Here is a 57,671-nt window from a genome sequence, read left to right as displayed (position 1 = left end):
ACTATTTTTAAGGACTAGTGGCCAAGAGGTTTGTTGTTCATAAACCTCCATTGACCCGACAACTCGAGGTAAAATCACTTGTGCAGCACCCGTTGAGTAGTCTCCGCCAGTACTGACACTATTACCGTGCAGCGCAATGGCGCGGGCTAACATACCTGATGCATTGTGGAGCATCCCTGTCGATTGCCAGCCATTTGCAGTAAGTAATCCACTTGGCCCATAAGTTATTTGAATACGTTCTAATTCTTGATAGAACAAATCAAGGGCCTCATCCCAAGAAACACGTACGAAGCGGTTATCACCTCGTTGTGAGGTGTCACTTAAATGGCGTTTACGTAGCCAGTCAACACGCACCATTGGGTAACGGATACGGGCAGTGCCATGCACATGGTCAGGCAATCCTGCAATCATTTTTGATGGAAATTTATCGTGTTCAAAGGGTTTTGCTTCGATAAAACGGCCATCAACTACGGTAGCGCGAATTGCGCCCCAGTGTGACCCAGTTAGAATGCCTTCTTGTACCACCGCAGTTTGTTCTCCAGATGTTGCAGCGTTAGCCTTACGTGGTGTTAATAGGGAAGGGCCTAACATACCCGCAACAGTGAGCCCGCCAAGCTGGAACAAAAAGTGTCGACGAGAAGCTTGAAAAGTTGGATTATTTTTCATTCTGTACTCCGTTATCACCGTGTGAAGATCCTGCGGTATCAGATGCATTCATTTGTAAGTATTTCAATAAGGTACGCTCTTCTCGCTTATCTAAACTGGTAAAGCCAATCATACCGTTTAATGTGCCTATCCAACCGTTAGCATCAAAGTGAGCAATATCTGGCGCGCCATGGCATTGATTACAAGAACCGTTATATAAAGAGTCTGCATAAGCCCATATCGGTTTGATATCATTGACCATATCACCTTGCTGCATCCATGCAGTCGCTTGCAGTTTGCTCCATGACGTATCTGTTGCAGCGACGACGGTGCTTTCTAAATTTTTCACATTTTCTTGAACATCACCACGTATCGAAGCTACGAAAATTCGCTTGCCGGGGAATTCAGATAGAACTCGTTGGCGACCATCGGTTTCTGTCCACCCTGTGATTTCAACTTGTAGCCAATCGCCATCACGTTTTAGGACTTTCACCTCTGAGGCAGGAAGTAACGAGCCAGCGGGGTCTTTATCCCCTTTATTGGAATATAAAGGTTTAATATCAAGTGAATAAAGAATGTCAGCATCACTATTTGCTTTCGCCCTTAACTCATCAAATTGCTTACGAAAGCCACTGCTCATATCGGGTAATTGGTGGGCAATCCCTTTATGGCAGTCAATACATGACTGATTTTCTTTCGCAGCGATTTGCATTTGGCGAGCTGCTTCTGGATTTTGTTTGGCGTGGTCCATCGAGTTATAATCATGGCAAGAGCGACAAGTAGCAGAATTATTTTCTTTCATGCGAGCCCACTCGCGTTCCGCAAGTTCGGCACGTTTGGCTTCAAATTTTTCTGGGGTATCTATCGAGTGAGCAATAAATGTTTGATAAATATCATTGCTTGCTTCGAGTTTCCGTTTAATCATGCCTGGAAGGTCGGAGGGAATATGGCAGTCATGGCATTCTGCGCGTACGCCAGATGCATTTTGGAAATGTACAGATTGCTTATATTCTTCGTAAACGGGTTCCATGCTATGGCAACTGACACAAAACTCGGTGGTGCTAGTCACTTTCATCCCAACATGGGGAACAACGATTAACGCAACACCCACTGCAATCCCGACAACGATTAACGTTAGCATTGACCAACGAGCACTTGGTTTTCGCAACGCTCTCCAGAGTTTCCGCATAATAGCCCCTGTAATTATATGGTTTAATACAGGCGATCTTATTGAGTTAATATGAATAGCGGTACTAGTCAGAATGAACAGCTTACGGCAAGATATGGGCAAATATGAACAGATATGAACAGAAGAGAGTATATCAATGACATCACATCATATTGTGGTTGTTGAAGATGAACCCGTTACTCAGGCTCGCTTACAGGCTTACTTTGAGCAAGAAGGGTATCGTGTTTCTGTAACGGGGAATGGCGCGGGGCTACGCGAAATTATGGACCAGCAAGCCGTTGATTTGATTCTGTTGGATATTAATTTACCAGATGAAAACGGATTAATGTTAACAAGGGCACTACGTGAGCGTTTCACGGTAGGAATTATTTTAGTCACAGGCCGCTGTGACCAAATTGACCGTATTGTGGGTTTAGAAATGGGAGCCGATGACTATGTTACTAAGCCCTTGGAACTCAGGGAATTAGTCGTTCGCGTTAAAAATTTACTTTGGCGAATTGACCTTGCTAAGCCTTCGCAAGCTCAAGTTGTTTCACAAGATAATTGTTATCAGTTTGCTGGCTATTGCCTAAATGTTTCGATGCATACGCTCGAATTTGAGCATCAGGCTATCAAACTCACACGGGCTGAATATGAAATGCTAGTGGCTTTTGTGACGAACCCGCGGGAGATTTTAAGCCGAGAACGTCTTTTACGTATGTTATCTGCCCGACGAGTTGATAACCCTGACTTACGTACCATAGATGTACTTATTCGCCGTTTACGCCATAAAATCAAAGCGGATTTATTAGTGACTCAGCATGGTGAAGGCTATTTTTTAGCCGCCGATGTATATTGATATACGGGCCTAAAGCCTCCTGGAGATAATGAGTTGCGTAAGTGTTCACTATCTGCGTTTTGTTGGGTAAGCACTAAAATCGGCGGGCTTATATTGTTTGGAACCGGCTGCTTTTGTAGTACTTTGATGGCTTGTTCAATCACTAGCTCACCTTGCCAAACCATTTGGTCGCTGGCAGCCATAATAATTCGGCCTCTTTTTAACCCGCGGTAGACTTGGTGAGAAAGGTAAAAAGAGACAATATTCAATGGGTTCGTTAAGTTTCGGCCTTCACCCATTGCGGCCTCAGCAGCAATAGCAGTGCCAACGACGACATCGACATCAGGGTTACGCTCTAACATTTCATGTAATAGATTGCGTTGAACCTCAAGGTCGTTATCCCCTTGCGCCACATCCACAATTTGTACTTGGCTACCTGCAATAGCTTCTCGGAATCCTTGCTCCATTTCATGGCTGCCTCCGGCATTTAATGGGCCAGGCATAAGTAAAACTTTCAATGGCTTACCTTGACTCCATTGGACTAAATAGCGCCCCGGTTGATAACCCATTTGAAACCAAGGTACACCAACGCGGGTTTTAATTGTTTTATCGTGTGTAGCATTGATGACTTCAATGACAGGCGTATTTTCTACCAGTTGGCTAAGGTTTGGAAAAGTTGTGGTGCTACTGCCTAGTAAGATGGCATCTGCTCCCCATTGTTGGCACTGTGTAATTTGCTTTTGTTGGGTTGCTAGTTGGTTATATCCACCGGCTTCTAATACGTTTAGGTTAACGCCATAGTGTTTTGCCGCTTTTTGCATTCCGTAATTAATTGATAACCAATAAGAATCTTTTAGGCTAGGATAAAGCGCACACAACTTCCATGTTTTTGTGGCGGTAACGGGATCATGTGGTTGCTGGTCAAAATGCAGTGTGTCACGCCACTGAATTAGTGAGCTATCGTGCGCCGTTGCTAGGCTCAACAACGAGTGAAATGTGAACAGTAGTAAAATCAATACACGCATGATAGCCTCACAAACCAGAAACCTTTATCCTAAATGTATTCTTGCTGCTAACTCAACCATTTTAATTTTTAGGCTAACCAAACCGTGAATTTATCACTAACTAGACGACTATGGATGGGCTTTGCGTTGATGGCTGCATTGACCTTTATTAGCACCCTTGTGGGATGGTACAACTTACGTTTTGTTAGCCAAGTTGAACAGGCCAACACCGAGGCTCTGATCCCAACCATGAATATGGCAAGGCAACTGAGTGAAGCGAGCGCTTGGGAGCTATTTTCTGCACAAAATCTCACAAATGCAGATAGCGAAAGTATTTGGTTAGCACAAGGACGAATGTTAACGGCACAAAGCCTTAAAATCACTAATTTACTGAAAATATTAAGAGAACAAGGCTTTAATACACAAAATATTGAACAACAAGAAAAAGAAATTGCTCAGTCATTAAGCCAACAGGGTGAATTAGTTGGGCAGCGGTTAAAACTGCGCGCAGAGCAACAACAATTAAGGCAGCAGATAATTACAGCGGCGGGAGATATCGCCCAAAAGGCACATGGTCAGGCAAACAATGCCGCCACCTCAGCGGGAGCAACTCAAGTCAGTATTTACGACCTTATTGAAAGGAAACAAGGGGAACAAGCACAACAAGCCCTTGATCAACTAATTGATATTGACCTTGAATATGCCAGCCAAATGAATGAGCTTCGATTAAGCGCGATGCGTGTACAGCAAATGGTACTTAATTTAGGTTCAAACCAGCCCCACCGCAATATGGCAGAATTAGAAAAACAGTTGAATTCTGCAGTTAAAATCTTACAACGTCGGCAAAAATATATTGAAGACCCTGCAGTGCGAGGCCAAGTAGAAAACGCGTTAAATAGCGTGAAGCGCTATACCGAGTTAATCGCGTTGTACCGGCAAGATAACGACATCACAACACGTTTACAGATTTTATCACAAAATAATATTGACCAATTTGCACGTTTTAGTAGTGAAGTAGCGCAATTAGTTGACATCATTGAGCTTCGTAACCAAACCGCATTGGGACAACTTAAACAAGCCAGTGAACGAGGGCAGAATTGGTTGTTAGCATTGAGTATTGTCTCATTACTCTCACTTATCTTGATCCTTTGGCGAGTGGTTTATCGTTTAGTGACAAAGCCGCTGGCACAGCAAACCCAAGCCCTTCAACGCTTATTAGAGGGCGATATTGACTCTGCATTTCCTGAAACTGCAGGGGTAAAAGAGCTTGATACGATTGGCCGTTTAATGGATGCATTTCGTGAAAGTGTTCATGCCTTAAATAATCAGCGTGAACAGCTAGCAGACGAAGTCAAAGCGAGGACGGCAGAATTGCGCGTGATGGTTGTTGAGCACCGCAAAGCTCGTTCTGAAGCAGAACAAGCCAATCAGGCTAAATCGGCATTTTTAGCGGCAATGAGCCATGAAATTCGCACACCTCTTTATGGAATTTTGGGGACAGCGCAACTGTTATTAGAAAATAAAGCACTTAGCCAATATCATGATGATTTATATGCGATTACTGACTCAGGTGAATCTTTATTAGCAATTTTGAATGACATTTTGGACTACTCCGCAATTGAAGCAGGGGGACAAAATGTTTCTATCAATGATGAGCCTTTTGAGCCCAAGCCGTTATTAGAAAGTACTTTGTATTTAATGAATGCCAGTAATAAAAATAATGCTATTCAGTTAGTTGCAGATATTGCGGATGATTTGCCGATTGCTTTACAAGGGGATCCGTTACGGATCCGACAAATTATCACGAATTTACTCAGTAATGCATTGCGCTTTACTCAAAAGGGGCAAATCACTTTGCGTAGTTGCCGTTATGGTAAATATTGGTTTATTGAAGTGGAGGACACAGGGTGTGGCATTGATAGCTCGCGATTTACTGATATTTTTAAGCCATTTGTGCAAGTAGATAGCCAGCGGGGTGGCACAGGACTTGGGCTGACAATTAGTGCAAGTCTAGCACAAGCGATGGGAGGTGAATTGACGGTTAGTAGCCAGTTGGGGAGCGGGAGCTGCTTTCGCTTAACATTGCCGCTATGTATCGCCTCTCATCCAGTGGGTAAATCGGCTGAGCTGCCATTAGACATGCGAGGTGTGAATTTATTACTCATAGAAGATAACCCATTGACTCAAAAAATCAGTGGAGAAATGTTAACCCGTAGTGGGGCTCAGGTAACCATTGTTGGCTTTGCTGCTGAGGCTTTGGCGACTCTACAAACTGGTCAACAATTTACGGCAGCATTGGTGGATTTTGGCTTACCTGACATCGATGGTATCACCTTGGCTAAACAAATAGCGAAGACTTACCCTACATTGATTTTGATTGGTTTTAGTGCCCATGTGATTGATGAAACATTGCGCCAACGAACCAGCCAAGTTTTTCGCGGTATCATTCAAAAACCGGTACCAAGAGATATGTTAAATCAATTAATTGTTAAGTATATTTCAGGCGGCGAATATGCATTGTCTGATTCTGGTGTTCAGGGAAAAGTTATAAATTTACAACAGCTTGCCAGTGATGCCGAATTAATGGGATTCCAGAAAATTCGCGAGTGGGTGAGTATTTTTAAACAGCATTCCTTGCCTTTGATCGACCAAATTGACATTGCACGAGCAGAAAATAACACGGAACAGATAAAGCGCCTTGCTCACCAGTTAAAAAGTAGTTGTGCCAGTTTGGGAATGCAAAGCGCAGTACAAAGCTGCGTATTATTAGAACAGCAACCAGTGGTGGATACCCAATTGAAGGACGATATCCAGCAAGGCTTACGGGCTATTGATCAATGGTTGAATAAAATACATTGACTCTTTAACTAGCCCGTAAGGTTAACAAAGATATATATTCAGGACAAAAGCTTAGCGAGCAACCCGTAGGCCCCCGGTCACACCTTGTGGGCTCCAAAGTATTTGCCATAATTGAATATCTCTCGCTCTAAATGCACCTGCACAAGCATTTAAATAATAAGAAAACATGCGTTTGAAGCGAGGCGTATAATTATCTTCGAGCTCTGGCCAAGCCGCTTGAAAACGGGAATACCACGCCATAAGTGTATGGTCATAATCTGCACCAAAATTATGCCAATCCTCCATGACCAGTTTGCCTTCGCTGGTTTCGCCAATATTTTGTACAGACGGTAGGCAGCCGTTTGGGAAAATATACTTGTTAGTCCATGGGTCGACATTGACTTTATTTTGATTAGAGCCAATGGTGTGAAGTAAAAACAAACCATTAGTTTTTAAATTGCGTTGAATAACATCAAAGTAAGTCGCATAGTTTTTAGGCCCGACATGCTCAAACATGCCTACAGAGACAATACGGTCAAATTGGTCGTTGAGATTCCGATAATCGTCTAATTTAATATCGACATCTAAGCCTGCACAGCGAGCTTGAGCATATTTTTGTTGCTCAGCGGAAATAGTGACACCCGTGACAGAAACTCCATAGTTTTTTGCTGCATAGGCAGCTAGCCCCCCCCATCCACAGCCGATATCCAGTAATCGCATACCTGGTTTTAATTGCAGTTTTTCGCAGATTAAATTTAATTTTTGTTCTTGAGCAAGAGGGAGGTTTTCAGGAACCGTTTCTAAACCTTTCCAGTAGCCGCAAGAATATTGCATATAAGGGTCGAGCATCAGGGAAAATAAGTCATTCCCGAGGTCGTAATGTTCTTCTCCAACAATGCGAGCACGTTTTAGGGTTTGTAAATTGCGAACGCGTGCGACAGCAATTTTCAATGTATCACTGAAATTATGAGGTATTTTTTTATCGAGCTTATGGCGTAATACATGTTGGAAAAATATGTCTAAACGTTCGCAATCCCACCAACCATCCATATAGCTTTCACCTAATCCTAATGAGCCTTGTTGTAGTACTCGTTTAAAGAATTGGTGGTTGTGAACTTGAATATCGAAAGGGCGGGAGCCATTAATTTTAATACCAGCTTCACTTAATAATTCAGCAGCAATGCGTTGCCAAGAATCGATAGTATTTTTTTGGTTAACGACTTGTTCAGTACTCATCTGATCTCCAATTTTTTTCAAAGTGGGATTCAGAGAACTTTATTTGTGACGTATTCGCGGTACAGCAAAACAGGAATATTGGCCACCGCTGCATGACAGTCAGTGTATTAGCGTTATTGTTGCTATAAATAAAGCTCAAATCCAGTTTCAGATAACTCTCTAAAAAATATAAAACGTTCGCATTGAATTTCAATAGAAATTGCGCTTAATACTTAGAAATGGCACTTATAACCAAAAAAGGAGTTCTTATAAGACGTTTATTTGCTCACCAAAGCTTTCAAGCTCTGCAATAAGTATTGGATTAAGTCTAGTATATAGGAATGAATTTTGTGTAAGAATTACGTTATTAGTTGCTTTTTATCCGATTAAGATTAGTTCTTCGGGCTGGTTTTATTTAAATTAATGATGAGCTATAAGACAATTGGCTCACCTACTGTTGTAGAGAGCCATTTTGGAATAAAAAAATTAATGGTTAGATTTTTGGAGTATATCCATAACGGATTGTTTCCGTTTGTTCTAAATGAATTTGGGTTACCGCAGGTTGGGTATTGGCAATCACCTGACCATCACGAACCGAATAACGTACAGGAACTTGACGGCGCACGGCATCGAAGCCATTTTCTGCTGGTAAAATCAATAAACTAGCTCGCTTCCCTTCACTCACACCATAATCTTGCAAGTTCAACGTACGTGCGCTGTACTCACTAATCAGTTTCAGCCCATCATTGATTTGCTGGTAACCCATTAATTGGCAAACATGTAACCCCATATGCAGGACTTGCAGCATATTAGCTGTACCAAGTGGGTACCAAGGGTCAAAAACATCATCGTGGCCGAAGCAGACATTAATATCTGCGGCTAGCATCTCTTTCACTCGCGTAATCCCACGGCGTTTTGGATAAGTATCAAAGCGGCCTTGTAAGTGAATATTCACTAGCGGGTTAGCCACAAAGTTAATCCCAGACATTTTTAGCAGACGAAATAAACGGGAAGTATAAGCGCCATTGTATGAATGCATCGCAGTAGTATGGCTTGCCGTGACGCGAGAACCCATCCCCTGTGCATGTGCTAGCGCTGCGACAGTTTCCACAAAACGGGATTGCTCATCATCGATTTCATCACAGTGGACATCAATCAAACGGTCATATTTTTGTGCTAAAGCGAACGTTTTATGGAGTGATTCTACACCATACTCACGAGTAAATTCGAAATGTGGAATAGCACCAACGACGTCGGCTCCAAGGCGTAGTGCTTCTTCTAACAAGGCTTCGCCATTTGGATAAGACAAAATACCTTCTTGTGGAAAAGCAACAATTTGCACATCAACCCAAGGCGCGATTTCTTGTTTTACTTCTAACATCGCTTTCAGTGCGGTTAATGTTGGGTCTGACACATCCACATGGGTGCGAACATGTTGAATACCATTGGCAATTTGCCATTTAAGGGTTTGCCACGCGCGGTTTTTAACATCCTCGTGGGTAAGCATCGCTTTGCGCTCCGCCCAACGTTCAATGCCTTCAAAGAGTGTTCCAGACTGGTTCCAGCTTGGTTGCCCAGCGGTTTGAGTAGTATCCAAGTGAATGTGTGGCTCAACGAAGGGCGCGGTCACCAAACCACCTTCACCGTCTAAGCTGTTTGGCAATATTTCGCCTTCATGTTGTGGAAGGATAGCTTGAATTTTTTGGTTTTCGATATCAATACGCCACAGCCCATCACGCTCGGGTAAACGGATATTATGGATATGTTTGATAGTATGATTAAGCACGGGTCATCTCCGAATCAGTAGTATGGCGGCGATTTAATAATGGGTTAAGGATAGCGTAACATAATGCACCACCCAGCACGGCATTGACAGGGACAATACCTGGTAACCAGTTACCTGCGATAACCCCAGCGGCAACAGCGATTAATGCACTGATGTTGACATCACGCATTTTACTGCGGTCAAAGGTTTCATAGCGGTGACGGTACATGAGGTAGTCTGCGATGATAATTCCACCAATAGGAGGAATAGCCGCTGATAAGAAAGTTAGCCAGCCGACAAAATTATTATATAGCCACAGTGCGCATAGCGTTCCTACCAGTCCATTGACAATGGATAAGGTTTTGCTGGATAAGCCGGTGATATTGGCAAACCCCAAGCCTGACGCGTATAGGGCGTTATCATTAGTTGTCCAAATATTTAGACCTAAAACGATAATTGCGGGTAATAGTAAACCTTGAGCAATCATCACATCAGAGATATCTGCCATACCTAATGATGCAGCGCCAGCGGCGCCAAAGATAAACATCAATGAGTTACCAAGGAAAAAGGCAATAATAGCGACAAGTACTGCAATTTTAGGTCTTCGCCCGAAACGCACAAAATCGGCCGTTAATGTTCCTGCACTCACAAAAGAGCCTACCACCATGGCTAAAGCAAGGTTAAAATCGATGGGTTTTGCGGGTACGACAGCCTGCAATGCACTCATTCCACCCATATCAGTGATAGCAAGGTAAACGGAGTAACTACCGAGTATCGCAATGGCAGGAACAGCAACGATTGACAGAACTGTAAGAGCAGAAATACCAAAAAACACAGTAACGGTCATTAAGACCCCGGAAATACCAATTAACCAGTTGATATCCCAGCCTGTTGCTTTACCAACAGGAATGGCAAACATCGCAACACCGACACCAAACCAGCCAACTTGTGTGCCGCCTAATAGGAAAGAGGGGAGCCATGAGCCTTTAATACCAAAAGAATAACGAGCAAGAAGGTGAGTGGTTAAGCCTGTTTTAGAACCAATAAAACCAAGAAATGCGGTGTAGATACCAAGAAGAAGATTACCGATAAGAACTGCGAGGAAGAAATCATGAAAATCAAGACCGGTACCGAGAGCGCCTCCGGTCCACATACTGGCGGAAAAGAACGTTAAACCTAGCATCACAAAGGTTAATGCTAGTCCGCCTTTCCGCGCTGATATGGGCACGGGGCCATGGCTATAATTTTTATCGTCAGGCACGATTGTCTCCAGTTATTTTTTTCAGGCCAAAAAAATCCGACGCATTTTATAGCCATCAAAACAAAAAGCAAACGTTTTCGTCAATGATTTAAAATAATTAATGTATTCAAGAATAATTTTATTTATGGAATTAAAAGTAGAAATAATAGATAACTTAGGGTTTAAATTGCCTTATTTTTCAGTAATTCAATGCATTCTTGAGCACCACGTTTAAGCACATGACCTTGCAAACATACCGCGTGAATAGGCAGTTTGAAGCCATTTGGGGTATTTTTAAACTCAAGGGGTTTTAGTGAGCCATCGTTCAATTTATCTTTAATTAGTGACAAAGGGAAATTTCCCCATCCCATACCACTCTCGACTAAACCGAGAGCCAAAGAAAAACTGTCTGTTTTCCAATAATTACTGGAAACTAGAATGCGTATATCACTCAATTCACGTTGGCGGCTCGCAATAATAATTTGCCGGCTTTCAACAAGGTCTTCGATATAGAGCGATGTTTTATTTTGTAAAGAGGGATGTTTAGCCGAAATGGTGGCAATAATTGATTCTTCGCCAATATAATGAAATTGCTCTTGAGAATTAACATTTAAACCGCCAAAGACAATCGCAAGGTGAATTTGTTGTTCATGTAATAACGGTAGAAGATCATCTTGAGGTGCGGTAATCAGTTCAATATGCAGTAAAGGATAACGCTGGCTTAAAATATGAAGAGCATCAAAGAGTAAATTGGCATTGATACCTGCTGCAATACCAATGGTCAATTTACTTTCGACACCTTGGGTCAACTCTAAAGAAAAAGTATTGAGTTGTGATAAATTAGCCACAATATGCCGTGCATAGGGCGCTAATGAAAGTGCCTTTTCAGTGGGCTTAGGCTCCCGAGTGTGTCTATCAAATAGTTCAAATCCAAGTTCAGCTTCTAGATTCGCCACGGCCATACTGACCGCGGATGGCACGCGTTTCAATGCTCTAGCCGCCGCAGAAAATGAGCCTTTATCTAACACGGTGAGAAAAATCGTTAGGTTGTCACTATTAAATGGCATTATTCACCTTTCAATAAAACTGATAGAAGCTGACTTTTATTATCATTGAATTATATTTATTTTACCACCTTGTTGATAATGATATTTTTGGAGGTGGGAAAATGCAGGGGATTAAACGTAAAATTGTTTTTGTCACAGCTTATGAGGTTATTGGTTGGTTAATTTCAGCGTTGGCATTGGCTTTTCTTTCTGGTAATTCAGCGGAAACAACAGGCCCATTAGCTTTAGTCATAACGACTATTGCAGTGAGCTGGAACTTTATTTTCAATACCGCATTTGAATATTGGGAATCAAAACAAAAATCACGCATTAGAACCTTTAGGCGCCGGTTTGTACACGCCATATTATTTCAATTAACGTTGGTGATTTTTTTAATTCCTTTAATTGCATGGTGGTTATCAATTAGTCTTTTACAGGCGTTAATACTCGACTTCGCCTTAATTATTTTTATCCCAATTTATACTTTCTTTTTTAATTGGGCATTTGATAAGATTTTTGGATTACCTAAATCTGCCTTACCGCAAGAGAATAACGCCACATCATAGAAAAGTAAGAAAATTATCGAGTTTCCTTCCGTACTAACATTGTGCAGAAGGAAACTCGAATCACACATATTATTTTAATAACCTAGCCTTAACGGATTTCCCTTTAATTTTTCCTTGCTGTAAATGCTTCCAAGCTTGTACGGCAACCTCACGTTTGAGTGCGACGTAGGCATGGGTAGGGTGGATCACAATCTTGCCAATATCGGCACCATTGAGGCCAACTTCTCCGGTTAAAGCACCTAAAATATCTCCAGGACGTATTTTGGCTTTTTTACCGCCATCAAGGCATAAGGTCATCATTGTCGCTTCTAACGGAGTGACTCGTAAACCTGTCGGTTCGGTTTGCCAATTAAGCTTCATGTTTAACATTTCTTCTAGAGCATTGGCTCGTTGGGCTTCTTCTGGCGCACATAAACTAATTGCTAAACCGCTTTCACCGGCACGTGCAGTTCGGCCGATGCGGTGAACATGCACTTCAGGGTCCCATGATAATTCATAGTTAATCACCATTTCGAGGGCTTTAATATCTAACCCGCGGGATGCGACATCCGTAGCCACTAATACACGGCTACTTCCGTTAGCAAAACGCACAAGAGTTTGGTCACGCTCACGTTGTTCCATGTCACCATGAAGCACTAAGACACTTTGTTTGCTGGCTGTTAAGGCATCATAAACGGCTTGGCAATCTTTCTTAGTATTACAGAAAACGACACAAGAAGCGGGCTGTTCACGGCTTAAGAGCTTTTGTAATAATTCAATTTTTTCGTGACGAGCGACTTCAAAAAATTGTTGTTCAACTGCGGGGAGTTCATCAACACTATTGATTTCAATGGTTTGTGGGTTATTTTGAATTTGCTGGCTAATTCGTGCAATTTCTTCTGGCCAAGTGGCTGAAAACAATAATGTTTGTCTATTAATTGGTGCGTAATCAATTATGGTCTCAATATCTGGCATAAAGCCCATATCGAGCATTCTGTCTGCTTCGTCTAAAACTAAAGTTTGCAATGCATCAAGTTGTACTGTTTCACGATTTAAATGATCAAGTAAGCGCCCCGGTGTGGCAACAATGATATGTGCTGCATGTGCAAGGGAGTCGCGTTGTACGCTGAAAGGCATACCACCACAGAGTGTCAAAATTTTGATATTAGGGATCGCGCGAGCTAAACGGCGCAATTCATTGGCGACTTGATCTGCCAGTTCACGAGTTGGACATAAAACTAATGACTGAGTTTTAAATAATTTGGCGTCAATATGTTGTAATAAACCCAGACCAAAAGCCGCAGTTTTGCCGCTGCCCGTTTTAGCTTGTGCTCGGACGTCTTTTCCGGCAAGTATAGGGGGAAGAGCGGCAGCTTGGATCTGCGTCATGTTTAGGTAGCCTAACTCTTGCAAGTTAGTGAGTTGTTCCGCAGAAAGCGCATTTAGGTCAGCAAATGAAGTCACAATAAAATCTCAAATAGAATAAAAGGCATAATAGCGCTAATAATACTATTCCTACCTTACTCTGTCTGTTTTTAATTCGTCATTAATGTAGAATCCGGCTATCACTGATATAGTTCAAAATTAAATCAACAGGAAGTAATGAAATGGAAAATTTGCAACAGCGGCTAATTAATTATCGGCAGCACTTAGAAAGTGGTGAATTGAAATTTGCTTATGAGTATTTGATTAAAACTATCATGCAAGTAAAACAATATATTGCAAGAAATCCAGATACAGAATTTAAGTGTGGAAATGTATCCCCAGGCTATTTGGATTATACCTATTTTCCATTAGTTAATAGTTTTTTGACGGCAAGAAAACTTCGATTTGGACTCGTGCTAAATCATAACACGCTAAATTTGGAACTGTGGTTAATGGGGCAAAATGCAGCCGTACAAAAAGAATACTGGCAGAGTTTGAAAAATAGCCCTTGGAATCTGGATAAAACTGAAATGCCACAATACAGTGTGTTAGCAATCAATTTACTTGTTGAACCTGATTTTACCGATAAAGATACACTATTTATGGATATTGAAAAGACAATATTTCCAGTTATGGAAGAGGTTATTCAATATCTTGAAAGTAGCAAATGATGTTTTGGAAATGTCGATGGCTTTTAGCACCACTTAAAAGTGGTGCTAAAAAGATGGGGGTATTCAATATTGATGTCTTAGATAGGACCTAAATTTGTCATTACAGCATATATTAGAGCGACAATAGAAATGGCTATCCATGTGAAGACTAACGGCCAAATAAATCTCACCCATTGTGTATAAGGAATTTTTGCCGTTGCAAGTACAGCCATTAAAATTCCAGAAGTTGGGTTAATACAGTTAACAACCCCTTCTCCAAGCAATACAGTTTGCACTGTCGTTTGGCGAGTGATTTCTAATAAATCGCCCATTGGCGTGAAAATAGGTACAAGCACTGCCGCTTCACCAGAACCTGATGAAATAAAGAAGTGCATAATTGCCGCGGTTGCGAACATGGAAAGGGCAGATAAGGTCTTCGGTAAGCCATCCATCATTGAAATAATGGCATTAACGATGGTATCTAAAATCATCCCATCAGATAATACGATAGCAATAGCGCGTGCCATACCAACGATAAACGCGCCACCTACCATTCCCGCACAACCTTTTAAGAAGCCTGTTGCAATGGTATTAGGAGACATGCGGTTTAAAATACCCACGCCAACGCCTAAGATGATAAACATAGCCATCATCTCTTTTTCTCCCCAGCCCCACTCAACAGCACCGAAAATAAATCCGACTAAGCAGAATGCACTATAGGAAAGAGTAATGACATGCAAAGCTGAAATTTTAGAGGTTTGGTGTTCGTCGGTATTAATTTCAATCTCAGGACGAACCATGCCTTTATTACGACATTTCTTGGTATAAATCGTTAAAAATAGAATACCCGCGATAACAAATGCAATATAAATAGCCATTCTAAAACCGAGGCCGGATAACAACGGGACGTCGGCTAAACCTTGAGATAAACCCACTGTCATTGGTGCCATGATTGAGGCATTAAAGCCCGAATAAGCCGCAACATAGACTAAAGCAGCACCAAATTTGTCGTCCATTCCCACGGATTTAGCGACTAAAAGACCAATAGGAACAAATGCAATAATTGAGTTAACGACAATCCCTGTTGTCCCTAAAATAGAAAAAACGACAAAGAATATACTGATTAGTAAAAAGTCATTAAGTCTTTTACTGCGCGAGATATTATTGAGTACTTTTTTGATGGCCCCAGTTTCCTCAAGAAGATGTAAAGCACCTCCAGTGAAAATAATCAAAAAGATAATAGGAGCAGCTTTGATTAGACCATCAGCAATTGAGGTGAAAATTTGCCCTGGCAAAATACCGTGTTGTTCTGGTAAGCGCTCATAACTACCGGGAATGGTATAAGAACTAGATACTTTTGTTTCTATACCATCTTTTACCATGGTGATGACTTTTGTTTCTGATGCATATTGCCCCGCAGGAACGATCCACGTTGCAATACCTGCCAATACTAAGATGAAAAACAAAAGAACATAAGGGTTTAGACCTTCAGAACGTTTTTTAGGTGGTGGTGTTGTTGTGTTTGTTGACATCGTTGTCATAGAGTTTCCTATTGGATTATTATTTATTGTGTAATGCGTTGTAATACATTGAAAAATAACTGTGCACGTTCTGTGAGTGACGGTATTTCTAAGTATTCTTTATCACTGTGCTGGTATCCACCAATCGGGCCTAACCCATCTACAGTGGCCGTTCCGACACCTGCAGTAAAAGAGGCATCAGAGCCACCACCCGTCGAAACATCAAGTAAATCAATGTTTAGTTGCGCAGCTTCTTCTTTAATGATGTTGATAAGAACGGTGCTTTCATCCGTTTTAGCCATAGGTGGGCGATTAATTCCGCCTGTTAAGGTGAGTTTGATGCCGTCTAATACTGGTGTACTACATACTTCCCTGACTTTTTTATCGATCTCAATACCCTGTTCTTCAGACGAAATACGGACATCGATTTCTGCTCTGGCATTCGGAGCTACAGTATTAACAGAGGTTCCACCAGAAATTAGGCCAACGTTAACGGATAGGCCTTTATCATGAGCAGAGAGTGCGTGTAACATTTGGATTTTATATGATAATTCCTGAATTGCACTAATGCCTGCTTCGGGGGCAATACCTGAATGAGAGGCTTTTCCTTCAATATTTAATACATAAGTTCCAACACCGCGGCGAGCGCTCACTATAGCGCCATTGGCACGAGCAGGCTCCATCACAAGTGCGTAGCGCTTTCCTAATGCACATTGTTCGATGACACCGCGAGATGAAATAGAACCAATTTCTTCATCACAATTGAGGAGGATTTCAATATTTTTGTAGCGAATATCTTGATTATCATAAAGTTGCTTCATGACTTGATATACCATGACATGGCTGCCTTTCATATCAATCACGCCAGGGCCATAAGCTCGATCACCTTCAATGCTAAAAGGACGTTCAGCAACGGTGCCTTTAGGAAACACGGTATCTAAATGCAATAAAATTAATATATCAGCCTTTATTGAAGGGTGATATATTCGATAATTATTGCCGAGTGATTCATTTTCAATGATTTCGACTTCGAACCCCATTTCGCGATATTTTTCACACCAGACAGCAGCGTGGTTATCTACACCTTCTTTGTCATAAGAGCCTGATTCGATATTGACTACTTTTTCAAGTAGCTTAAGCATACTGTCTTCATGCGCTAAAAAACTATTATTCATGGTTGTTTCCTTATATTGTATTTACTACAAAATTAAGTTGTTTTTATTGTGGTAAATTTAATTTTAGGTGATATCAAAACAGGGTGTATATTAAGTTAAATTTATCTAATTCAGATTTTCACTAAATTAAACGCTGCTTTCATTAAAGGTAAAAAAACAAAAGAAAAAGGCAGTGTTAAAATTTGCTAATAATAATTGCGATTTTTTTTGATTCTCACTGTTTGTATTATGGGAAATAAATACCATAAATTTTTATGCTCTAGTGAGTCGTACCACAGTAAAGGATATAAGAAGTACCAATACTTGATAGTTGAATCATAGGCATTTTTTGACTGTATCATAATAAATAATTTGTATACAAGATGATTATTCACTAAAAATACAAACCCATTTAGAGAGTAATTTTATGGGGATATATAAGATGGAATACATTGCTGATATTGTTCGAGCAAGTTTGAGTTTCTAATGAAAAATTCTGTATTAGGCTAAATTGAGATTCTTTAAGAGAGTGTGATTAGAATAATTTATAAAATATATAGTGGTTATGCGTTTTTCTAATAATTTAAATAACGATAGCAATTCATTTTTCATAGTTTGTAATATTTAACTGTGTTTTTTTTAAACAAAAAAGTCAGAGTGATTAAATTAAAAACAACTCAGTCAAATTTAGTCTCTGTGCTTTTCTTATAAATAGCCTTTGAGCATATTATTGCTTGATAGTCACTCTTTGGCGTATTAATTGTATTTTTATTCATCGACTTTTTCTGTCTTCTAAGCGATATAGCTCATTGCAAGAAATAAGGTGAAAGAGAATAAGTTTCTCTTATATGACTATTATGCAGCATGAGAAGAAGCCAATTAGGCGTAAATACTAAGGTGTATGTTAAATTAACGACAAAATACCTACCAAATAATTACATTACGTGATGAAGAATTTAACTTGCATGGAACATTTGTTGTTTTATTTTAGTGGTTTATGTGGTTTTTACTGGGTAATTGATTGTGAAGAATAAACAAAATAATGATATTGTGACGGCTAGCTCATTTATCAAAACTTAACCAACAGCATGAATTTAAAGGCTATTTATTCTTGAATAGAAAAATTTTCTCTTAATTTGAAAAAAGGCACTAATTTTTAGAAAAAATTTTCTATTTCCCTGTGGCATATTTCTTTTAGCAACAAATATAAAGATATCATTTTTACTTTACTATATTGGGTTTTAGATAATGACTAAGAATATTGCTACAATTTTAATTCATGGTGGAAAGCAGCAAGATACTGTTAATCATGCTATTTTTCCTGCTATTACAACAGCCAGTACTTTCGTTCAACAAAGCTTAACAGAGCATGGTGAATATTGTTATTCACGTTGCAGCAACCCAACACGTTATGCATATGAAACCTTATTAGCTGAAATTGAAGGTGGAAGCTATGCAACAGCGACTGCATCCGGTGTGGCTGCTTCAAGTTTAGTTTTAAATTTATTACCAAAAGATTCACATATTATTGCAATGAAGGGTGTTTATGGAGGAACTTTTCGGTTATTTGAACGAGTTTCAACCATTAATAGCGGTCACCAAATAGACTATGTTGATTTGAATAATCTTGATGAAGTTAAAACAAAAATAAAAGATAACACACGCTTAATTTGGATTGAAAGCCCAACTAATCCCTTATTAGAATTAGTTGATATTAATGCTATTTGTTCACTTGCCAAAGAGCATAATATTTTAACTTGTGTTGATAATACATTTGCAACAGCTTGGAACCAAAAACCATTAGAATTAGGTGCCGATTTAGTGATGTTATCGGCAAGTAAATATATTGGCGGCCATTCCGATTTAATTGGTGGTGCGGTGATCACCCAAAGAGAAGACTTAGCCAGCCGCCTTGATTTTCTAAAAACCACCCTCGGAGCAATTGCTTCTCCTTTTGACGCCTACCTTGCTTTACGTGGATTAAAAACATTAGCATTACGTATGGCATCACAATGCAGTAATGCCGCACAAGTTGCGAAATATTTATCAACACACCCGAAAGTTGAGCAGGTTTATTACCCTGGATTACCTTCGCATCCTCAATATGAATTATGCAAAAAACAAATGCGTACAGGAGGAGCGGTTGTGACGATTAAATTAGCAGGGGATATTGAAGACACCAAAGTCTTTTTATCTAAAGTTAAATATTTTGTTTTAGCGGAATCATTGGGGGGTGTTGAAAGTATGGTGAATCATTCGGCAACCATGTCACATGGGTCGATGACAAAAGAAGAAAGAGAAAGTATCCAAGTATTTGACACCACATTACGTTTATCCGTAGGTATTGAAGATATCACAGACTTATTAAATGATTTAGAAAACGCACTATCTTAATTTATTAAAATCAAAATAAAATATAATAAGAGAGCATCTAATGAATGATTATGGGATTTGGACCATTGTCACGCCAATGGTGACGATACTTTTAGCCATTTTTACACGACAAGTTATATTATCATTATTACTGGGGATATTAGTTGGTTTTACCGTTATATATGATCACAATATATTATTAGGTATAAACGGAACGCTCGATGGCATTATTAATACGTTTGCATCACCGGGAAACACAAAAACAATTCTATTTATGGTAATGATTGGCGGTATTATGCGGCTCGTCGTTGTTACTGGTGGTGTGCGTTCATTGGTTAAATTATTAACAAATAAAACAAAGTTAATTAAAAATAAAAAAGCTGTTCAATTAATGGCGATGATTATTACATCATTAATTTTTATTGAAAGCTCTATTAACCAATTAATTGCTGGAGCATCAACAAAAACATTAGCGAAGAAATACGGAGTTTCGCCAGAAAAAATGTCCTACATTGTGCAGACTTCCTGTGTATCAGTGTGTTCATCAGCCATGATTAACGGCTGGGGAGCGGCAATGATGGGGGTTATTGGCGTACAAATATCTAAAGGTTTAATTACTGGAGAGCCTTTTGAAATTTTAGCTGGCTCAATGGTATTTAATATCATGGCGTGGTTTTCCCTCGCTTCAGTGCTGTTTTATATTTTCTCCAATGTTTCTTGGGGGCCAATGAAAAAGGCGGATTTACGCGCAGAGCAGCAGGCTTTAACTTTATTATCCGCGGAAGAAACTGAGCAGAATGATGAAGATATTATTGAGCACCCTAATTGCCATACCTCTCTTAACTTCTTTATCCCAATTTTATCAACGGTATTAATGGTGCCTGTTGCGCTTTATATCACCGGTAATGGCGATTTTAGTAAAGGTAGCGGTTCAACATCGGTATATTGGGGAGTCATGTTTGGAACTTTAGTCTCTTTTGTGTGGTTCTTAGCACGTCGTGTACTTAATATTGAGACTTTCTTTAAAGAATTATATATCGGTTATGCCAGCATGGTAAAAATTAGCTCGGTGATGATCCTCGCTTTTTTAATGGGAACCGTTTCTTCAGATTTAAATACCGGTGCCTATATAGCAGAAATCACCTCGGGTGTTATTTCGCCGGCTTTCTCAATAGGCTTTATCTTCTTAATTAGTGCGGTAATGTCATTAGCAACAGGAACATCGTGGGGAACATTTGCCATTATGATCCCAATTGGTGTGCAATTAGGACTTTCAGTCGGAATGCCTGTTGAATATATGATTGGTGCAGCCATTGCAGGTTCAATTTACGGAGACATGACATCACCAATTTCCAGTGATGCAATTGTGGCTTCTATGGCAACAGATTGTGACCATATTGAGCATATTCGTACCCAAATGCCTTATGCAACAGTTACGGCCGCGTTTGCGCTGATAGTTTATCTGTATTTAGGTTTCACATATTAATAAAGTGAATAAAATAATAAAGATTAGGCAAAATTAGCTGCAATAAATAAAATAGATTTATTTCAAGGAGTAGCACCGCTAGTAAAACTAAATAATCATTCAGAATATTTAGGTCATAATATTTATACTGATGGTGCACTCGCTATTTTTGTTCATTCTGAAATCAATGTGGCAATAATTAAATAGACTTTTGATAATGCGATTTACTTATGAAAATTAATACCAAGGTTATTCATGGATACCCCATGACAGATAAATATACCGGAAGTTCTTCTATCCCGTTATATCAATCATCTACATTTTCACAAGCCAATATTGAGGAAAGTTACGACCATATTTATTCTCGTTTTTCCAATCCAACGAGAGATGCATTAAGTGAGGCTATTTGCGCGATTGAAAATGCAAAATTTGCTGAAGTTTTTTCCTCAGGAATGGCAGCAATAAGCGCCGTATTGCTTAATTTTAGTCAGGGCGACCATATTGTTGCCTGCAAAAATATATATGGTGGCTCTTTCCAATTAATGACTGAATTTTTACCACGCTACGGTATTTCAGTCACATTTGTTGATGCGACTAATCCAATGAATTATCAGCAAGCAATAATGGAAAACACCAAAGCGTTTTATATTGAAACGCCATCTAATCCAACGTTACAAGTGACGGATTTAAAATCTGTTATTGGGATTGCGCAGCAGCATAATATTATTACTATCTGTGACAATACCTTTATGACGCCGTTGTTATCAGATGTTATTTCTCTTGGAATTGATTTTTCTATTAATAGCGCAACTAAATTTATTAATGGTCATAGTGATGTGATCTTGGGGACGGTAGCAACGAATAACCCTGAGTATGCGAGGTGGTTACATAAGTCTGCAGTTGCTATTGGCAGTATTGCTGCACCATTTGACAGCTGGCTGACAATGCGAGGTTTAAAATCAATGGCAATGCGGGTTGAACGAGCCAGTGAAAATGCGCAAAAGCTTGCAGAATATCTGAATGAGCATCCAAAAGTACAACACGTTTTTTATCCTGGGTTAGCTTCGCACCCAAATCATATCATTCATATGCAGCAATCTAAAAATGGCGGAATGGTGGTTTCCTTTGATTTGGGTAGCTATGAAAATGTAAAGCGATTTTTAGACGCGGTTCGTATTCCACTCGTTGCAGTCAGTTTAGGGGGAATTGAATCAATTATTTCCTACCCTAAAATGATGTCCCATGCTTGTATCCCTGAAGAAGAGAGATTACTGCAAGGCGTAACGGATGGGTTATTGCGTTTCTCACTGGGCTGTGAAGATATTGATGATTTACTTGCTGACGTCGGTTCTGCTTTATCGCAAATACAGTAATTAGGCGATTATTAACGTATTTTAATTCCTCAGTGGCACTAATCACATCCCAAGAAAGTACCAATAATATATTCAAGCCATCTAAATAATCAGATTATTTAGAGGGCTTTTACTTCACGAAACGGTTATTTGAACGATATAAAACTAAAGACAAAGCTCTTTATTCGCTGGATTTAATTTAGCGGCTTGTTGGATATGTCTTAAAGTTTCAGTGGCCAATAGTGCGGAGGCTTCATAAAATGTATTCCCGCTTTGCAATTGCATTTTCTCTAAATAGCGATAGACCCAAGGTAGAAAATGTAATTCTAGCAATTCGCGTAGTAGTTCTGGTTTATTTTCAATCACCCAGGCGGTGAGAAGAAATAATAACCCTACATGATCTTCTGGCTCTTTTTGGTTTAATTCAATATTGATTTGGTTATTACGGAGCCATGCTCTTAACTCAAGTGTCGAAATACCAAAAATAACATTTTCTTTATCAAGATAAACAGAACCCCAAGGTGGTGCTGGTAATGCATAAGGGCCTATAAATAAGCGCTGATAGGCTTCTTGTAATGTTTCTGATTCAGAAAGATTATCTTGAAAGAGTTTATCAATACGTTGGCAATCATAATCCTGAGTAAATGGCCATTCAGCTAACCATTCGCTCGTCGTAAATAAATCAATTAACTTATTTACGCGTGCATCAGAAGGGTCATAATAAAATAATGCCCCTAAAGCTTGCGCGCAAAGCGAAAAATCTGCCAATAATTTTTGTTCCATATTTGTCCACATTGCTATGTTGATGATGACTCTTTGGTGTGATCGTAGCGAAACATGAGATTGTTGTCGATGATAAGAAAGTCATTAACCTTCTTATCATCGTAAAAAACAATGAATTAGTCGTTAGCCTGCAACAGCCATACCCACCGTCATATGCAGCCCGTAGAAAATGCCTCTACCAATCAATTCACCAAAAATCACCAATAATACGGCGACTAGTAGCCCAATAATTGAAGGGTTTTTCATTTTAACATGCGGGTAAATCCAGAAAGCTAGCCCCAATGTTAAGCAAACAGTACGCCATCCCATCAGTGAGGCATAATCTGGAACAAGCTCTGATGCTTTTTGTACTGAACTTTGGATAGAGCCTAATTCAAACCCCTGCGCTGTCACCAAGATACTACTTGCAATCACTGCAACAATACTGATTAATGTAAAGAAGCGGACGTTATTGATATCATAGCTAGCTATGCGCAATAAAAATGCGGCAAGAACAGGCCCCGCAATAAAGCTGGTTAAGATAAATTGCAAACTACCATAGTGATTAAACCAAGTTGGGACGGTATCAATTTGGTAAACGCGAGATATGGCATAAATAAATATTGCCGCACAAATGATAGTGACGATTAACCAAATATTGCCGACAGACTTGGGCATCTTCTTTAATAATGACAATAACCAATATATCCCACCTAAGGCAAAGAATATTGAGCCACTGACTATTTCATTACTGAGCGCTGAATGCCCAACACGTATCATCGAATTAAAGGCACGCATCGGTGAGCCCATATGTAGCATGGAGAGTAAAAAGCCAACTCCCATTAACACCCATAAACCAAACATGCTCATCACTATTTTATGATGCTGTTCTTGCATGGGTTTCATTAACAATACCAGAGCCATGAGAATAAATGCGCCAGCAACACTTTGACCTATAACGGTGAAGAAGATTAACGGATATTCATGTAAGCCTGCGCCCATTTTAAACTTCCTCCGGATTAGCTAAATAACCTGTGGTGTCGCCCACAGGACGGCAATTTGCATTGAGATTTAATACAATATTGGGTTTGGTATAATGTGCTGCTGGTAGCGGTGCTATTTCATTGATTGTTCCGTATTTCTCACGTAACTCTTCAATGGGCCCAAAATCTAATGCACGTAGCGGGCAAGATTCAACACAAATGGGTTTTTTACCTTCAGCCACACGTTCATAGCAGCCATCACATTTAGTCATATGCCCTTTGGCTGCATCAAACTGTGGTGCACTATAAGGGCATGCCATATGGCAATAACGGCAACCAATACAGACACTTTCGTCAACAACGACAAAGCCATCTTCACGTTTATGCATTGCGCCACTTGGGCAAACTTTAACGCAAGCAGGGTCTTCACAATGGTTGCATGAAATAGAGAGGTAATAAGAAAATACATTTTGATGCCATGCGCCATCTTGCTCTGTCCAGTCGCCGCCTGCATATTCATAAATACGACGAAAATGAACATCAGCGGATAAGTTTTTAAAATCTTTACAGGCGAGTTCACACGTTTTGCAGCCCGTACAACGTTGTGTATCAATATAAAAACCATATTGTTGTGACATACCGGGCTCCTTATAGTTTTGCAATTTCAACTAAGTTAGTATGCTGAGGGTTTCCCTTAGCAAGCGGTGAAGGGCGTTGAGTTGTGAGGACATTAATACACCCGCCTTGGTCTACTTTTTTGCCAAACATATCGGCATCTAACCAAGCTCCTTGGCCCATAGCCGTCACCCCAGGCATGATCCGCGGAGTCACTTTAGCTGGAATATGAACTTCACCTCGGTCATTGAAAACTTTGACCATATCACCCTGATTAATACCACGCGCTTTGGCATCTATTGGGTTAATCCATATTTCTTGGCGGCAGGCTTGTTTTAAGATATCAATGTTGCCATAACTTGAGTGTGTTCTGGCTTTATAATGAAACCCTGTCATTTGTAATGGGTATTTTTTATTAAGGCTATCGGTATGGCTTTCAAAGCCTTCTGTGTAAATGGGTAACGGATCAATCACATCATCTGGTGCTAATTGCCATGTTTTCGCTATCTCAGCTAGGCTTTCAGAGTAAATTTCTATTTTTCCTGAAGGCGTTTTCAGTGGATTAGCTTGAGGGTTATCTCGGAAGGCTTTAAATCCAATGACATGCTCATCTGGGCATTTGTGCTTGAAAATACCCACGGTTTTCATTTCTTCATAAGTTGGCATATCAGGGTAGCGTTCGCGACTTTTTTCACATAAATATTTAACCCATTCGTGCTGGCTGCGGCCTTCGGTGAATTTCTGTTCGACATCAGGGCCTAAGCGTTTAGCAATTTCCGACAAAATTTCATAGATGGGTTTACGCTCAAATTTAGCGCTAGTCGCTGGTTGGCCTAAGATCATGTAAGACATGTTTCCTGCGGACTCGCTAGGAATAAGATCTTCTTGCTCGGTAGGCATTAAATCAGGTAATAAAATATCGCAATATTTTGCTGATGCCGTCATGAAATGGTCGATACCAACAATCATTTCGCATTTGCTGTCATCTTGCAAAATTTCATGGGTACGGGCGATATCACTATGCTGATTTATCAATGTGTTACTGGCATAGCACCATAAGAACTTAATGGGAACATCTAATTTATCTTTCCCTTTTATGCCATCGTGAATGGCGGTCATTTCTGCGCCGCGTTCAATCGCATCAGTCCATGTGAAAACGGAAATTTGTGTTTTGACTGGGTTATCGAGCATTGGGAACCATTCAACACCTGAATCATAGGTGCCTTCACGACAGCCTGAATTTCCGCCACTAATACCAACATTACCTGTGATAATGGCTAACATGGCAATTGCTCGAACGGTTTGTTCACCATTTGAATGACGTTGAGGGCCCCAACCTTGAACAATATAAGCGGGTTTCGCTTGGCCTATTTCACGAGCTAACTTAATGATTTTATCTGCTGGAATACCTGTAATTTTAGCGGCCCACTGTGGTGTTTTAGCCACACCATCAGCACCTTGGCCTAAAATATAGGCCTTATAGTGACCGTTTTGAGGAGCAGAAGCCGGTAAAGTTTTTTCGTCATAGCCAATACAGTATTTATCCACAAACTCTTGGTCAACCATATCCTCAGTGATAATCACATAAGCTAATGCAGCTGCAAGTGCGCCATCAGTACCAGGGCGAATAGGTAACCATTCATCTTCTCTACCAGAAGCTGTGTCATTATAACGAGGGTCAATAACTATCATGCGCGCATTCGAACGCTCACGTGCTTGTTCGACATAATAAGTCACACCTCCACCACTCATACGAGTTTCGGCTGGGTTATTACCAAACATCACAACTAGTTTTGTATTTGCGATATCGTCGGGGCTATTGGCTTCTTGAGAACCATACAGATAATTCATACCCGCACGAATTTGCGCAGTACTATAACTGCCATAGCGGCTCAGGAAACCACCACATGAATTCATTAAACGATAGGGAACATTCGAATTGGTGATATTACCGCCATCAACGCCAGTGCCATAGAGAACATGCACCGCTTCATTGCCGTAATTTTGCAAAATATCGCGCAAACTATTACCAACGGTATCTAGGGCCTCTTCCTATGAAATTCGGACAAATTTGCCTTCACCACGTTTACCCACACGTTTCATTGGGTACTTTAATCTATCTGGGTGGTTCATTCTTCTACGGATTGAGCGGCCACGCAGGCAAGCTCTTACTTGATGATTGCCATATTCATCTTTTCCCGTGGTATCAGATTCAACCCAATATACTTCATCGTCACGAACATGGAGACGTAATAGGCAACGGCTACCACAGTTAACGGTACATGAGCTCCAAACGGCTTTTTCTTCAGCGGATGTTGAGTTTTGAGTGTTATCGATTGCTTTTGCATTGAAAGGAAGTGATAAACCGCCTACTGCAGCAAATAAACCGCCTGCAGCGCCAGATTTCACGACATTGCGCCTTGAGATAGGGCTATTTAATAATTTATTTTTTGTATTCATTGATATGAGCCTTTATGACCATATTAAATATAATGTTATTCAAGGGTTATCTTACTCTGACATGTTTAGTTTTTTTTGCGCCATATCAATGAAGTTATATTTGCAAAACTGGTAACTTTTCTATAATAAATAAATTATATTGATAATCAATATCATCTTAATGTCATGAATAAAAAGGATTTTTCATTTTCCTTGCTGGAGATTGAAATTTTAGAAATGTTAATGTTTGGTTTTGTAGAGAAAATATTTCTCTAGGTGAGGAGTTTTCGAAAAATAGGGAGAATATTTCTAGCAGTATAGTTGGAAAATAATAATAAATTTCTCTAAAGTCATTAATTATTCTAAAAAAATAATAAAGATCATCATTATTTTTCGGAATAAAAAGCAAATACGGAATAACTATCTATTAGATGAATATCTAATACCTAATTAAGACGTAACTTCTTAGTGGGAATAATATTTATTTTCAACTGAGGTTAATTAAATTCAATATTAAGTGTTATAGATTGAGCAAAACCTGCAGGTGGTTTACCTACAGAGCGGCTTTTTTGTACTGCAAGCAAAGCAGCTTGATCTAATAAATCATTTCCTGAGCTACTTGCTAAGCGAATTAAGCTAATTTCCCCGTTTTGGCTTAATTGAAATTGTATTGTTGCAATACCACGGTTTTTCATTTTTTTCGCGCGGCGAGGGTATTGTTTATTTCTCTCAACTTCTTGGCGTAGTTTTTCACGGTAAGCATTAATTAATTGGCTATTAGTATCACTAGTCGCATGTTGGTTTTTGGGGCCTTTTATTCCTGCGGATTGAGACGATACAAGGGCTCCAGCCTTTTGTTGTTGTGCGATTGGCAAATCATTTTTAATTTCTGTATTAGCTGGTTTGTGAGCGTTTTCAGTTCTTTTAGTGAGTTCTTTGGGCTTCACAGGTTCTTTTGGGGTTTTGATCACCTTTTTTTGCTTTTTAGGCGCAACAATGACGGCGTGTTCAACTATTGGGCTGGGAGCAATTTTTACCTCATTAGGTGTGTCTATAGGCAGGGGGATCTCTTCAGGTTCTGCAACGTTGACAGCTTGAGTCAATGCGATCGATATAATAGGCGCATCCTGTTGTGCTTGGTTTTTTAAGGATAATGATTGAGCCGTAACATAGGTTAAGTACCCAATAACAAGAACATGAAGTGTTATGGATAGCATAAAAGTGATTAATTTTCGACTCATCATAAAACCTCAATATTCTTTCTCGTTGAACCTAAAGAGGGGAGACCAATTCAGGTATTAAGTAGTTATGTTTGAGTTATGACTCATAAGGTAAAATAACGATTCGAATTATATGTTAATAATTATCAATTGCAAATGATAGTTATTATCAACTTTGGTGGGTGCATATTATAATTTGTTAATATTTTGATTTTTAATGAAATATTATTTATAAGTAAAAAGGCTTGGTGAGTAGCCAAGCCTTAATGAGGTTAATTGTGTGATAAATTAGTTAAATATCATTCTCTATTTTATTTTTGCAAAAAAAAGAGGATTATTTCGGCGTGTTTATAGGGGTTTTAATATACAAAGAACACCGTGAAGATAAGCAACACGGTGTTCGAATATTTATTAATAGTAAAATTAAGAGCGTTTAGCTACCGCTTCAGAGATACTTACTGCGTTCTCTCTATTTGCAAACCAACGGACACGTAAAAGGTCATATCCAAGATTAAACGCATAAGTATAAAATAAGAAAAAGACAAAAAAGCCGATTTCAAGTAAGAATGCATCTAAGAATGACATTTGAAGTAAAAACGCCAGCATTGGGACACCCATGATCACAAAGCTTAATTCAAATCCAACAGCATGAAAAACACGCACTTTGGCTGGGCGAGAACCCTTGGATAAAGGCCAATAACGGTCAAAAGCCATGTTATAAAATAAGTTTAATAGCATTGCCAGCGTCGATAAGACAATAGCCACTGTTCCCATTTGGAAAATTGAGCGTCCTAAAAGCCATGCACTGACCGGTGCAGTTATCGCAATTGCGATGACCTCAAATGAAACTGCATGAAAAATTCGCTCAGTTAATGTTTTTGTATACTTGCTCATAACTACCTCAAAGATATAGAAAATTAATTTTTAGGTAAAAATTGGGTGCAATTATTTGCTATTTTTTATATATATACAAAATGGCAGCCATCGGAAAAAGCGATACCTTATGAACTATTCTATAGAAACATTGCGTACCTTTGTGGAGGCGGCATCCTTAAAGTCATTCTCTGCTGCGGCACGTAAATTAAATAAAAGCCAATCAACTGTCAGTACGACGATCAGTGGTTTTGAAGACGATTTGGGGTTTACGTTATTTGATAGGCAGGGGCGTGAATCAACATTGACTTTTGCAGGTAGAAAAGTTTTGAGCTTAGTTGAGGATATTTTATCAGCAGATGAGCGTCTTCAAGCGCTTAGAGTTGAGTTGCTCCCTGATATTGAGCCTAGGTTAAGTTGTGCTTTTTCAGATACCTATCAGCCACCTCATGCTGAGCATATTGTAACAACATTAGATAGGCAATTTCCGCATCTTGAGTTTGAGTTTTTAATTGCAGAAAATAATGCTGTTATCGAAATGATCCAGAACCAACAAGCCCATGTTGGTATGATGGAGTCTCGTACAGAATATCCTGCGGATATTTCTTTTTCTCGTTTACCTATTCAAGGTGAATTAGGTTTATATGTATTAGATAGTCATCCATTAGCTAAAGAGAAAAAAATAACTTATCAACATTTAACGATGACTCGTCAATTACGGCTAAGCAGTAGCAGCCAAATTATTATTAATAGTGAAAAGAACTGGTTTGCACCTAATTATTTATTATTATTAGAAATGGCAGAACAAGGGGCTGGATGGGCAATATTACCAACATGGTTAGTTAAGCAATTTGGACATAACCGTTTAGTGAGTATTAATTATGATTTATGGCCACGTAAAATTGATGTGGATTTAGTTTGGTCTAAGAATAATCCACCCGGAAAAGCGGGGTACTGGTTGATTAATAAATTGCTTGATAGCTAAAATTAAGAGTATTAATTTTAAAATTCATGAATTTTCGATATATTTTTTATTGTAAAATAGTATTTACTAATTGTAATAAGATATTATCTTGTAAATAAACGTAATATAATTTTCAAAATTGGTTTTATATCGCTAATCTTAACTTAATCAAATTGTTGCTTGAGTTAATTTATTAGAGGATAAAAATGAAAAAATTATTAGTACCTACACTCTTTGCTGTTGTATCTACTATGTCATTTGCTGTTCAAGCAGCTACAACTCCAGCAGCAAGCCAATCACAGAATGCGGAACATAAATTAAATGCTTACGAAGAAATTATGGTAGGCAAAGTTTGGACAACGACAGAAGCTTTAGATCAAGATAAAAAAGAAGTTAATGCGGATGATAAACAAGTCGCTAACTTTTTTGGTTTAGCGGAGTATTATCCAGACGGTACATTTAATATGACCACGTTTGATGGAAAACCTAAAATGAAAGGTGACTGGTCATTTGATGAAAATGGCAAAACTCGCTCATTAACAGCGAAAGATGACGAGGGTAAAGTCTTGTTTACTCGTGTTGTTGAAAATGTCACAGTAACCCCAGAAGAATACACATATCGTATTTATCCAGAGCAAGATAATAAAGATAAGTACTTTGATATTGTTCATAAAGTTAAGAAATAATATTTTGTACCAATAGCGCAGTCTAAATATGAATCTTATTTATTCTGCGCTATTAGTGTTTCTGTCGCTTATTTAAAACAAGTCTCAGCCCAACGCGTTAACCCTGCAGTAACGGAACCAAAATCATCCCCACGTACTATCGGAATATTAGGTAATTCTTGGCTAATAGCTTGGTGTAATATTGGGGAACGAGCACTCCCACCTGTAACGTAAATAGCATCAGGTTTGACCCCGCCTTGGTTGACTGCTTCTTTAACCAATTCAATCATTTTACTTTTTGGTGATTCAATTGATTCCACCATTTGTTCATGGGGAATATTCACTTCTAATTTTTCAGAAATTAATTTAATTTGTGCTAAATAGCTTGAGGCGTCTGATAAAGCAATTTTAGCTTCTTCAGCTTTACGTACTAAGCTATAACCTAATGTTTCATTATAAACTTCTAGTAATCGAGATATTATTTGAGGTTCTTTTGCATCTTGTTTTAAGCGTGTTAACGCTGTCAAATTTTGTCTTGAATAAAACTCTTTTTGTGCTTCAACATTATTGATAGCAATAGGGTTCCAAAATTGAAGGAATGGCATTTTAATGCCTGATAAAGATTGGCTTTCCATCCCAAAAAGCGGCATCAATTGTTTTAATGCAAGGTAAATATCAAGGTCATTTCCACCCACCCGTTGTCCACTATGAGCAAGTAAGGATTGTGTTCTGTCTTGTGCATTTCTATAAGTGGGCCCCATTTGGATTAATGAACAATCCGTTGTTCCACCACCAATATCAACGACTAGGATAATCTGGTCTTTATTTAATGTTGATTCATATTCAAGCCCTGCGGCTACGGGTTCGAATTGAAAAGTAATATGATTAAATCCTGCGCGTTTTGCCGCGCGATAGAGTATTGATTCTGCTTGTTGGTTCGAGAGTTCCCCTCCACGACCATGAAAGTTAATAGGGCGTCCAATCACAGTATCATCAATAATCTGTTGTAAATTATTTTCTGCGGTATTCTTTATATTTTTCATCATGGCGCAGACAAGGTCTTCAAAAAAACTAATTTGAGTCTCATGTAAGCCAGATGCTCCCAAAAATGATTTAGGGGACTTCACATAATATACATCTCTAGGATCACTTAAATATAAATCTAAAGCGGCTTGCCCAAATACGATGTCTTCAGGCATTAAATCGATCCCTTCATCACGGTTAAATGCGATAGATCTTTTTAAAATTTGCTGCCCGATTTCATTCGAGGGGGCGATTTTACAATGGCGAAATAAATGCTCAGAGACTGATTCTCTTGTCGGTGCGCATAAGGTTGATGGGATATAAACGTTATCGCCTTCTAATGGTAATAATGTGGGTATCCCGTTCTTCATGACCGCAATAGCGCAGTTAGATGTACCGTAATCAAAACCGATAAACATTTCGCCTCCAAGAGTAACTATTTTGAAAAAAGGCTGAGACTTTATATCAAGCAGGGATGAATTACTATTGAAAAATAATTCTATATGAGGGATAGCTCAAAAGGAGATAGTCTGAATTGATCGCATTTTGCCTAGATGCTCTGTTAGTACAGAGTCTCCACGATAAAATGTAATCATCATTAAAGGATTGATTTACGGAATGACAGATATCTAAAGAGAATATAGTTTTTTATGTAATATTTAATTTGAGCCCTTTGATATATTAATGAAATCTTAAAGGGCTCGGAAATATCTTATTTAAACAGTTGAGTTTTATATTTACTTAATTATTACAATACTTATTCCAAATAACATTAAAGTCATTATCAGGAAATTCTTTATCATCTCTATCGATTAATGGAATGGAAACAACATTACGACCATCATTATGAAGATAAGTTTTGACCACAAAACGTTTAAATGAATATGAATTTTGGCTAGTAAAAATAAGTACTTCACCGCATACATAGCCTAGCATACCATGGTCTAAGGTTTCTCTTATCTCATGATATTTAACATTTTTATATTCGGCTGTTTTGGGAAATGCTAAAAAATCTTCAACCGCTTTTTGAGATTTTTCTACAATGTCTAAATCAGGTGTATAGTTACTTACAACGCCTCCTATAAAGGACGCGCCTGCAATTAGGCCAATAACTAAAAATGAAAATATTTTATTTTTCATAGTGTTTATTTCTTATGTTATTATTTTTGAACCTCCCAATGAATGCCAAAATATAAAATTAAATAAAATTTATCACCATAAGCTAAATTTTAATTAATAATTTCACTTACGGAGATATACTTGGATTACATTTGGGATAATTTACTGTTGCCAATCTAACATAAGATTATTTGAAGTAATATAGGGGGGACACAATGGTAATCAATAAGAAACGAAAAATTACACATTTAAATAAATAGACATTCATAAAAGAATATTTTATCACTACTGTGATAATTTAGTATGTATTAATCCCTAGCGTAATAAAATTAATAATAAAGATAAGATTATTATTTTTTATTCTTCATTATTTTTGCCATATGAATAGCTTCAATGAGCTGAGAGCGATTAATACGAGAACTATTACTATCTAATAACTTTTGCCAAATATCAATCGCTTGCTCATAATTTGCATTCATAAAGGCATCAGAAGCAACTAGCATTAATGCGGTAATTTCTTGATTATCAAGGCTTAATGCTTTGTTGATTACCGCTCTGACATCTTCGGTTAGCTGTTGACCTGCTTGGTAATATAAAACGGTTGCAATAGCAGAGTATATTTGAGCATTTTCCCCGCCATATTTTAGTGCTCTTTGATAAGCAATCAACGCATTATCATAACTGTTTTGATAAAGATAATATTCACCCAGTATAGCCCAAAGCTCACTATTTTTAGGCGATTGACGAATATCATTTTGTAAGCGTAATAAATCCTTTTGTTCTTGCTGCAATGGTGTGAATGAGAGCAGTGGATCGGATATACGTTGATATTCCTGATAAGCTAATTCAAATCGAGGTGAGAAGAAGTAACCAATAACAACCAACACAATTAATATGGCAAGTAATTTATTAAAATGCCATTGCAGGATAGTCGATGGTGTTGTTATATCTGGGGGTAATAATTGCTCGGATATTTGTCGATGGCTAAAATTGTTCTCTATAAGTTGCTGTTTTTGTGACCGAGTAAATTTGAAAATGAAATAAAAAATGCCAATCAGAGCAATAGCAGGCAATCCCCAAAGCAGGGCAGTTCCAATCGTTAGCGGTGGGTTATACAGCACGAAATCACCATATCGTTCGGTCATATAGTGCATGATTTGCGCTTTATCTTTTCCTTCTGCAACCATTTTAAAAACTTGGTGGCGCATACTTACTGCTGTGGGGGCATTGGATTCGAGTAAATTTTGGTTTTGGCATTGCGGGCAACGTAACTGTGAGGCGATCTGCAAAGAATACTCTTGTTCTTCAATGGAATTAAATTCCCACACATCAACGATTTGAGCATTGGATATAAAAGAGAAAAATAGGAAAAATAGTGCTAATAGGATTCTAAGCATTTTTTATTCTCCCTTTTACCCAGCTTATTAATAGGCCAAAACACATCACAAACGCACCGCCCCAAATCCATTGAATGCCATCTTGCACGTAAAGGCGTATCGCGTAGCTATTTGTTCCTGTTTTCTCACCTAATACCGCATACCAATTGCGTAACCATCCCCAATATATACCAGGTTCAATCATTAATTGCTGGCGAGCGGTATAAAGGCGGCGCTCGGTGATTAACTGGTGTAATGGCTGGCCAGCTTTGCTAATTTGTATAATAGCCTTTTCGGTCGTGTAATTAGATTTAGCTTCAAGTTGCAGTTCGTTGAATTGGAATTGATAACCGGCGAGTGAAATAGATTGCCCAACAGAAAGATTAACACTCGTTTCGTGGTGGCTACCAATTGACAAGGCAATACCAGCAGCAAAAATTACAACTCCTGTATGAGAGATAAGGGAAGGGAAATGTTGCCGAATAGCATCGATAGGACGTAGCCAAAAGATAAGCAAAATTGCAAATAAAAAGCCACAAGAAAGGGCGATAACAAGTCCTTTAGACCAAAGAAAGAAGCTTAATAACACACTGAGAAGTAGAATTAAAAGAATACGCCATTGGGGGTTAATGCGAGTTTTGCTAAGAGGATAAATGGCACTCACAGCCATTATGATTAACATTAAAATACCAAATGGTAATAACGTTTGGTTAAAATAAGGTGCCCCAACCGATATTTTCCCCCAACCAAATAGCGTGTAAATCATTGGGTAAAGCGTGCCCGTCAGGACAATAAATAATACAGTAGAAAATAGGATTAAAGTGAGTAATAAGTAAAGCTGACGGCGACTCATGTTAGTTGGTAAATTATCGATATTTTTAGCTTTCCAACCATATATACATAAAGCCCCGAAACTCAGAAAACTGAATAATAAGAAGAGGGGGACAGCCCTAACGTTATCCAAAGCAAATGCATGGACAGACATTAAAATCCCTGAGCGTACAATTAATGTGCCTAATAAAGATAAAATAAACGTAAGAATTGCCAGCAATATAGACCAGTGGCGATAGTGCCCAGTTTTGCGTGAGACTGTTAAGCTATGAAATAGGGCAGTTGCACTTAGCCATGGTAATAATGACGCATTTTCAACAGGGTCCCAAAACCACCAACCACCCCAACCAAGTTCACTGTATGCCCACCATGACCCAAGAGTGATACCCAAAGTGAGTATGCACCAACTAGGAACGACAACGCGCCAACAGAGCCCGGCGATAGTTTGGTTAAATTGCCCGCAAAGTGTAGATGCAAGCGATAAGGCGGTTACGACCATTAACCCGCTATAGCCTAAATAAAGTAGAGGGGGATGTAATATTAATCCCCAATGTTGCAGCATTGGGTTGAGATCTCTCCCTTCAATAGCGGGAGGGAAAATGCGAACAAAGGGGTCAGAATAAAAGACGATAAACAGTAATAATGCCGCACTGATAATGGCAAGTAGCGTTAGTGTGAGAGGAAACACGAGGTGAGTTTGCTGGCGATAACGCCATGCAAATAGACAACTCCAAGCTGAGATAAACAGCAGCCAAAGAAATATTGACCCTTCATGGCCTCCCCATACTGCCGCAATTTTAATATATAGCGGCGATAGCCGGTGGCTATGTTGCGCCACATATACGACCGAAAAGTCACTTTGAATAAAACTGATAGTTAAACAAATATAAGCAACGAGCAAGAAAAGAAATTGTAAGTAGGTCCAAAGAATATTCCGAGGCATTTGCCTCGGAATATGGCGGAAGAAACCAATAACTCCGAATGATACTTGAAAACAGGCAATACACAGTGCCAATGCAAGGCAGAGAAAGCCAATTTCTGGGAGTATGAGTTCCAATGATTACCCTTATTATTTAGTGAGTTATGCGACGGTCAACTGCCCTGCGTATAACACAAAGAAGCGTAAGCAGAAGACACCCAGTAAGCTTGCGCCACTGATAATCAATACTCTTGCTGCGCCTTGTCCTTTATCCATCCATTTCTTGAATAGAAGTGGAATAATAAAACCAAACCCGACAACACCAATCCAAAACCACCAAGTCCAGAAACCACCGCCTAATGCAGCAATTAATGAACGGATTTTCCCATCGTCTCCTAAAGCTAACCCGACAAAAAAGGCCGCTAATAGGAATATCTCCAACCAAATAACAAAGCTTTCGATACGGTGCAAAAATGCGGTTTCGCCGTTATGAATATTTTTGCGGTAGCGCAATGCGATTGCTATGAGTGATACCGCAATACCTGAAGATATTCCTGAAAATAGGAATAAAGCTGGTAATAATGGGTTGTTTAAGAATGGATAAGATTTTAATGCTGAAAGTAAAAAACCGGTATAAGCCCCAAGCAAAATGGCCAATACGAGCATCACAATATCCAGAAAACGCATTGCACGGTTTAGCAGGGTTAATACTCTTGGGATGATGGTAAATTTGGGCAGCCATTTTTGCTGTAAAACAATGAGTTCTTTTTCATAGATTTTAGCTAGCCAAATAACAAGCACTGCCATATACACTTGGAATAACATCACACCCATCGACATAACTGAGGTCGGGCTGTAATGAAACATTAATTTCCAGAACGTCCATGGACGCGTCAAGTGGAGAATTAAGATCAATAACCCAAAGATGATCGTCGTCGGAGCTAAAATCAGTGTTGTGCGCATTAGAGTGCTATCACTGTCAGCCGAAGTGGGATAATACTGGCGCATAAGTACCGCAAGTACCACAAGCCCAGCCGAAATACCAATTAAGAATAAGTAAACCGCAATGGGCCAGTCCCACACTAAGGATTCAAAATGGAAAGCAGAAGCTGTTGTCATTGGCTAACCTCCCCATATTTGAACGGAACCCGATACATTTTGGGGTGAGTACCGAGTGCAATTTTGAATCGATAAGTCGGTTTTTCTTTTAGCATCAACGAAATATCGCTCTTAGGGTCATCTAAATTACCAAAGGTTAATGCTTTGGTTGGGCAAGATTCGACGCAAGCCGGCTGCTTGCCCTTTTTTAGATTCGTTTTACGGCAGAAATCACATTTATCCGCGGTTTTATTGATGGGGTGAATAAACCTGACGCGATAAGGGCAGGCAGCAATACAGTATTGGCAGCCGACACATAAGTCAGGGTTGACATCAACAATCCCTGTCGTTTTATCAATAAAAGAGGCACCAGTAGGGCAAACATCGACACAAGGTGCACTTTCACAATGTTGACAGGAGTGGCGAAAAAAACGGTATTTAACATCAGGAAACTGGCCAATAGGCTCACTACGGATGATAGTTAACCGCGAAACACCTTCTGGGACTTGGTTAACCTCTCGGCATGCATCCATACACGCCGTACAGCCGATGCACAGATTTTCATCGTGCACCATGCCGTAGCGAACGCCATCTATTTTCATGGTGTTAGCTAGCGTATGGCTAGCAACTCCTCCTACCGCCGCCAGTGCTCCTGAGTAGATAATGAATTGACGACGAGAACAACTCATGGCTGCTCCTTACGCAATTTCACCGCTGCTGGGTTGAAATCAGGGTTATTGCGTTGATCTGAGTGGCAGTCGACACATATTTTTACTTTGCCCTTATCAGTCAGCACCTTCATCGTATCTTGTTTCGGATGAAGGTCATGGCAACTCGCGCAGGCTACTTTGGTGACGTGAACATCATGAGGCCAGAACGCTTTTTGCAGCTGCTCCGGTAAGTGACATGATAGACAGACACTGTTTTGTTGCTCAACGGTATACATTGGGTTGTTAAAGCGCATGACATCTTTGACGCCTTCACGGTGATCAGGCCCTGGGTTACCGTGGCAGTTGGTACAAGTCACGGGTAAATTATTGTTAGGGTTAACCACTTCTGCGTGAGTGCCATGCATGCCTTCTTGGTCAGGTTTATGGCAGTCTAAGCAGGCTTTGTCAGCGCTGCGTTGCTGCGTGACAACCCAACGGCCTTCTGCATTTTCTTGGGCCATTTGTGGGGTTGCGGATGCGGCTGTTGCCCATAATAAGCCTGTTGCCAGCACCCCAGCAGTTAATAACGAACGTAGTACGCTCATATTCACTCCATTGGTTGTATTGCCCCATTATTTGGGGCAAATCATGGTTATTTGGCTAATAGGTCATTTTTACGAGCTTGGTCATCCCATTGCGGAACCACAGTTTTTAAGAACTCTTGTTTTTCCGCATTGATTTTTTGCATATCTAAACCAATGGCTTGTTGCGCTTTTTCCTTGGTTGAAATATCTGGAATGGCAATTTCATGGGTGATGCCTTTTGAGCCTAACAGGCGAGCGAGCTTGGTTCGTGCATCTGCCGCTTTATCCATCGAACCACCTAACATACGCAGGCCTTCATCCGGTGCGTGCATATGAATACCGTGGGAGGCGATAGCTAAATCCCAACGCCATTGTGCATGACGAATATCAGTCAAAATTGGCTTCATTTCATCTTCTGTTGCGCCTGCATCCCATGCAGCTTTTGCTTCAAAGTGAGCACGAACTAATTGATCTTCCGCTTTGATTTTCATCTCTTGGATAGCGACTTTACGTTCAGCAACCACATCTTGCAGTTGTTGTTTGCTTTGGGTATGGCAAGTGCTACAAGTTTGTTCGAAATTATCGAATGGATTACCAATTTTATGGCTGGTGTACAGTTCGCCTTTTTCGTTTTGCAGTTTTGGCATATGGCAGTCAATACAGGTCACGTTATTTTTGCCATGAATACCCGCACTCCAAGTTTCATATTCAGGGTGTTGGGCTTTTAGCATAGGCGCTTTCGACAATGAGTTGGTCCAGTCAGAGAAACCAATGTTGTCGTAGTAGACTTCCATATCTTCCACTTTGGTACCGTTATCCCATGGGAATTTCACGGATTTTTTATCGCCAGAGAAATAGTATTCCACGTGACATTGGCCACACACCATGGATTGCTGGTCGAACCGACTGGCTTTATCAAACGGTTTGCCAATCGCTTCCATTGCACGCTCTGCATAAGGGCGTGAAAGCGTTAGCTCTGGTTTACCTTTTGCAAAATCCGCAGAGTCTGTTTTATGACAATCTGCACAGCCTAAGACATTAACCACTTCGGGGCCACCTTTTGCCCACTTACCTTCGAAATAGCCATCTTCGCCATGTTCTTGGATTAGCCTCGCCACATCGGGGCTTTTACAGCTCCAACATGCCATCGGAAGTGGACCATCTTGGGCGTCTTTAGGAGCACCGGTTCGTAAGGTTTCACGGACGTCGATGACCGCATAGGCGTGACCACGAGGTTTGTTGTAGTCGCGTGAGAATGGGTATCCAGCCCACAGTACGACTAAGCGAGGGTCTTCCGCTAATGCATCTTCACGGTTTGATTGCTCGGATGTTGCTCGCCAAGAGTGGTACTGGTCAGGGTGAGCGGCTTCGAAAGTTTCATTTCGAGCATTGATGGTAGATGTACTATCTTTAGTAGGAGTTTGAGCATGAACAGAGGTAAAGAGAAATATTCCTGCAACCAGACTCAATAAGCATAGTGCATTATTTCTTATGTTTGCCATAAAAAGGGCCTCGAGTAATTTTAGCCAGTCATCCCTTCATTTTTCGAGTTGTATTTGTATTGTGACCTATGACTCGAACTATTTTGGGTATCTTTTTGTTATTTAGGTTTGATAGTAAGCGCACAGATACTACCAAGACATTGCCAATTTATATGTGTAACAAAAAACCACACTAAAAATATTGTTTTTGATCAAAAGTTAATTTGTAATAAGGAAATAGAATGTGAAGAAATAATAAAAAATAGGTATTATTGAAATTGATATAGTTATTTTTCAATAGTTTTAAATTGTTAGTTTCAATAATTAATTAATAATGATTCTTATTCTGATGCTTAGCGTTATCCAATTCTATTTTATTGATTTTAAAATAATTTTTTTATGTTTAATATTTAATGGTTGTTTTTAAAATAAAGTTAGAAATGAAATTTGTTTAATATCAAAAAAAACACAGATATTTTTTTTCTAAATGACATTGCGCATACTACTTTAGTGGTAGTTTTTGGTTGGTGTTATAATTTAAAAAATTAAAACTTGAGTTTAAATTAATAATTCATATTAAAAAAATGTTAACAAATAATTAAAAAGGCCTGTTTGTTTATCATTTTGATGCTATTTTTAGCTAATGGCGAGTAAATAACGTAAATGTTGTCATTTCTAGTCGTATACGGGGAATTACCTCTTTTACCCACTTGGTAGTATGTATTTTTATAACCTCTATCGTTAATATTTCTCATAAATACACATATAAAAAATGCGGTTTATCAATACGTTTTAGTTTTTTTGTTGGCAATGTAAAGGAAAAAAACATGGTTGATCTCACCCGTCGGGGAGTATTAACTGGTGCGTGGCGTAGTGCAGCCCCAGTGGTTCGGCCGCCATGGAGTGGTAGTGAAACGCAATTTATTGAATTGTGTACCCGTTGCAATGCCTGCGTTGAGAGTTGCGAAACGGCAATTATCCAACCGGGAGCAGGGGGCTACCCTGTTGTTGATTTTAAGCGTGGTGAATGTACATTTTGCTATGCATGTGCAACAGCATGTCCAGAACCTATTTTCCTTCCAAAACATTCCCAACCTTGGGATATCTCAATTTCGATTGGCCAAAATTGTCTTGCTTATCTTTCGATTGAATGTCGACGTTGCCAAGACAGTTGTGAGCCTGAAGTCATCTCTTTTCGTCCGTCAATGGCCGGTATATACCAGCCAAAAGTAGAAACACCAGGTTGTACAGGCTGTGGTGCTTGTGTCGCAGGTTGCCCAGTTTCAGCCATTACCGTGGAGCATGAACATGCACAGTAACTATCAAGTGTGCAGTTTAATAGTACAAGTAAAAAGTGAACGACTGTCTACTGTGGCCGAAGAAATTAATCAACTTTCTAATTGTGAGGTGGCGTTAAGCGCCCCAGAAAACGGAAAACTGATTGTGGTTGTTGAAGGGCAAGGTAGTAGAACGTTGTTAGATACTATTGATTTAGTACGCGATATTGACGGCGTACTAGATGTTTCGCTGGTTTACCACCAGCAGGAAGAGCAAGGTGAGGAAGATTATGAAACTCAGTCGTCGTAGCTTTATGAAAGCCAATGCGATAGCGGCCGCTGCTGCGGCGGCAGGTATTGGCGCACCAAGCATTGCGAAAGCAGTGGTTGGCCAACAAGAAAGTATTAAATGGGACAAAGCCCCTTGCCGTTTTTGTGGTACAGGCTGTGGGGTATTGGTGGGAACTCAAAATGGTCGCATCGTGGCCAGCCAAGGTGACCCAGAAGCGCCTGTAAACCGTGGTCTAAACTGTATCAAAGGGTATTTCTTACCTAAAATCATGTACGGAAAAGACCGTTTAACGCAGCCAATGTTGCGTATGAAAGACGGTGAATATGACAAAAATGGGGAGTTCACACCGATCACGTGGGAACAAGCCTTTGATGTTATGGAAGAAAAAGTCAAAACCACATTAAAAGAAAAAGGCCCTGAAGGGATCGGTATGTTCGGTTCGGGTCAGTGGACAGTTTGGGAAGGCTATGCAGCATCAAAACTGTTCAAAGGTGGATTCCGTTCTAATAACTTAGACCCTAATGCACGCCACTGTATGGCTTCTGCGGTAGTGGGCTTCATGCGTACTTTCGGTATGGATGAGCCAATGGGTTGTTATGATGATATTGAGCATGCTGACGCGTTTGTCCTTTGGGGCTCAAACATGGCAGAAATGCACCCAATCTTGTGGTCTCGTATCACCAACCGCCGTCTGTCTAACCCTGACGTGCGTGTTGCCGTGTTATCGACTTTTAAACACCGTAGCTTTGAATTAGCGGATAACGGTATCGTTTTTACACCACAATCTGACTTAGTGATCCTGAACTATATTGCGAATTATATTATTCAAAATAATGCAGTTAATCAGGAATTCCTTGATAAACACGTGAATTTACGTCGTGGTGCAACAGATATCGGTTATGGATTACGCCCAACTCACCCACTCGAACAAAAAGCGAAAAATGCAGGTTCTGATGCATCTGAGCCAATGACGTGGGATGAATATAAAGCCTTTGTTGCGGAATATACTTTAGACAAAACCGTAGAAATGACAGGGGTTCCAAAAGATCAGTTAGAAGAACTCGCTAAACTTTACGCAGACCCTAAAACTAAAGTGGTTTCTTATTGGACCATGGGCTTTAACCAGCACACTCGCGGTGTTTGGGCAAATAACTTAGTGTATAACCTGCACTTACTGACAGGGAAAATTTCTCAACCTGGCTGTGGGCCGTTCTCATTAACCGGTCAGCCATCAGCGTGTGGTACCGCTCGTGAAGTTGGTACGTTCTCACACCGTTTACCAGCGGACATGGTGGTTACCAATGAAAAACACCGTGAAAAAGTAGAAGGTGTGTGGGGGCTGCCTGCTGGGACGATCCCTGAAAAAGTCGGTTTACACGCTGTTGCCCAAGACCGCGCTTTAAAAGACGGTAAATTGAATTTTTACTGGGTAATGTGTAACAACAACATGCAAGCGGGCCCGAATATCAACCAAGAGCGTATGCCAGGTTGGCGTGACCCTCGCAACTTTATTGTGGTTTCTGACCCCTATCCAACAGTTAGTGCGTTAGCTGCTGACTTGATTTTACCAACAGCAATGTGGGTAGAAAAAGAAGGCGCTTACGGTAATGCGGAACGTCGTACTCAGTTTTGGCGTCAGCAAGTTAAAGCACCAGGCGAAGCGAAATCTGACTTAATGCAGATGGTGTTGTTCTCTAAACGCTTTACAACGGATGAAGTGTGGCCTGAAGAGTTATTAGCGAAAAAGCCTGAATTACGCGGTAAAACGCTGTATGACGTGTTATTCGCTAACCAAGCGGTAACGAAGTTCCCTGTGAGTGAGTTAGCCGAAGACCAACTTAACGATGAATCACGTGAATTAGGCTTCTACTTACAAAAAGGGCTGTTCGAAGAATACGCTGGCTTTGGTCGCGGTCATGGTCATGACTTGGCTGATTTTGATGACTACCACAAAGCGCGCGGTATCCGTTGGCCAGTGGTTGATGGCAAAGAAACGCAGTGGCGTTATAGCGAAGGAAATGACCCTTACGTTAAGGCTGGCGCGGGTTATCAATTCTACGGTAAACCTGATGGTAAAGCGGTCATTTTTGCACTGCCATTTGAACCTGCTGCGGAATCGCCAGATAAAGAATATGACTTATGGTTATCAACAGGCCGTGTATTAGAACATTGGCATACCGGTAGTATGACACGCCGTGTTCCTGAACTACACCGTGCTTTCCCTGAATCTCTTGTGTTTATACATCCAATCGATGCGAAAGAGAGAGGTTTACGCCGTGGTGATAAAGTCAAAGTAGTTTCACGCCGTGGTGATGTGACCACGATTGTTGAAACTCGTGGCCGTAATAGACCACCAAAAGGCTTAGTTTACATGGCGTTCTTCGATGCTGCGCAGCTAGTGAATAACTTAACACTGGATGCAACCGATCCGCTTTCAAAAGAAACGGATTACAAAAAATGTGCCGTTAAACTGGAAAAGGTGTAATTGCTCATGCCCCAGAAAGCTAAGTCTCAACAGGCTAAGTCCCAGAACAGTCGTCGTCGCTTTTTACGCGATGTCGCCCGCACTGCGGGTGGGTTGGCGGCTGTTGGTGTGGTGCTGGGGCTTCAGCAACAAACTTCCCGTGCGAGTGGTGTTAAGCTTCGCCCGCCGGGAGCTCTTGATGAAAAAGCATTTGCCAGTGCATGTGTCCGTTGTGGGCAATGCGTTCAAGCCTGTCCGTATGACATGTTGAAATTAGCGACATTGGCATCAGGCTTGGCTTCAGGAACGCCGTACTTCATCGCTCGAGAAAACCCGTGTGAAATGTGTGAGGATATTCCTTGCGCCAAAGTTTGCCCAAGTGGTGCATTGGATAAAGACATTGAGTCGATTAACGATGCACGCATGGGGTTAGCCGTTTTACTCGATCAGGAAAACTGCCTGAACTTTCAAGGGCTAAGGTGTGATGTATGTTACCGCGTATGTCCACTGATTGATGAAGCCATCACATTGGAACTTGAACAAAACCACCGAACAGGTAAGCACGCGCGCTTCTTACCCACAGTCAATAGCAATTACTGCACGGGATGCGGTAAATGTGAACAGGCTTGTGTATTGGAAGAGGCGGCTATCAAGGTATTACCAAGGTCGTTAGCAAAAGGTGAGTTAGGACACCATTACCGCTTTGGTTGGCTGGAGGGTAACAATGGCGAATCGTAAACGTGATGCCGGACGTGAAGCTCAGGCAAAAAAAGGTTGGTGGCAGAGCCACAAGTGGTTGGTATTTAGACGTACAAGCCAATTGCTGGTGTTAGCGATGTTCTTGAGTGGGCCATGGTTTGGGGTGTGGATTTTACATGGTAACTACAGCAGTAGCTTATTGTTAGATACCGTACCTTTGACTGACCCATTAATCACCTTAGAGAGCTTAGCAAGTGGTTACTTACCGGGGATCTCAGCATTAGTTGGGGCTGCTATCGTATTCGGGGTTTATGCACTGTTGGGTAAGCGTATTTTCTGCAGTTGGGTTTGTCCTGTAAACCCAGTGACGGATGCCGCGGCGTGGTTAAGACGTAAGTTTGATTTTAACCAGTCCGCAACGATACCACGCAATATTCGTTATGTATTGCTGGTGGTTATCCTGATCGGTTCTGCTATTACAGGAACCTTACTTTGGGAATGGCTTAATCCAGTTTCATTAATGGGGCGCAGTTTAATTTTTGGTTTTGGCAGCGGTGCATTGGTTTTAGTTGCACTGTTTTTATTCGATTTATTAGTTGTGGAACATGGTTGGTGCGGTCACCTTTGCCCATTAGGTGCGCTATATGGCGTGGCAGGGTGTAAGGGCGCACTAGTTGTTACAGCGGAAAATAAAGAAAACTGTAGCCGTTGTATGGACTGTTTCCACATTTGTCCGGAGCCGCAAGTTCTGCGTGCACCGGTCCTAGATAAACAAGCTCCAGCACAGATATCAGATAAAGATTGTATCACTTGCGGTCGTTGCATTGATGTTTGTTCTGAGGATGTTTTTAAAATAACACTAAGATGGAGTTCGGGAGCAAAATCATGAAAAATCCTGTCCTGAAAAAGACGCTCAGCCGTTGGGTGGCTGGAATGGCCTTTGTTGTAAGCAGTCTTGTTTGGGCTGCTAATGGTGTAGACCTGACCCAATCACCAGAAGTATCCGGTACGTCAGAAGGAAGCATTCATATTCCGAAAGAGCAAGAAAGAATGGCATTAAACTATGTGAATCAACCGCCAATGATCCCACATAGTGTTGAAGGTTATCAAATTACCACTAATACTAATCGTTGTTTGCAATGCCATGGTGTGGAAAATTATCGCACCACAGGGGCACCAAGAGTTAGCCCAACGCACTTTATGGATGCAACAGGCAAAGTTCTTGGCGAAGTCGCACCAAACCGCTACTTCTGTCTACAGTGCCACGTGCCGCAATCAGACACGGCACCGATTGTTGATAACACATTTACCCCATCCAAAGGTTTTGGGAAATAAGGGGGAATTATGTCAAATAATAATGATAAGCAAATAAATGATGACAAGCCGAAGAAAAAGGGCTTGTTTGGGTTACTCGGCCGAGTATGGCGGTGGTGGCGTAGGCCAAGCCGTTTAGCATTAGGAACCTTATTGCTGATTGGTTTTGTGAGTGGTGTTATCTTCTGGGGCGGCTTCAATACGGGTATGGAAATGGCCAATACGGAAGAGTTTTGTATTAGCTGCCATGAAATGCGTGAGAATGTCTATGAAGAATATATGGATACTATTCACTATACTAACCGTAGCGGTGTTCGCGCAACTTGCCCAGATTGTCACGTACCGCATGAGTTCGGCCCCAAAATGGTGCGTAAAATTCAAGCGAGTAAGGAGCTATACGGGAAAATTTTTGGCATCATTGACACACCTCAAAAATTTGAAGACCACCGGTTAGCGATGGCGCAAAGTGAGTGGCGACGGATGAAAAATAACGACTCACAAGAGTGTCGTAACTGCCACAATTTTGAGTATATGGATTTCACGGCACAAAAAGGGGTTGCAGCTAAAATGCATGACCAAGCCATCACGGATGGTAAAACTTGCATTGACTGTCACAAAGGAATTGCCCATAAATTGCCGGACATGCGTGAAGTTGAACCTGGCTTTTAATTTAAGGTAATCATTTTATGATGAGTTATACCGATAAATTATAAGTAATGATCAATAAATAGGCTGGTTATGCGTTTGAGTATGATCAGCCTAAGTTATATTTGTGTTAAATCAATATATTTGCTTTTTTAATGTGTATTGTATGATTCTGTCACGCAGCATTTACTAACAATATAATAAATCAGGGTAATTAAACTATGTGGAAAAAGCTTCATCAACTTGCCATCCCAGTTAACCTTTACCGGTTATGTGGGCGTCTAATACCGTGGTTTATTATATTGAGTGTAATTTGTTTAGCGGTGGGGTGGATTTGGGGATTTGGCTTTGCGCCAACCGATAAAGTCCAAAGCCAAAGTTATCGTATTATGTATATCCATGTTCCTGCCGCGATGTGGTCGATGGGCATTTATGCCACAATGGCAATTACTGCTTTTGTTGGTCTTGTCTGGCAAATGAAAGTCTCTGAATTGGCGATAGCGGCAATGGCACCGATAGGGGCGGTATTTACTTTTATTGCCTTGGTGACAGGTGCGACATGGGGTAAACCAATGTGGGGTGCATGGTGGGTATGGGATGCACGTTTAACCTCTGAACTAATTCTATTTTTTCTGTATGTGGGGATTATTGCTTTATGGCATGCTTTTGATGACCGCCGTACAGCAGGAAAGGCCGCTGCGATTTTAGTATTAATTGGTGTGATTAACTTACCTATTATTCATTATTCAGTTGAATGGTGGCAAACTTTGCATCAACCTTCGACGCGTATGCAAGAAAGTATCAACCCAGCTATGCGTACGCCACTACGTTTAGCTATCCTTGGTTACCTATTTCTCTTTATCTCATTAACGTTAATTCGTTTACGTAGTCAATTATTGTTGTTAGAACGTAACCGTCCATGGGTATTAGATATTGTGAATAAAAAAGGACGTCAATCATGACTAGCGCATTTGCATCTTGGAGTGAATTTTGGGCGATGGGCGGCTATGGTTTTTATGTATGGCTGGCGGTTGCGCTGACATTAATACCTATTTTGTTACTCTGTTTGCATACATACATACAAAGAAAAATGATAATAAATGCAATTATTCAACAGCAAGCTCGTGAAGTAAGACAAAAAGCAGCAAGAGCGCGTAGGGAGGGAGTGTGAATATTCGTCGTCGTAACCGACTTTGGTTGATCTGTTCCATATTGGTTGGCGTGGGGTTAACCCTCGCATTGATTCTCTACGCATTGCGCTCAAGTATTGACTTGTTTTATACCCCCGGTGAAATCATCTATGGTAAGCGAGAAACTCAGCAAATCCCTGAAGTTGGGCAACGCTTACGTGTCGGTGGCATGGTCATGCCAGGTAGTGTAGTACGTGATTCTGACCCAGTCTCTAATGCTGTCAATATCACTTTCACTGTTTATGATGCCGAAGGCGAAGTTAACGTAAGTTATCATGGAATTTTGCCTGACTTATTCAAAGAAGGGCAAGGTGTTGTTGTTCAAGGGGAGTTACAGGAGAATAATCATATTTTAGCGAAAGAAGTGCTTGCTAAACATGATGAAAACTATACGCCACCAGAGGTTGAAAAGGCGATGCAAGAAAACCACCGCAGGCCAGCAGCTGCCTATAAGGACAATGCATCATGATCCCTGAAATTGGTAGCGTTTTACTGTGCTTGGCATTAGGTCTTGCCGTTTTGCTGTCTTTTTACCCGCTATGGGGGGTGGCACGAAATGATGCACGCTTAATGGCATCATCACGTCCATTGGCATGGTTACTTTTTCTCTGTGTAACAGGGGCATTCCTAGTATTAGTGAATGCCTTTGTTGTTAATGATTTCTCAGTCACGTATGTTGCCAATAACTCTAATACGCAATTACCTATTTGGTATCGTGTTGCGGCGACATGGGGAGCTCACGAAGGCTCATTATTACTATGGGTATTATTAATGAGCGGCTGGACATTTGCGGTGGCAATTTGCAGTTACCGTATGCCTCTCGACATTGTTGCCCGTGTTTTAGCTGTTATGGGGATGGTAAGCGTTGGTTTTTTGCTGTTTATCATCTTTACTTCAAACCCATTTTCGCGCACGCTGCCCGCCTTTCCGATTGAAGGGCGTGACCTCAACCCATTACTACAAGACCCAGGGCTGATTTTCCACCCACCATTGTTATACATGGGCTATGTCGGCTTCTCAGTGGCATTTGCCTTTGCGATTGCGGCATTGTTAAGTGGCCGGTTAGACAGCTCTTTCACACGTTTTGCTCGCCCTTGGACGATGGCAGCCTGGTTCTTTTTAACGTTAGGGATCATGTTAGGTTCCGCATGGGCTTATTATGAATTAGGCTGGGGGGGCTGGTGGTTCTGGGACCCGGTAGAGAATGCCTCCTTTATGCCATGGTTAGTGGGAACGGCATTGATCCACTCACTTTCCGTTACTGAACAGCGAGCCACTTTTAAAGCATGGTCACTATTATTGTCGATTTTTGCTTTCTCATTGTGTTTACTCGGGACTTTCTTAGTTCGCTCAGGGGTACTGGTTTCGGTACACGCCTTTGCCTCAGACCCATCTCGAGGGTTATTTATCTTAGCCTTCATGGTGATAGTGATTGGCGGCTCTTTACTGGTGTTTGCACTGCGTGGGCACAAGGTACGCTCAAGGGTTAACAATGCCTTATGGTCGCGTGAATCCATGTTATTGGGTAATAACGTTATCCTAACAGCAGCGATGCTAGTTGTGTTACTCGGTACATTGCTACCGTTAGTCCATAAACAAATTGGCCTGGGTACGATTTCCATTGGTGAACCGTTCTTTAATACTATGTTTATAGCGTTGATGGTGCCATTTGCCTTATTACTGGGGATTGGGCCACTCGTGCGTTGGGGACGTGACCGCCCTGCGGCTATCAAAAAGTTATTAATCATTGCAACGGTATTAACCGTTATTCTTTCTTTTGCCCTACCATTACTGATGGAAGATAGGGTAGAAGCGTTGACGGTTGTCGGCTTAATGATGGCGTGCTGGATAGCAATTCTTGCCTTCGCAGAAATGCGAGTCCGCATCAGTAAGAAAATCAAGCTCACGCCAAGTTACTGGGGAATGGTACTGGCGCATTTAGGTTTGGCGGTAACCATCGTCGGTATTGCCTTTAGCCAAAATTACAGTATTGAGCGTGATGTGAAAATGAAGCCGGGTGATAGCATTTCAATTCGTGCTTATACCTTTGTATTTAATGGCGTACGAGAGGCTGATGGCCCTAACTACCAAGGTGTCATTGGCAGTATTTCAGTGAAAGAGAAAGACAAAGTCATCGGTGTTTTAATGCCAGAAAAACGTTTTTATAGCGTTAGCCGAGCTGTTATGACCGAAGCGGCGATTGATGGTGGTTTTACTCGCGATTTATATGCTGCATTGGGTGAGGAAGTCGCTAAAGATACGTGGACTATGCGTTTGTATTATAAACCATTTGTTCGTTGGATCTGGTCTGGTGGCGTATTAATGGCTATTGGTGCGTTATTTTGCTTGTTTGACCCACGTTATCGTCGCCGTAAATTACAAGGGGAAACAGCATGAACCGCAAAGTCTTCTTAATTCCTTTTATTATTTTTGCAGGAATCGCTGCGGTCCTGTTATGGCAATTGATGCGTAATGCAGAAGGGGATGATCCTCGTTTATTAGAATCCGCTTTAATTGGTAAGCCAGTGCCCGTTTTTCGCCTTGAATCGCTAGAAAACCCCGGTCAGCACTACGAATCCGATGTATTAACACAAGGGCAACCTATCTTGTTGAATGTTTGGGCAACATGGTGCCCTACATGCCGTGCAGAACATCAATATTTGAATAAGTTGTCTGCACAGGGTGTTCGTGTGGTTGGGTTGAACTATAAAGATAAACGGGATAAAGCCATTGTGTGGTTGCGTGAGTTAGGCAACCCTTATGCCCTAAGCTTATTTGATGGTGAAGGTATGTTAGGCCTTGATTTAGGGGTATATGGTGCACCTGAAACGTTCTTAATTGATGGTAATGGTGTGATCCGTTATCGTCACGCAGGGGCAATGGACGAGCGCGTCTGGGAAAAAGAATTTAAACCCCTTTGGGAGCGCTATAATCAGGAGGCGAACCAATGAGGTATTTATTGGGTTTATTAATGTTAGCGTTAAGTGCAACGGTGACATATGCATCGACAGAAGTCTTTACTTTCGATAATGAACAGCAAGAGCAGCAATTTCGTAAATTAACCGAAGAGCTACGTTGCCCTAAATGCCAGAACAACAGCATTGCGGATTCTAATTCAATGATTGCACTGGACTTGCGCCAAAAAGTGTATGAGTTAATGAAAGAAGGCAAAAACCGTGATGAAATCGTTGATTACATGGTTGCACGTTATGGTTACTTCGTCACTTATAACCCACCACTGACGCCGCTAACGATTGTACTGTGGGGGTTACCGTTTGTTGCGATAGCGGTAGGCGGCTGGATCATTTTTGCCCGTTCTAAAAAACGCGTTAGATTAAAACAGGTTGAGCAGGGCGATGAGGAAGCATTACCTGAGGCCTCTCGCACTAGCAACTGGGTTTATTTACCCGGGTTTATCATTGCATTAGGTGTTGCGGGGGGGGCTTATTATCAGGTAGGTAGCTACGAGAAAGTGGCAGATTGGAATAATGCTTATCAACAAGCTCCCGCTTTGTTAGACAGAGCGCTAGATCCGTCTGAGCCACCACTCAATAATGCGGAAATGGAACACCTCGCTTTAGGTCTACGTACTCGCCTCCAGGAAGACCCGCAAAATGTAGAAGCGTGGGAAATGCTAGGCCGTATTGGTATGGTGTTGGGGAATGCGACCATGGCAACCGATGCCTATGGCCGTGCTTATCGACTAGCCCCTAAAAATGAAAATGTAGTGATGGGGTATGCGGAAGTTTTGACACGCTCTTCTGACCCAGAAGATAACCGTCAAGGTGCAGAGCTACTTAAAAAGCTGATTGCTGAAGACCGTACCAATGTGAAAGCATTAAGCATTTTTGCATTCAATGCATTTGAGCAAGAGCGTTATGCAGAGGCCATCTCGGCTTGGCAAATGATGTTAAAACTACTGCCTGAGAATGACCAACGTCGTCCTATTATCGAGCGTAGTGTTGAACAGGCACTGATGATGGTACACGAAAAGAAAGGGCTGCCAGCGGATAAGTAATTTTTTTCTCTAATCGTGTTATACAGGTGTTCTCCTGTATAACGCGACTCGTCCAAATATAAATCTACAGTTTGAATTGCTTCGGTTTATTAAAGAATATTGATACTAATTCTTTTAACATAGTTTGAGTTTATAACTAGATAAAAGGAAGCAATATGTCAACTCAACGAATGCGTGATTCTAATCTAACGAAGATCCCTCGTCTAATCACTTCAAATTTGAATCGATTCATATCAGATAAGGGGGTTGGGGCTAAGTCTTTGAATAATTGGAAAAAATTAAGTCGATTTGTTGATGGTATTAAACAAAATAAACAGATTGACCTGACAGGGTCAAAAATTCCCATTCGGCTACCCACGTTAAGGCATGCCTATTCAGAACCTTCAAAGATTCATCAAAAAAACATATCAGGGGCATTGGCATTAAATCGGTCGGCTTCGGAGCCAAGCAATCTAAATCGCTCCCACAGGACGCCAGTTCAAAAGGGGGCATTAGCGAGAGCGCAACCTAATTATCAGCCAAGTCAGGCTCCAAGAAGCCCACAATATATTCAAAAAGCAAAAGACGACAAGATCACCGCATATCAATCACTCCCTGATGTGGTTAAAAATTTTCTTAACGAAAAGCTCAGCTATAAAATTTTGGTCACTTTCAAAAAAGGGTTAGCTGGCAAGGAAGTAAAAAAATATATGGTTGCTTATGAAGAATTTAAACAAGGTGTTAGCGATAAAGAAAAGGAGGAATATCAACAGAACAAATTGAGCGGTTTTACACCGGATAACCGATTTCAATTTACCAAAACGGTTTGGATTGAATTGGATAAACTCATATTAATTCCAACTAAAGAAGAGATAACTAAAATAGTGGCTAACACAAAATGGTCTCATCTAAATCGTTAGGTTTAGATGGTTTATATGTAAATAATTAACTTATTATTTGCTTTAATTTCAGTCTATTGTCATAAGGAGAGAGATTCAATCAATAGATTGATTTTTATTGGTAATTGTTTGTTTTTTAGTTCATTACATGTAGAGGTAGGCCCTGCTTAACATTAATGGTGAAAATTGATAACATCCCTCCTCTAAATAAGATACAATTTCGCGCTATAAAATTCGTACTGAGATAACGGAAAAACGTTGCACCTGCGCCCTTTTATCAAACAGCTATCCGCTTATCTTGCTTTGCTTGCCATTGTTATGCTGTTCATTGCACCACTGGTTTCTAAATCTATGGTGCATATGAACACTTGTGCAGATATACAAAGTGAGATGGCGGACCAATCGATGCATTCGCATCATAGTATGCCAATGCCTGAAAATTGTGACGTTTCTACACCAATGAATCATATGTTAATGACGGGGATGGGGCAGTCTCCGATGGAAGACATTGCATGTGGTTACTGTCAGTTATTGGTCCACTTTCCATTTCTTATCTTATTTATTGCTGCGGTTATTCGACAACTCGCCACGCTGACTCTATTTGTTCCTTTTGAGCGCTACGTTCACATTTGGTTATTTAGACCATGGTCATTACATCTCGCTAGAGCCCCGCCTATTTACTGATGTCTTAGCATTATAAATCTTACAAATTAATTTAATTGCTATTTTTGCCTTTATTGTGCAAAGCGTTTTCGTTCATCTTGAATTTCTTTGATTTTTAAGAGGTTCACCCATGGGTGCTGAAAATGTATTTGCAAGTTAAGAGGCGAAAGCAGCGTACCTATATTCTAAGAAACAGGTAAAAAATGAACACACACGTTTTTAAAGTGGCTCCTATTGCAACGCTGGTTATTAGTGCGATTTTTACAGCACCTACAGTCGCTAAAACTGAAATCAACCAAAGTCTAATCTCAAATAGCTCAGTGATGATTGTTACTGCGCCAGTCGATTCACCATTGACTATTACGACATCCCCTAAAACACCAAGGCAGCCCGTCCCTGCGAGTGATGGTTCTGATTACCTTAAAACGATCCCAGGCTTTTCACAGATACGTAACGGTGGAACTAACGGAGATCCGGTTTTTCGTGGCATGTTTGGGTCTCGTTTGCGTATTTTAACCAATGATAGTGAAATGTTGGGTGCATGCCCTTCTCGTATGGATGCACCGACTTCTTATATTTCACCGGAAAACTTTGATGTATTAAATATGATTAAAGGGCCACAAACTGTTTTATGGGGGCCTGGGAATTCAGCAGGAACAATCCGGTTTGAGCGCGAAAAACCGCTATTTACTGAAGCAGGTATTAAAGGCAACGCAAGTGCCTTAACGGCATCTAATGAGCGCTGGGATGGTAATGCTGATATTAGCTTAGGTAATGAAACGGGTTATGTTCGTGTTATTGGTAATAAATCACGTTCAAATGATTATAAAGATGGCAATGGTGATAAGGTTCCCTCTAAATGGGATAAGTGGAACGCTGATATTGCTATCGGCTGGACGCCAGATGAATATACATTATTAGAATTAACCGCTGGTAAAGGCGACGGCGAAGCTCGTTATGCAGGGAGGGGAATGGATGGCTCTCAGTTTAAACGTGAAAGCTTAGGCTTACGCTTTGAAAAGAGTAATATCGGTGATGTTTTAGATAAAGTTGAAGCAAATGTTTACTACAATTACGCCGATCATATTATGGATAATTACTCGCTTCGTACTCCATCAGGCGGTGGAATGGGGGGCGGGCATATGGGGCATGGAGGCCACGGTATGATGAATATGCCAATGAAAATGCGAGTTGACCGTGAAACCATGGGCGGCCGTACCATGGGAACATGGTTATGGAAAGACTATGAACTGCGTGCAGGGGCTGACATGCAGACCAATAAACATCGTAAAAACAATAATAATAGCTGGAAAAAAGATGCACAATTCCAAGATTATGGTGTTTTTAGTGAGCTAACTTGGCATGCGACTGAGCAAGGTAAAGTTGTTAGCGGGGCTCGTTTAGATCGTGTGATAGTTGAAAATAGTACAGGCGTAGGCTCTTCAGGGCGTAATACGGTGATGCCAGCGGGCTTTGCGCGTTATGAGCATTCTTTATCTGGTACACCTGTTATGGTATATGCTGGTGTCGGCTATACAGAACGTTTTCCTGATTATTGGGAGTTGTTTTCGCCTAAACTCGGACCAGATGGTAGCAATAATGTGTTTGATAAGCTAAAAACAGAAAAAACGACTCAGTTAGATATTGGTGCTAAATATAGCCATGAAGACACCAATGCATGGGTTTCTGCATATGTGGGGCGTGTTGATGATTTTATTCTCTTCCGTTATAGCGCGACAAACCCGCGAATGAGCCAAGTTGAAAATGTTGACGCATTAATTATGGGCGGAGAGCTCGGTATAGCACAGAAACTCAGTGATGAATGGAAAGCCGATGCAAGTCTTGCTTACTCTTGGGGAGAAAATCGTACAGATGGCAAAGCGTTACCGCAAATGCCACCATTGGAAAGCCGATTTGGCTTATCGTGGGAAAAAGGTGATTGGACTACGACAGGTTTAGTACGCGTTGTTAGCCGTCAAAATCGTGTTGCGATTAATGATGGTAATGTGGTGGGGAAAGATTTTAGCAAGAGTGCAGGTTTCACAATATTTTCATTAAATACAGCGTATAAAATTAATGAAAATATGAAATTAAGCGCAGGCGTTGATAACCTTTTTGATAAAACCTATAGCGAGCACCTTAATTTAGCTGGAAATAGCGGTTTTGGTTATTCATCCAATGTACCAGTGAATGAACCAGGGAGAAATTTCTGGGCAAAAATTAATGTGAGTTTTTAATTGTTAGGCTAGCATCCCATACAGTATTCGTATGGGGTGCTGCTAGTCGTTAAATAATAACAGGAATATAGTAATTTAGCTCTTGGATGAAATTGCGTGAATCATTAATGAATGCTTCATAAGTGGGTTTGGATTTTAGGACATATTGCTCTATATCAGGCCCTTTACCACGGACGATATCCATTTCAGCAAGTACCTTCCCATAAGCAGTATAAATAATATCATTGTAATCTATACCATGAAGGCTACTGGTGATCTTGATTTCTAAATAATTTCCTGCGGGTAACTGTAAGTTGGTTGTTTGCGGAAGTGCAATATCAACATCTTGTTCATCTAGAGCCGTGGTATATAGGAAATGGCCTTCTGCATTAGTACTTTGATCAACACCGTGAATGGCGTATAAATGCTGAGTGACATAATGGTTTTTATTGAAAAAATCCATCCAATAGTGTCGGCGTAGCTCATCCGTTTTTAGGTTCCACTCATTAATATCTTTAGTGTAACGATGTTTAGTTCCGAGTAAATTGATGGCTGGCAATTGAGTCAATTTAACTTGAACACTGAGCTCTTTATTCTCTCGTAGAGGTAAGCAAAACCCTTCAATTTTCCAACCCTGTCGTTTTCTGTATTCAGAAGGGGTCAGATTAAATTGTTTTTTAAACGCACGGCAAAAAGTTTGTTGTGAGTCAAAACGGTACCTCAGAGAAATATCCATTATGCTGTCATTTGTTAGCCGTAGTGCGACAGCAGAACAAGAAAGGCGCCTTGCTCGGATATAGGAACCAAGTGCGAGCCCTGTTTGGTTCTTAAACAGGCGCTGAAAGTGCCATTTGGTGTATCCTGATTTATCGGCAACAGTATCTAGGGATAGGCGAGATTCTAAATTTTGTTCTATCCAGAGAATGATTTCCCTGATAACACTTTCTTGTAGCATGATTATCCTTTCAGGTCTCTTTTACTTACCAACAAAATAACAAGCCATATAATATAGCAAGGTTATGAATTGTAAGTACTCATAGGTGCTCGTAATAGGATACCATGCTAACTGACAATTTTATTAAAAAGATGTGAAGTTAAGTAAGTATTGGGCGGTGGAAACGTAGCTAGATTGCTTGAGTACACCTATCTAGCGTTTACATAATTTGTCTAATTTTTACGTATTGTGGTATAGACTGAAGGTAATGAACATGGCATAAATGCAGTGGAGTGAATTTTTTTACCGAAAATAGCTAGGTGTGATAATTAATTTTAGATATTCAGAATAAGAGCAGGTTAATGTAAGGCACTAATATGAAAAGGTGATTTAGCTTTATAGACTAATATGAAAATTTTTATATTTAATACCTAAATTTAATGTTGTTATTCGACTAATAAATAAAAAAAAGCGCCTTTTTTTATGATTGAAAAAAAATTTCTTTATTATAATTATGTTCTGGAAACTTATTGATACGCATGAATACAAATTGTCACGAATTTCTTAAGGTTATAACATTAAATCAGTCAAGATAATTTTATTAAATTGAAAATGTAAGTTAGAATTTTGGTTAAATTGAAAATGTAATTTTGAAGTCGTTGGCTTATTACAGTGTAGTTTTCTATACCTATTAGGTTATAAAAATAACGTGATCAGAATCACAGTTAAAAAGATAACGATATAGCCATATATATCAGTATTTTATATGGTTGTTGTTTTTTAATTCATTAATAGATTGTCTTTAAATGACTTGTTTAGTTAGGGTTTTATTATTATAAGTCAATTTATAAATTTATGGTTGGTGATAGTTTACGCACCGGTTAATAATATTCATTTTAATATTTAATAGAGGTTATTATGGGGAAGGAAAACATTGCTAAAATGCTAGGGATAAAAATCCGAAAACAACGAGAAAACCATAAGATATCGATAGAACGAATGGCGAGTTTAATTGGTGTAACAGAAGAAGAAATGAGTCGATTTGAGACAGGAGAAAGTTGTATTGATGTCGATTCACTATTTCAATTTGCTTATCTTTTTAATGTTGATCCCGCTTCTTTTTTATATGGCGTTGTCAATGTGAATAATGGTACATGTAGTTCAATACACTGATTATAAGTAATTTTAGAATGTAACATTAAGCGGTATAGTATTGTTATATCATTCGTGAGCATA

50 protein-coding genes and 1 pseudogene (1 of these 51 cut by a window edge) are annotated in these 57,671 nt (G+C 40.3%); 26 read left to right on the top strand and 25 right to left on the bottom strand.

Going from position 1 to position 57,671, the window contains the following annotated elements; all coding sequences use genetic code 11:
• Together torA and torC are read right to left on the bottom strand one after the other, a co-directional pair.
• Nucleotides 1-666: the beginning of a trimethylamine-N-oxide reductase TorA gene (torA, locus tag M1F25_RS15620; protein WP_181488300.1), read on the bottom strand. Its footprint begins 1,881 nt before the window's first position; the window shows 666 of its 2,547 coding nt (coding positions 1-666); its start codon is at nucleotides 664-666; its stop codon lies off the left edge, out of view.
• Nucleotides 656-1,834, bottom strand: coding sequence for a pentaheme c-type cytochrome TorC (torC, locus tag M1F25_RS15615; RefSeq protein WP_181488298.1), 1,179 nt, complete (start codon nucleotides 1,832-1,834; stop codon nucleotides 656-658). The genes torA and torC overlap by 11 nt, the downstream gene beginning before the upstream one ends.
• Nucleotides 1,835-1,970: 136 nt before the next feature.
• On the opposite strand from torC, the gene torR reads away from it, so the two are divergent.
• Nucleotides 1,971-2,672 carry a two-component system response regulator TorR gene (gene torR / locus M1F25_RS15610; protein WP_004262356.1) on the top strand — a complete coding sequence of 234 codons (702 nt, stop codon included), beginning with the start codon at nucleotides 1,971-1,973 and terminating at the stop codon, nucleotides 2,670-2,672.
• Here torR and torT read toward each other — a convergent pair.
• Nucleotides 2,645-3,676, bottom strand: a complete 1,032-nt coding sequence (torT, locus tag M1F25_RS15605) for a TMAO reductase system periplasmic protein TorT (RefSeq protein ID WP_110592200.1) — start codon at nucleotides 3,674-3,676, stop codon at nucleotides 2,645-2,647. The genes torR and torT overlap by 28 nt on opposite strands.
• Before the next feature lie 84 nt (nucleotides 3,677-3,760).
• On the opposite strand from torT, the gene torS reads away from it, so the two are divergent.
• On the top strand, nucleotides 3,761-6,514 hold the full coding sequence (gene torS / locus M1F25_RS15600; protein WP_181488296.1) for a TMAO reductase system sensor histidine kinase/response regulator TorS: 2,754 nt from the start codon (nucleotides 3,761-3,763) through the stop codon (nucleotides 6,512-6,514).
• Nucleotides 6,515-6,565: 51 nt separating this feature from the next.
• Here torS and cfa read toward each other — a convergent pair whose 3' ends face one another.
• From cfa to M1F25_RS15580, 4 genes are all read right to left on the bottom strand, one after another.
• On the bottom strand, nucleotides 6,566-7,729 hold the full coding sequence (cfa, locus tag M1F25_RS15595; protein WP_112307333.1) for a cyclopropane fatty acyl phospholipid synthase: 1,164 nt from the start codon (nucleotides 7,727-7,729) through the stop codon (nucleotides 6,566-6,568).
• A gap of 472 nt (nucleotides 7,730-8,201) precedes the next feature.
• Complete coding sequence (locus M1F25_RS15590; RefSeq protein WP_181488294.1) at nucleotides 8,202-9,494, bottom strand: cytosine deaminase; 1,293 nt, start codon at nucleotides 9,492-9,494, stop codon at nucleotides 8,202-8,204.
• A complete protein-coding gene (gene codB / locus M1F25_RS15585) occupies nucleotides 9,487-10,734 on the bottom strand; it encodes a cytosine permease (protein WP_004262339.1) in 1,248 nt (415 codons plus the stop codon). Before codB ends, M1F25_RS15590 begins: the two co-directional genes overlap by 8 nt.
• A 161-nt stretch (nucleotides 10,735-10,895) precedes the next feature.
• Nucleotides 10,896-11,780 (bottom strand): LysR family transcriptional regulator, encoded by an 885-nt coding sequence (locus M1F25_RS15580; RefSeq protein ID WP_112307331.1) that lies wholly within the window; start codon nucleotides 11,778-11,780, stop codon nucleotides 10,896-10,898.
• Between the two features lie 101 nt (nucleotides 11,781-11,881).
• On the opposite strand from M1F25_RS15580, the gene M1F25_RS15575 reads away from it, so the two are divergent.
• Complete coding sequence (locus M1F25_RS15575; protein ID WP_004262335.1) at nucleotides 11,882-12,325, top strand: PACE efflux transporter; 444 nt, start codon at nucleotides 11,882-11,884, stop codon at nucleotides 12,323-12,325.
• 69 nt (nucleotides 12,326-12,394) lie between these two features.
• Here the strand turns inward: M1F25_RS15575 and dbpA are convergent, their stop codons facing one another.
• Entirely contained in the window at nucleotides 12,395-13,768 is a 1,374-nt protein-coding gene (gene dbpA / locus M1F25_RS15570; protein ID WP_144140651.1) for an ATP-dependent RNA helicase DbpA, read from the bottom strand.
• 143 nt (nucleotides 13,769-13,911) lie between these two features.
• Here dbpA and M1F25_RS15565 point away from each other — a divergent pair, with 143 nt between their 5' ends.
• Nucleotides 13,912-14,400 carry a DUF7000 family protein gene (locus M1F25_RS15565; RefSeq protein ID WP_094961316.1) on the top strand — a complete coding sequence of 163 codons (489 nt, stop codon included), beginning with the start codon at nucleotides 13,912-13,914 and terminating at the stop codon, nucleotides 14,398-14,400.
• A gap of 77 nt (nucleotides 14,401-14,477) precedes the next feature.
• Here the strand turns inward: M1F25_RS15565 and M1F25_RS15560 are convergent, their stop codons facing one another.
• Nucleotides 14,478-15,920 carry a YfcC family protein gene (locus M1F25_RS15560; protein ID WP_226617030.1) on the bottom strand — a complete coding sequence of 481 codons (1,443 nt, stop codon included), beginning with the start codon at nucleotides 15,918-15,920 and terminating at the stop codon, nucleotides 14,478-14,480.
• 23 nt (nucleotides 15,921-15,943) lie between these two features.
• On the bottom strand, nucleotides 15,944-17,074 hold the full coding sequence (locus tag M1F25_RS15555) for a M20 family metallopeptidase (protein ID WP_094961317.1): 1,131 nt from the start codon (nucleotides 17,072-17,074) through the stop codon (nucleotides 15,944-15,946).
• Nucleotides 17,075-18,301: 1,227 nt separating this feature from the next.
• On the opposite strand from M1F25_RS15555, the gene M1F25_RS15550 reads away from it, so the two are divergent.
• The 3 genes from M1F25_RS15550 to M1F25_RS15540 all read left to right on the top strand — a co-directional run bounded on the left by M1F25_RS15550 (nucleotide 18,302) and on the right by M1F25_RS15540 (nucleotide 22,264).
• Nucleotides 18,302-19,447, top strand: coding sequence for a trans-sulfuration enzyme family protein (locus M1F25_RS15550; protein ID WP_112307330.1), 1,146 nt, complete (start codon nucleotides 18,302-18,304; stop codon nucleotides 19,445-19,447).
• A gap of 40 nt (nucleotides 19,448-19,487) precedes the next feature.
• A complete protein-coding gene (locus M1F25_RS15545) occupies nucleotides 19,488-20,912 on the top strand; it encodes a Na+/H+ antiporter NhaC family protein (protein WP_181488292.1) in 1,425 nt (474 codons plus the stop codon).
• A 209-nt stretch (nucleotides 20,913-21,121) separates the two neighbouring features.
• Nucleotides 21,122-22,264: a trans-sulfuration enzyme family protein gene (locus M1F25_RS15540; protein ID WP_112307328.1), complete on the top strand. Its 1,143-nt coding sequence runs from the start codon at nucleotides 21,122-21,124 to the stop codon at nucleotides 22,262-22,264.
• 144 nt (nucleotides 22,265-22,408) lie between these two features.
• Here the strand turns inward: M1F25_RS15540 and dmsD are convergent, their stop codons facing one another.
• From dmsD to M1F25_RS15510, 6 genes and pseudogenes are all read right to left on the bottom strand, one after another.
• Nucleotides 22,409-23,026, bottom strand: a complete 618-nt coding sequence (gene dmsD, locus M1F25_RS15535) for a Tat proofreading chaperone DmsD (RefSeq protein WP_232368690.1) — start codon at nucleotides 23,024-23,026, stop codon at nucleotides 22,409-22,411.
• 123 nt (nucleotides 23,027-23,149) lie between these two features.
• Nucleotides 23,150-24,007 (bottom strand): DmsC/YnfH family molybdoenzyme membrane anchor subunit, encoded by an 858-nt coding sequence (locus tag M1F25_RS15530; protein WP_096863217.1) that lies wholly within the window; start codon nucleotides 24,005-24,007, stop codon nucleotides 23,150-23,152.
• A 1-nt stretch (nucleotide 24,008) separates the two neighbouring features.
• The gene (locus M1F25_RS15525; RefSeq protein WP_036958485.1) at nucleotides 24,009-24,626 is read right to left on the bottom strand and encodes a DMSO/selenate family reductase complex B subunit; all 618 of its coding nucleotides are present in this window, start codon (nucleotides 24,624-24,626) and stop codon (nucleotides 24,009-24,011) included.
• Nucleotides 24,627-24,636: 10 nt separating this feature from the next.
• Nucleotides 24,637-27,063: pseudogene (gene ynfF / locus M1F25_RS15520) on the bottom strand (selenate/tellurate reductase subunit YnfF).
• Between the two features lie 476 nt (nucleotides 27,064-27,539).
• A complete protein-coding gene (locus M1F25_RS15515) occupies nucleotides 27,540-28,286 on the bottom strand; it encodes an energy transducer TonB (RefSeq protein ID WP_181488288.1) in 747 nt (248 codons plus the stop codon).
• 399 nt (nucleotides 28,287-28,685) lie between these two features.
• Entirely contained in the window at nucleotides 28,686-29,156 is a 471-nt protein-coding gene (locus M1F25_RS15510) for a multidrug/biocide efflux PACE transporter (protein WP_004262274.1), read from the bottom strand.
• A gap of 109 nt (nucleotides 29,157-29,265) precedes the next feature.
• Here M1F25_RS15510 and M1F25_RS15505 point away from each other — a divergent pair, with 109 nt between their 5' ends.
• Both M1F25_RS15505 and M1F25_RS15500 read left to right on the top strand, forming a co-directional pair.
• A complete protein-coding gene (locus M1F25_RS15505; protein WP_094961327.1) occupies nucleotides 29,266-30,120 on the top strand; it encodes a LysR family transcriptional regulator in 855 nt (284 codons plus the stop codon).
• A 185-nt stretch (nucleotides 30,121-30,305) separates the two neighbouring features.
• Nucleotides 30,306-30,785 carry a DUF4822 domain-containing protein gene (locus M1F25_RS15500; RefSeq protein WP_004262272.1) on the top strand — a complete coding sequence of 160 codons (480 nt, stop codon included), beginning with the start codon at nucleotides 30,306-30,308 and terminating at the stop codon, nucleotides 30,783-30,785.
• A gap of 68 nt (nucleotides 30,786-30,853) precedes the next feature.
• On the opposite strand, the gene yegD is transcribed toward M1F25_RS15500, so the two are convergent.
• The 8 genes from yegD to nrfA form a co-directional block, all read right to left on the bottom strand.
• The gene (yegD, locus tag M1F25_RS15495; protein ID WP_096863213.1) at nucleotides 30,854-32,206 is read right to left on the bottom strand and encodes a molecular chaperone; all 1,353 of its coding nucleotides are present in this window, start codon (nucleotides 32,204-32,206) and stop codon (nucleotides 30,854-30,856) included.
• 322 nt (nucleotides 32,207-32,528) lie between these two features.
• On the bottom strand, nucleotides 32,529-32,927 hold the full coding sequence (locus M1F25_RS15490; protein ID WP_004262270.1) for a hypothetical protein: 399 nt from the start codon (nucleotides 32,925-32,927) through the stop codon (nucleotides 32,529-32,531).
• 329 nt (nucleotides 32,928-33,256) lie between these two features.
• Complete coding sequence (nrfF, locus tag M1F25_RS15485; protein ID WP_181488286.1) at nucleotides 33,257-34,303, bottom strand: heme lyase NrfEFG subunit NrfF; 1,047 nt, start codon at nucleotides 34,301-34,303, stop codon at nucleotides 33,257-33,259.
• Nucleotides 34,296-36,170: a heme lyase CcmF/NrfE family subunit gene (locus M1F25_RS15480; RefSeq protein WP_272656844.1), complete on the bottom strand. Its 1,875-nt coding sequence runs from the start codon at nucleotides 36,168-36,170 to the stop codon at nucleotides 34,296-34,298. The genes nrfF and M1F25_RS15480 overlap by 8 nt, the downstream gene beginning before the upstream one ends.
• A gap of 24 nt (nucleotides 36,171-36,194) precedes the next feature.
• On the bottom strand, nucleotides 36,195-37,151 hold the full coding sequence (nrfD, locus tag M1F25_RS15475) for a cytochrome c nitrite reductase subunit NrfD (RefSeq protein WP_181488282.1): 957 nt from the start codon (nucleotides 37,149-37,151) through the stop codon (nucleotides 36,195-36,197).
• Nucleotides 37,148-37,819, bottom strand: coding sequence for a cytochrome c nitrite reductase Fe-S protein (gene nrfC, locus M1F25_RS15470; protein ID WP_094961333.1), 672 nt, complete (start codon nucleotides 37,817-37,819; stop codon nucleotides 37,148-37,150). The genes nrfD and nrfC overlap by 4 nt, the downstream gene beginning before the upstream one ends.
• On the bottom strand, nucleotides 37,816-38,385 hold the full coding sequence (nrfB, locus tag M1F25_RS15465) for a cytochrome c nitrite reductase pentaheme subunit (RefSeq protein WP_004262246.1): 570 nt from the start codon (nucleotides 38,383-38,385) through the stop codon (nucleotides 37,816-37,818). The genes nrfC and nrfB overlap by 4 nt, the downstream gene beginning before the upstream one ends.
• A gap of 47 nt (nucleotides 38,386-38,432) precedes the next feature.
• Complete coding sequence (gene nrfA, locus M1F25_RS15460; protein ID WP_004262239.1) at nucleotides 38,433-39,866, bottom strand: ammonia-forming nitrite reductase cytochrome c552 subunit; 1,434 nt, start codon at nucleotides 39,864-39,866, stop codon at nucleotides 38,433-38,435.
• Between the two features lie 806 nt (nucleotides 39,867-40,672).
• Here nrfA and napF point away from each other — a divergent pair.
• From napF to M1F25_RS15380, 16 genes are all read left to right on the top strand, one after another.
• Complete coding sequence (gene napF / locus M1F25_RS15455; RefSeq protein ID WP_004262238.1) at nucleotides 40,673-41,164, top strand: ferredoxin-type protein NapF; 492 nt, start codon at nucleotides 40,673-40,675, stop codon at nucleotides 41,162-41,164.
• The gene (gene napD, locus M1F25_RS15450) at nucleotides 41,154-41,432 is read left to right on the top strand and encodes a chaperone NapD (RefSeq protein ID WP_036958482.1); all 279 of its coding nucleotides are present in this window, start codon (nucleotides 41,154-41,156) and stop codon (nucleotides 41,430-41,432) included. The genes napF and napD overlap by 11 nt, the downstream gene beginning before the upstream one ends.
• Complete coding sequence (gene napA, locus M1F25_RS15445; RefSeq protein WP_036958481.1) at nucleotides 41,413-43,899, top strand: nitrate reductase catalytic subunit NapA; 2,487 nt, start codon at nucleotides 41,413-41,415, stop codon at nucleotides 43,897-43,899. The genes napD and napA overlap by 20 nt, the downstream gene beginning before the upstream one ends.
• Before the next feature lie 6 nt (nucleotides 43,900-43,905).
• A complete protein-coding gene (gene napG, locus M1F25_RS15440; RefSeq protein WP_004262231.1) occupies nucleotides 43,906-44,616 on the top strand; it encodes a ferredoxin-type protein NapG in 711 nt (236 codons plus the stop codon).
• Complete coding sequence (gene napH / locus M1F25_RS15435; protein ID WP_164455260.1) at nucleotides 44,603-45,466, top strand: quinol dehydrogenase ferredoxin subunit NapH; 864 nt, start codon at nucleotides 44,603-44,605, stop codon at nucleotides 45,464-45,466. Before napG ends, napH begins: the two co-directional genes overlap by 14 nt.
• Nucleotides 45,463-45,912, top strand: a complete 450-nt coding sequence (gene napB / locus M1F25_RS15430) for a nitrate reductase cytochrome c-type subunit (RefSeq protein ID WP_094961335.1) — start codon at nucleotides 45,463-45,465, stop codon at nucleotides 45,910-45,912. The genes napH and napB overlap by 4 nt, the downstream gene beginning before the upstream one ends.
• Nucleotides 45,913-45,921: 9 nt before the next feature.
• The gene (gene napC, locus M1F25_RS15425) at nucleotides 45,922-46,560 is read left to right on the top strand and encodes a cytochrome c-type protein NapC (RefSeq protein WP_094961336.1); all 639 of its coding nucleotides are present in this window, start codon (nucleotides 45,922-45,924) and stop codon (nucleotides 46,558-46,560) included.
• 197 nt (nucleotides 46,561-46,757) lie between these two features.
• On the top strand, nucleotides 46,758-47,498 hold the full coding sequence (locus M1F25_RS15420; RefSeq protein ID WP_004262222.1) for a heme ABC transporter permease: 741 nt from the start codon (nucleotides 46,758-46,760) through the stop codon (nucleotides 47,496-47,498).
• A complete protein-coding gene (ccmD, locus tag M1F25_RS15415) occupies nucleotides 47,495-47,707 on the top strand; it encodes a heme exporter protein CcmD (protein WP_004262214.1) in 213 nt (70 codons plus the stop codon). Before M1F25_RS15420 ends, ccmD begins: the two co-directional genes overlap by 4 nt.
• Complete coding sequence (gene ccmE / locus M1F25_RS15410) at nucleotides 47,704-48,195, top strand: cytochrome c maturation protein CcmE (protein WP_004913345.1); 492 nt, start codon at nucleotides 47,704-47,706, stop codon at nucleotides 48,193-48,195. The genes ccmD and ccmE overlap by 4 nt, the downstream gene beginning before the upstream one ends.
• Nucleotides 48,192-50,123: a heme lyase CcmF/NrfE family subunit gene (locus M1F25_RS15405; protein ID WP_094961337.1), complete on the top strand. Its 1,932-nt coding sequence runs from the start codon at nucleotides 48,192-48,194 to the stop codon at nucleotides 50,121-50,123. The genes ccmE and M1F25_RS15405 overlap by 4 nt, the downstream gene beginning before the upstream one ends.
• On the top strand, nucleotides 50,120-50,677 hold the full coding sequence (dsbE, locus tag M1F25_RS15400; protein ID WP_004262204.1) for a thiol:disulfide interchange protein DsbE: 558 nt from the start codon (nucleotides 50,120-50,122) through the stop codon (nucleotides 50,675-50,677). The genes M1F25_RS15405 and dsbE overlap by 4 nt, the downstream gene beginning before the upstream one ends.
• Nucleotides 50,674-51,744 carry a cytochrome c-type biogenesis protein CcmH gene (locus tag M1F25_RS15395; RefSeq protein ID WP_136134525.1) on the top strand — a complete coding sequence of 357 codons (1,071 nt, stop codon included), beginning with the start codon at nucleotides 50,674-50,676 and terminating at the stop codon, nucleotides 51,742-51,744. The genes dsbE and M1F25_RS15395 overlap by 4 nt, the downstream gene beginning before the upstream one ends.
• A gap of 155 nt (nucleotides 51,745-51,899) precedes the next feature.
• Nucleotides 51,900-52,643 (top strand): hypothetical protein, encoded by a 744-nt coding sequence (locus M1F25_RS15390; protein WP_181488280.1) that lies wholly within the window; start codon nucleotides 51,900-51,902, stop codon nucleotides 52,641-52,643.
• Between the two features lie 237 nt (nucleotides 52,644-52,880).
• The gene (locus M1F25_RS15385; protein WP_112307320.1) at nucleotides 52,881-53,306 is read left to right on the top strand and encodes a DUF2946 domain-containing protein; all 426 of its coding nucleotides are present in this window, start codon (nucleotides 52,881-52,883) and stop codon (nucleotides 53,304-53,306) included.
• 182 nt (nucleotides 53,307-53,488) lie between these two features.
• Nucleotides 53,489-55,522, top strand: a complete 2,034-nt coding sequence (locus M1F25_RS15380; RefSeq protein WP_112307319.1) for a TonB-dependent copper receptor — start codon at nucleotides 53,489-53,491, stop codon at nucleotides 55,520-55,522.
• A gap of 49 nt (nucleotides 55,523-55,571) precedes the next feature.
• Here the strand turns inward: M1F25_RS15380 and M1F25_RS15375 are convergent, their stop codons facing one another.
• Complete coding sequence (locus M1F25_RS15375) at nucleotides 55,572-56,456, bottom strand: helix-turn-helix domain-containing protein (RefSeq protein ID WP_004262166.1); 885 nt, start codon at nucleotides 56,454-56,456, stop codon at nucleotides 55,572-55,574.
• 897 nt (nucleotides 56,457-57,353) lie between these two features.
• On the opposite strand from M1F25_RS15375, the gene M1F25_RS15370 reads away from it, so the two are divergent.
• On the top strand, nucleotides 57,354-57,608 hold the full coding sequence (locus tag M1F25_RS15370) for a helix-turn-helix domain-containing protein (protein WP_144140959.1): 255 nt from the start codon (nucleotides 57,354-57,356) through the stop codon (nucleotides 57,606-57,608).
• Nucleotides 57,609-57,671 lie beyond the last annotated feature (63 nt).

This window comes from Providencia sp. PROV109 (assembly GCF_033681625.1).
Lineage (GTDB): Bacteria > Pseudomonadota > Gammaproteobacteria > Enterobacterales > Enterobacteriaceae > Providencia > Providencia hangzhouensis.
Note: the sequence above shows the minus strand (reverse complement) of the source record. Positions and strands in the feature narration are given on the sequence as shown.

What these genes read in the sequence shown, in the direction of transcription:
- M1F25_RS15505 (WP_094961327.1), top strand. Translation starts at nt 29,266, where the DNA reads ATGAACTATTCTATAGAAACATTGCGTACCTTTGTGGAGGCGGCATCC.
- dsbE (WP_004262204.1), top strand. Translation starts at nt 50,120, where the DNA reads ATGAACCGCAAAGTCTTCTTAATTCCTTTTATTATTTTTGCAGGAATC.
- napC (WP_094961336.1), top strand. Translation starts at nt 45,922, where the DNA reads ATGTCAAATAATAATGATAAGCAAATAAATGATGACAAGCCGAAGAAA.
- M1F25_RS15370 (WP_144140959.1), top strand. Translation starts at nt 57,354, where the DNA reads ATGGGGAAGGAAAACATTGCTAAAATGCTAGGGATAAAAATCCGAAAA.
- M1F25_RS15540 (WP_112307328.1), top strand. Translation starts at nt 21,122, where the DNA reads ATGAAAATTAATACCAAGGTTATTCATGGATACCCCATGACAGATAAA.
- torT (WP_110592200.1), bottom strand. Translation starts at nt 3,676, where the DNA reads ATGCGTGTATTGATTTTACTACTGTTCACATTTCACTCGTTGTTGAGC.
- M1F25_RS15555 (WP_094961317.1), bottom strand. Translation starts at nt 17,074, where the DNA reads ATGAATAATAGTTTTTTAGCGCATGAAGACAGTATGCTTAAGCTACTT.
- M1F25_RS15580 (WP_112307331.1), bottom strand. Translation starts at nt 11,780, where the DNA reads ATGCCATTTAATAGTGACAACCTAACGATTTTTCTCACCGTGTTAGAT.
- nrfA (WP_004262239.1), bottom strand. Translation starts at nt 39,866, where the DNA reads ATGGCAAACATAAGAAATAATGCACTATGCTTATTGAGTCTGGTTGCA.
- M1F25_RS15490 (WP_004262270.1), bottom strand. Translation starts at nt 32,927, where the DNA reads ATGAAAAATAAAATATTTTCATTTTTAGTTATTGGCCTAATTGCAGGC.
- M1F25_RS15530 (WP_096863217.1), bottom strand. Translation starts at nt 24,007, where the DNA reads ATGGGCGCAGGCTTACATGAATATCCGTTAATCTTCTTCACCGTTATA.
- napF (WP_004262238.1), top strand. Translation starts at nt 40,673, where the DNA reads ATGGTTGATCTCACCCGTCGGGGAGTATTAACTGGTGCGTGGCGTAGT.
- M1F25_RS15515 (WP_181488288.1), bottom strand. Translation starts at nt 28,286, where the DNA reads ATGATGAGTCGAAAATTAATCACTTTTATGCTATCCATAACACTTCAT.
- M1F25_RS15560 (WP_226617030.1), bottom strand. Translation starts at nt 15,920, where the DNA reads ATGACAACGATGTCAACAAACACAACAACACCACCACCTAAAAAACGT.
- M1F25_RS15500 (WP_004262272.1), top strand. Translation starts at nt 30,306, where the DNA reads ATGAAAAAATTATTAGTACCTACACTCTTTGCTGTTGTATCTACTATG.
- M1F25_RS15375 (WP_004262166.1), bottom strand. Translation starts at nt 56,456, where the DNA reads ATGCTACAAGAAAGTGTTATCAGGGAAATCATTCTCTGGATAGAACAA.
- M1F25_RS15545 (WP_181488292.1), top strand. Translation starts at nt 19,488, where the DNA reads ATGAATGATTATGGGATTTGGACCATTGTCACGCCAATGGTGACGATA.
- M1F25_RS15390 (WP_181488280.1), top strand. Translation starts at nt 51,900, where the DNA reads ATGTCAACTCAACGAATGCGTGATTCTAATCTAACGAAGATCCCTCGT.
- nrfD (WP_181488282.1), bottom strand. Translation starts at nt 37,151, where the DNA reads ATGACAACAGCTTCTGCTTTCCATTTTGAATCCTTAGTGTGGGACTGG.
- napG (WP_004262231.1), top strand. Translation starts at nt 43,906, where the DNA reads ATGCCCCAGAAAGCTAAGTCTCAACAGGCTAAGTCCCAGAACAGTCGT.
- dmsD (WP_232368690.1), bottom strand. Translation starts at nt 23,026, where the DNA reads ATGGAACAAAAATTATTGGCAGATTTTTCGCTTTGCGCGCAAGCTTTA.
- M1F25_RS15420 (WP_004262222.1), top strand. Translation starts at nt 46,758, where the DNA reads ATGTGGAAAAAGCTTCATCAACTTGCCATCCCAGTTAACCTTTACCGG.
- M1F25_RS15565 (WP_094961316.1), top strand. Translation starts at nt 13,912, where the DNA reads ATGGAAAATTTGCAACAGCGGCTAATTAATTATCGGCAGCACTTAGAA.
- napB (WP_094961335.1), top strand. Translation starts at nt 45,463, where the DNA reads ATGAAAAATCCTGTCCTGAAAAAGACGCTCAGCCGTTGGGTGGCTGGA.
- napA (WP_036958481.1), top strand. Translation starts at nt 41,413, where the DNA reads ATGAAACTCAGTCGTCGTAGCTTTATGAAAGCCAATGCGATAGCGGCC.
- torR (WP_004262356.1), top strand. Translation starts at nt 1,971, where the DNA reads ATGACATCACATCATATTGTGGTTGTTGAAGATGAACCCGTTACTCAG.
- napH (WP_164455260.1), top strand. Translation starts at nt 44,603, where the DNA reads ATGGCGAATCGTAAACGTGATGCCGGACGTGAAGCTCAGGCAAAAAAA.
- torC (WP_181488298.1), bottom strand. Translation starts at nt 1,834, where the DNA reads ATGCGGAAACTCTGGAGAGCGTTGCGAAAACCAAGTGCTCGTTGGTCA.
- nrfB (WP_004262246.1), bottom strand. Translation starts at nt 38,385, where the DNA reads ATGAGCGTACTACGTTCGTTATTAACTGCTGGGGTGCTGGCAACAGGC.
- yegD (WP_096863213.1), bottom strand. Translation starts at nt 32,206, where the DNA reads ATGTTTATCGGTTTTGATTACGGTACATCTAACTGCGCTATTGCGGTC.
- M1F25_RS15380 (WP_112307319.1), top strand. Translation starts at nt 53,489, where the DNA reads ATGAACACACACGTTTTTAAAGTGGCTCCTATTGCAACGCTGGTTATT.
- M1F25_RS15405 (WP_094961337.1), top strand. Translation starts at nt 48,192, where the DNA reads ATGATCCCTGAAATTGGTAGCGTTTTACTGTGCTTGGCATTAGGTCTT.
- M1F25_RS15550 (WP_112307330.1), top strand. Translation starts at nt 18,302, where the DNA reads ATGACTAAGAATATTGCTACAATTTTAATTCATGGTGGAAAGCAGCAA.
- nrfC (WP_094961333.1), bottom strand. Translation starts at nt 37,819, where the DNA reads ATGAGTTGTTCTCGTCGTCAATTCATTATCTACTCAGGAGCACTGGCG.
- napD (WP_036958482.1), top strand. Translation starts at nt 41,154, where the DNA reads ATGCACAGTAACTATCAAGTGTGCAGTTTAATAGTACAAGTAAAAAGT.
- M1F25_RS15395 (WP_136134525.1), top strand. Translation starts at nt 50,674, where the DNA reads ATGAGGTATTTATTGGGTTTATTAATGTTAGCGTTAAGTGCAACGGTG.
- cfa (WP_112307333.1), bottom strand. Translation starts at nt 7,729, where the DNA reads ATGAGTACTGAACAAGTCGTTAACCAAAAAAATACTATCGATTCTTGG.
- M1F25_RS15510 (WP_004262274.1), bottom strand. Translation starts at nt 29,156, where the DNA reads ATGAGCAAGTATACAAAAACATTAACTGAGCGAATTTTTCATGCAGTT.
- M1F25_RS15525 (WP_036958485.1), bottom strand. Translation starts at nt 24,626, where the DNA reads ATGTCACAACAATATGGTTTTTATATTGATACACAACGTTGTACGGGC.
- nrfF (WP_181488286.1), bottom strand. Translation starts at nt 34,303, where the DNA reads ATGCTTAGAATCCTATTAGCACTATTTTTCCTATTTTTCTCTTTTATA.
- M1F25_RS15575 (WP_004262335.1), top strand. Translation starts at nt 11,882, where the DNA reads ATGCAGGGGATTAAACGTAAAATTGTTTTTGTCACAGCTTATGAGGTT.
- ccmD (WP_004262214.1), top strand. Translation starts at nt 47,495, where the DNA reads ATGACTAGCGCATTTGCATCTTGGAGTGAATTTTGGGCGATGGGCGGC.